The sequence below is a fragment of the Catenulispora sp. GAS73 genome, assembly GCF_041262085.1.
Taxonomy (GTDB): Bacteria; Actinomycetota; Actinomycetes; order Streptomycetales; family Catenulisporaceae; genus Catenulispora.
On record NZ_JBGCCM010000003.1, the window covers coordinates 399,586 to 454,662 of the forward strand.

At 70.5% G+C, this 55,077-nt stretch carries 47 protein-coding genes and 1 riboswitch (1 of these 48 only partly in view); of the genes, 27 read left to right on the plus strand and 20 right to left on the minus strand.

Translation table 11 applies throughout. From position 1 onward, the window contains the following. On the plus strand, positions 1–1,154 hold the 3' portion of the coding sequence (locus ABH935_RS06780) for an MFS transporter (RefSeq protein WP_370376951.1). Its footprint begins 466 nt before the window's first position; 1,154 of the gene's 1,620 nt are visible here — the last part of the coding sequence; the start codon falls outside the window, past its left edge; it ends in the stop codon at positions 1,152–1,154. Positions 1,155–1,156: 2 nt separating this feature from the next. Continuing rightward, entirely contained in the window at positions 1,157–1,711 is a 555-nt protein-coding gene (locus ABH935_RS06785) for a cysteine hydrolase family protein (RefSeq protein WP_370376894.1), read from the plus strand. Here ABH935_RS06785 and ABH935_RS06790 read toward each other — a convergent pair. The 3 genes from ABH935_RS06790 to ABH935_RS06800 all read right to left on the minus strand — a co-directional run bounded on the left by ABH935_RS06790 (position 1,695) and on the right by ABH935_RS06800 (position 4,797). Further along, positions 1,695–3,155: a DHA2 family efflux MFS transporter permease subunit gene (locus ABH935_RS06790; RefSeq protein ID WP_370376895.1), complete on the minus strand. Its 1,461-nt coding sequence runs from the start codon at positions 3,153–3,155 to the stop codon at positions 1,695–1,697. The two genes, ABH935_RS06785 and ABH935_RS06790, sit on opposite strands and share 17 nt — an antisense overlap. 64 nt (positions 3,156–3,219) lie before the next feature. Continuing rightward, positions 3,220–3,966: an MBL fold metallo-hydrolase gene (locus tag ABH935_RS06795; RefSeq protein WP_370376896.1), complete on the minus strand. Its 747-nt coding sequence runs from the start codon at positions 3,964–3,966 to the stop codon at positions 3,220–3,222. A 12-nt stretch (positions 3,967–3,978) separates the two neighbouring features. Further along, positions 3,979–4,797 carry an alpha/beta fold hydrolase gene (locus tag ABH935_RS06800; RefSeq protein ID WP_370376897.1) on the minus strand — a complete coding sequence of 273 codons (819 nt, stop codon included), beginning with the start codon at positions 4,795–4,797 and terminating at the stop codon, positions 3,979–3,981. A gap of 300 nt (positions 4,798–5,097) precedes the next feature. Between ABH935_RS06800 and ABH935_RS06805 the strand changes: the two genes are divergently transcribed. Beyond that, on the plus strand, positions 5,098–6,036 hold the full coding sequence (locus ABH935_RS06805) for a helix-turn-helix transcriptional regulator (protein ID WP_370376898.1): 939 nt from the start codon (positions 5,098–5,100) through the stop codon (positions 6,034–6,036). A gap of 210 nt (positions 6,037–6,246) precedes the next feature. Then, the gene (locus tag ABH935_RS06810) at positions 6,247–7,047 is read left to right on the plus strand and encodes an aminoglycoside phosphotransferase family protein (protein ID WP_370376952.1); all 801 of its coding nucleotides are present in this window, start codon (positions 6,247–6,249) and stop codon (positions 7,045–7,047) included. Positions 7,048–7,177: 130 nt separating this feature from the next. Here the strand turns inward: ABH935_RS06810 and ABH935_RS06815 are convergent, their stop codons facing one another. From ABH935_RS06815 to ABH935_RS06855, 9 genes are all read right to left on the minus strand, one after another. After that, the gene (locus ABH935_RS06815; protein ID WP_370376899.1) at positions 7,178–7,768 is read right to left on the minus strand and encodes an RICIN domain-containing protein; all 591 of its coding nucleotides are present in this window, start codon (positions 7,766–7,768) and stop codon (positions 7,178–7,180) included. Positions 7,769–7,964: 196 nt separating this feature from the next. Continuing rightward, on the minus strand, positions 7,965–8,498 hold the full coding sequence (locus ABH935_RS06820; RefSeq protein ID WP_370376900.1) for a ricin-type beta-trefoil lectin domain protein: 534 nt from the start codon (positions 8,496–8,498) through the stop codon (positions 7,965–7,967). A 259-nt stretch (positions 8,499–8,757) separates the two neighbouring features. Next, complete coding sequence (locus tag ABH935_RS06825) at positions 8,758–10,212, minus strand: FAD-binding oxidoreductase (RefSeq protein ID WP_370376901.1); 1,455 nt, start codon at positions 10,210–10,212, stop codon at positions 8,758–8,760. Continuing rightward, a complete protein-coding gene (locus ABH935_RS06830) occupies positions 10,209–11,345 on the minus strand; it encodes an acyl-CoA dehydrogenase family protein (protein WP_370376902.1) in 1,137 nt (378 codons plus the stop codon). The genes ABH935_RS06825 and ABH935_RS06830 overlap by 4 nt, the downstream gene beginning before the upstream one ends. Continuing rightward, a complete protein-coding gene (locus ABH935_RS06835; RefSeq protein WP_370376903.1) occupies positions 11,342–12,406 on the minus strand; it encodes an ABC transporter substrate-binding protein in 1,065 nt (354 codons plus the stop codon). The genes ABH935_RS06830 and ABH935_RS06835 overlap by 4 nt, the downstream gene beginning before the upstream one ends. A 79-nt stretch (positions 12,407–12,485) precedes the next feature. Beyond that, positions 12,486–13,583, minus strand: a complete 1,098-nt coding sequence (locus ABH935_RS06840) for an LLM class flavin-dependent oxidoreductase (protein ID WP_370376904.1) — start codon at positions 13,581–13,583, stop codon at positions 12,486–12,488. Between the two features lie 12 nt (positions 13,584–13,595). Further along, positions 13,596–14,615, minus strand: coding sequence for an ABC transporter substrate-binding protein (locus ABH935_RS06845; protein WP_370376905.1), 1,020 nt, complete (start codon positions 14,613–14,615; stop codon positions 13,596–13,598). Between the two features lie 23 nt (positions 14,616–14,638). Beyond that, positions 14,639–15,397 carry an ABC transporter ATP-binding protein gene (locus tag ABH935_RS06850; RefSeq protein ID WP_370376953.1) on the minus strand — a complete coding sequence of 253 codons (759 nt, stop codon included), beginning with the start codon at positions 15,395–15,397 and terminating at the stop codon, positions 14,639–14,641. Positions 15,398–15,435: 38 nt separating this feature from the next. Beyond that, complete coding sequence (locus ABH935_RS06855) at positions 15,436–16,305, minus strand: ABC transporter permease (RefSeq protein ID WP_370376954.1); 870 nt, start codon at positions 16,303–16,305, stop codon at positions 15,436–15,438. A 398-nt stretch (positions 16,306–16,703) separates the two neighbouring features. On the opposite strand from ABH935_RS06855, the gene ABH935_RS06860 reads away from it, so the two are divergent. Then, the gene (locus ABH935_RS06860; protein ID WP_370376906.1) at positions 16,704–17,336 is read left to right on the plus strand and encodes an ABATE domain-containing protein; all 633 of its coding nucleotides are present in this window, start codon (positions 16,704–16,706) and stop codon (positions 17,334–17,336) included. A 24-nt stretch (positions 17,337–17,360) separates the two neighbouring features. Here ABH935_RS06860 and ABH935_RS06865 read toward each other — a convergent pair whose 3' ends face one another. Continuing rightward, a complete protein-coding gene (locus ABH935_RS06865) occupies positions 17,361–17,594 on the minus strand; it encodes a DUF5999 family protein (RefSeq protein WP_370376907.1) in 234 nt (77 codons plus the stop codon). A gap of 209 nt (positions 17,595–17,803) precedes the next feature. On the opposite strand from ABH935_RS06865, the gene ABH935_RS06870 reads away from it, so the two are divergent. Both ABH935_RS06870 and ABH935_RS06875 read left to right on the plus strand, forming a co-directional pair. Then, positions 17,804–18,235, plus strand: a complete 432-nt coding sequence (locus ABH935_RS06870; protein WP_370376908.1) for a cold shock domain-containing protein — start codon at positions 17,804–17,806, stop codon at positions 18,233–18,235. Between the two features lie 110 nt (positions 18,236–18,345). Beyond that, a riboswitch (guanidine-III (ykkC-III) riboswitch) is annotated at positions 18,346–18,416 on the plus strand. 18 nt (positions 18,417–18,434) lie between these two features. Beyond that, positions 18,435–18,743, plus strand: coding sequence for a hypothetical protein (locus ABH935_RS06875; protein WP_370376909.1), 309 nt, complete (start codon positions 18,435–18,437; stop codon positions 18,741–18,743). Here ABH935_RS06875 and ABH935_RS06880 read toward each other — a convergent pair. Further along, entirely contained in the window at positions 18,684–19,583 is a 900-nt protein-coding gene (locus tag ABH935_RS06880) for a LysR family transcriptional regulator (RefSeq protein ID WP_370376955.1), read from the minus strand. The two genes, ABH935_RS06875 and ABH935_RS06880, sit on opposite strands and share 60 nt — an antisense overlap. Before the next feature lie 199 nt (positions 19,584–19,782). Between ABH935_RS06880 and ABH935_RS06885 the strand changes: the two genes are divergently transcribed. The 5 genes from ABH935_RS06885 to ABH935_RS06905 all read left to right on the plus strand — a co-directional run bounded on the left by ABH935_RS06885 (position 19,783) and on the right by ABH935_RS06905 (position 24,031). Continuing rightward, the gene (locus ABH935_RS06885; RefSeq protein ID WP_370376910.1) at positions 19,783–20,643 is read left to right on the plus strand and encodes an aldo/keto reductase; all 861 of its coding nucleotides are present in this window, start codon (positions 19,783–19,785) and stop codon (positions 20,641–20,643) included. Between the two features lie 110 nt (positions 20,644–20,753). Then, complete coding sequence (locus tag ABH935_RS06890) at positions 20,754–21,815, plus strand: Gfo/Idh/MocA family protein (protein ID WP_370376956.1); 1,062 nt, start codon at positions 20,754–20,756, stop codon at positions 21,813–21,815. Between the two features lie 80 nt (positions 21,816–21,895). Continuing rightward, a complete protein-coding gene (locus ABH935_RS06895) occupies positions 21,896–23,356 on the plus strand; it encodes a catalase (RefSeq protein ID WP_370376911.1) in 1,461 nt (486 codons plus the stop codon). Between the two features lie 110 nt (positions 23,357–23,466). Further along, entirely contained in the window at positions 23,467–23,628 is a 162-nt protein-coding gene (locus tag ABH935_RS06900) for a hypothetical protein (protein WP_370376912.1), read from the plus strand. A 4-nt stretch (positions 23,629–23,632) separates the two neighbouring features. After that, on the plus strand, positions 23,633–24,031 hold the full coding sequence (locus ABH935_RS06905) for a hypothetical protein (protein WP_370376913.1): 399 nt from the start codon (positions 23,633–23,635) through the stop codon (positions 24,029–24,031). A gap of 37 nt (positions 24,032–24,068) precedes the next feature. Here the strand turns inward: ABH935_RS06905 and ABH935_RS06910 are convergent, their stop codons facing one another. Then, a complete protein-coding gene (locus tag ABH935_RS06910; RefSeq protein ID WP_370376914.1) occupies positions 24,069–25,592 on the minus strand; it encodes a hypothetical protein in 1,524 nt (507 codons plus the stop codon). 48 nt (positions 25,593–25,640) lie between these two features. Between ABH935_RS06910 and ABH935_RS06915 the strand changes: the two genes are divergently transcribed. After that, positions 25,641–25,958, plus strand: coding sequence for a hypothetical protein (locus ABH935_RS06915; protein WP_370376915.1), 318 nt, complete (start codon positions 25,641–25,643; stop codon positions 25,956–25,958). Between the two features lie 228 nt (positions 25,959–26,186). Here the strand turns inward: ABH935_RS06915 and ABH935_RS06920 are convergent, their stop codons facing one another. Continuing rightward, complete coding sequence (locus ABH935_RS06920) at positions 26,187–26,732, minus strand: ester cyclase (RefSeq protein ID WP_370376916.1); 546 nt, start codon at positions 26,730–26,732, stop codon at positions 26,187–26,189. Between the two features lie 73 nt (positions 26,733–26,805). Next, a complete protein-coding gene (locus tag ABH935_RS06925) occupies positions 26,806–27,270 on the minus strand; it encodes a nuclear transport factor 2 family protein (protein ID WP_370376917.1) in 465 nt (154 codons plus the stop codon). A gap of 147 nt (positions 27,271–27,417) precedes the next feature. On the opposite strand from ABH935_RS06925, the gene ABH935_RS06930 reads away from it, so the two are divergent. Further along, positions 27,418–28,290: a hypothetical protein gene (locus tag ABH935_RS06930; protein WP_370376918.1), complete on the plus strand. Its 873-nt coding sequence runs from the start codon at positions 27,418–27,420 to the stop codon at positions 28,288–28,290. A gap of 208 nt (positions 28,291–28,498) precedes the next feature. Here the strand turns inward: ABH935_RS06930 and ABH935_RS06935 are convergent, their stop codons facing one another. Further along, positions 28,499–29,071, minus strand: coding sequence for a DUF664 domain-containing protein (locus ABH935_RS06935; protein ID WP_370376919.1), 573 nt, complete (start codon positions 29,069–29,071; stop codon positions 28,499–28,501). Between the two features lie 89 nt (positions 29,072–29,160). On the opposite strand from ABH935_RS06935, the gene ABH935_RS06940 reads away from it, so the two are divergent. After that, complete coding sequence (locus ABH935_RS06940; protein ID WP_370376920.1) at positions 29,161–30,117, plus strand: helix-turn-helix transcriptional regulator; 957 nt, start codon at positions 29,161–29,163, stop codon at positions 30,115–30,117. Between the two features lie 12 nt (positions 30,118–30,129). Here the strand turns inward: ABH935_RS06940 and ABH935_RS06945 are convergent, their stop codons facing one another. Continuing rightward, on the minus strand, positions 30,130–30,750 hold the full coding sequence (locus ABH935_RS06945) for a TetR/AcrR family transcriptional regulator (protein ID WP_370376921.1): 621 nt from the start codon (positions 30,748–30,750) through the stop codon (positions 30,130–30,132). 109 nt (positions 30,751–30,859) lie between these two features. On the opposite strand from ABH935_RS06945, the gene ABH935_RS06950 reads away from it, so the two are divergent. Next, positions 30,860–31,594: an SDR family NAD(P)-dependent oxidoreductase gene (locus ABH935_RS06950; RefSeq protein ID WP_370376922.1), complete on the plus strand. Its 735-nt coding sequence runs from the start codon at positions 30,860–30,862 to the stop codon at positions 31,592–31,594. A gap of 74 nt (positions 31,595–31,668) precedes the next feature. Here the strand turns inward: ABH935_RS06950 and ABH935_RS06955 are convergent, their stop codons facing one another. Beyond that, complete coding sequence (locus ABH935_RS06955; RefSeq protein WP_370376923.1) at positions 31,669–35,766, minus strand: discoidin domain-containing protein; 4,098 nt, start codon at positions 35,764–35,766, stop codon at positions 31,669–31,671. Positions 35,767–36,069: 303 nt separating this feature from the next. Between ABH935_RS06955 and ABH935_RS06960 the strand changes: the two genes are divergently transcribed. The 11 genes from ABH935_RS06960 to ABH935_RS07010 form a co-directional block, all read left to right on the plus strand. Beyond that, positions 36,070–37,053: a LacI family DNA-binding transcriptional regulator gene (locus tag ABH935_RS06960; RefSeq protein WP_370376957.1), complete on the plus strand. Its 984-nt coding sequence runs from the start codon at positions 36,070–36,072 to the stop codon at positions 37,051–37,053. Between the two features lie 140 nt (positions 37,054–37,193). Continuing rightward, entirely contained in the window at positions 37,194–40,148 is a 2,955-nt protein-coding gene (locus ABH935_RS06965) for a BTAD domain-containing putative transcriptional regulator (protein WP_370376924.1), read from the plus strand. 89 nt (positions 40,149–40,237) lie between these two features. After that, the gene (locus ABH935_RS06970; RefSeq protein ID WP_370376925.1) at positions 40,238–42,757 is read left to right on the plus strand and encodes an NlpC/P60 family protein; all 2,520 of its coding nucleotides are present in this window, start codon (positions 40,238–40,240) and stop codon (positions 42,755–42,757) included. 204 nt (positions 42,758–42,961) lie between these two features. Then, positions 42,962–43,666, plus strand: coding sequence for an ankyrin repeat domain-containing protein (locus ABH935_RS06975; protein ID WP_370376926.1), 705 nt, complete (start codon positions 42,962–42,964; stop codon positions 43,664–43,666). Between the two features lie 291 nt (positions 43,667–43,957). Further along, positions 43,958–45,115 (plus strand): 4-hydroxybenzoate 3-monooxygenase, encoded by a 1,158-nt coding sequence (locus ABH935_RS06980; RefSeq protein ID WP_370376958.1) that lies wholly within the window; start codon positions 43,958–43,960, stop codon positions 45,113–45,115. Positions 45,116–45,200: 85 nt separating this feature from the next. Continuing rightward, positions 45,201–47,006 (plus strand): methyltransferase, encoded by a 1,806-nt coding sequence (locus ABH935_RS06985; RefSeq protein ID WP_370376927.1) that lies wholly within the window; start codon positions 45,201–45,203, stop codon positions 47,004–47,006. Between the two features lie 900 nt (positions 47,007–47,906). Continuing rightward, positions 47,907–48,809: a hypothetical protein gene (locus tag ABH935_RS06990; protein WP_370376928.1), complete on the plus strand. Its 903-nt coding sequence runs from the start codon at positions 47,907–47,909 to the stop codon at positions 48,807–48,809. 655 nt (positions 48,810–49,464) lie between these two features. After that, a complete protein-coding gene (locus ABH935_RS06995; protein WP_370376929.1) occupies positions 49,465–50,643 on the plus strand; it encodes a peptidase S8 in 1,179 nt (392 codons plus the stop codon). Between the two features lie 347 nt (positions 50,644–50,990). Continuing rightward, positions 50,991–52,070, plus strand: a complete 1,080-nt coding sequence (locus ABH935_RS07000; protein ID WP_370376959.1) for a Zn-dependent alcohol dehydrogenase — start codon at positions 50,991–50,993, stop codon at positions 52,068–52,070. A 441-nt stretch (positions 52,071–52,511) separates the two neighbouring features. Continuing rightward, positions 52,512–54,182 (plus strand): beta-1,3-glucanase family protein, encoded by a 1,671-nt coding sequence (locus ABH935_RS07005; RefSeq protein ID WP_370376930.1) that lies wholly within the window; start codon positions 52,512–52,514, stop codon positions 54,180–54,182. Positions 54,183–54,217: 35 nt separating this feature from the next. Next, positions 54,218–55,077 (plus strand): carbohydrate binding domain-containing protein (locus ABH935_RS07010; protein ID WP_370376931.1); only part of this gene is annotated, 860 nt, incomplete at its 3' end.

Here is a 55,077-nt window from a genome sequence, read left to right on the forward strand (position 1 = left end):
GCGCGGTGTTCTGGGTCAGCGTGCCGATCGGTGTGATCGGCACCATCTGGTCCTACCGCAGCCTTCGGGAGGTCGGCACCCGCAAGCCCGGCCGCATCGACTGGGTCGGCAACATCACCTTCACCGCCGGGGCCGGTTCGCTGCTGGCCGCCATCACCTACGGCATCCAGCCCTACGGCGGCCACTCGACGGGCTGGACGAACCCCTGGGTCCTGGGCGGTCTGGGCGGCGGGTTCCTGCTCCTGGTCGTGTTCTGCGTCGCCGAGACCCGGATCGCCGATCCGATGTTCAACCTCGGGCTGTTCCGCATCCGCGCCTTCGCCGCCGGGAACCTGGCGGCGCTGCTGATCGCGATCGCCCGCGGCGGCCTGCAGTTCATGTTGATCATCTGGCTCCAGGGCATCTGGCTGCCGCTGCACGGCTACGACTTCGAACGCACCCCGCTGTGGGCCGGCATCTTCATGCTGCCGCTGACCGTCGGGTTCCTCATCGCCGGACCGCTGTCCGGGTACCTGTCGGACCGGTTCGGCGCGCGCCTGTTCTCCACCAGCGGGCTGATATTGGTCGCCGCCGCCTTCATCGGCCTGCTGTTGTTGCCGGTGGACTTCCCGTACCCGGCCTTCGCGGCCCTGCTGCTGCTCAGCGGGATCGGCCAGGGGATGTTCTCGGCTCCGAACACCTCGGCGATCATGGGCAGCGTGCCGCCGGACCAACGCGGCGTGGCCTCCGGGATGCGCGCGACGTTCCAGAACTCCGGCACCGCGCTGTCGATCGGGCTGTTCTTCTCCCTGATGATCACGGGCCTCGCGAGTACGCTGCCGCACACTCTGAGCACCGGCCTCCAGGCGCAAGGCGTACCGCCGGACACCGCGCACCAGGTCGCCGGGCTACCACCGGTGAGCACACTGTTCGCCACGTTCCTCGGCAACAACCCGATCTCCCACCTCCTCGCGCCCAGCGGCGTCCTGCACACGCTGCCGGCGCACAACGTCCAGACCCTGACCGGCAACCGGTTCTTCCCCGAACTCGTCTCCGGGCCCTTCCACCACGGACTGGTCATCGTCTTCAGCGCCGCTGCGGCGATGTCGCTGATCGGGGCGCTCGCCTCGGTGCTGCGCGGTCGGCATCAGACCGCTTCGACGAAAGGACAGTGAACGTGTCGGACACGGCCCTGCTCGTGATGGACGTCCAGCGGGACATCGTGGACCGTTTCCCGGACGCCGACTACCTGCCGCGCCTCCGGAGTGCGATCGATGCCGCCCGGACGGCCGGCATCCCGATCATCTACGTCGTCGTCGGGTTCCGCCCCGGACACCCGGACATCAGCCCGCGCAATAGGACCTTCGCCGCCGTGGCGCAGACTGGCCGGTTCGTCGAGGGCGACGTCAGTACCCAGATCCACCAGGACGTCGCACCGCTGCCCGGGGACGTGATCGTCACGAAGAAGCGGGTGAGCGCGTTCGCCGGCAGCGACCTCGACGTCGTGCTCCGGTCCGGCGAGATCCGGCACCTGGTGCTCACCGGCATCGCCACCAGCGGCGTCGTGCTGTCCACCTGCCGCCAGGCCGCCGACCTGGACTACGAGCTCACCGTGCTGGCCGACGGCTGCCTGGACGGCGACCCGGAGGTGCACCGGATGCTCACCGAGAAGCTGTTCCCCCGGCAGGCCGGCGTCGTCACCGTCGAGGAGTGGATCAAGACTCTCGGCTGATGAGCATGGCGCTCGCGGCGTCGGCATCCCGAACGGCCAGTGCGGGCACGAGGGCCGCGACGGCGAGAGCCGCGGCGACGAGGAACGCGGCGTGGTAGGCGCTGAGGTTCGGCACTACGCCGTGGGCGGTGTGCCGGGTGGTGCCGACGGCGGTGAAGACGGTGGCGAGTACGGCGATGCCGGCGGCGCTGCCGAGCTGGCGGGTCATGGTGAACAGCGACGAGGCGTGGCCGGTGTCCGCCGGGGAGATGGTGGCGAAGGTGGCCGCCTGGGTGGAGACGACGACCTGTCCCATGGCCAGTCCCATGCCGAGCATCAGCAGTCGCATCCATCCCAGGTCGGCGCGCGAGCCGACGGTCGCCATCAGGGCGACGCTCGTCGCCATGCTTGTCAGGCCGAGGAGTATGAGTCGGCGGGGGCCGAGGCGGCGGTAGAGGACGCGGGAACCCAGTTGGGCGCCGGCCATGACTCCGAACGCTTCGGGCAGTGTGTTGAGTCCGGATTGCAGCGCGGTGAGTCCGAGACCGAGCTGGAAGAACAGCGGGACGACGAACAGCGCGCCCAGGAATGCCGCCGTCGCGACGGCCATCGCCGTGCTCGTGGACCGGAACAGGCGGTTGCGCAGTAGACGCAGCCGAAGCAGCGGAGCGTGGGAGCGCAACTCGACGCGCACCAGCAGCACCAGGAGCAGGGCGCCCGTGGCGACGCTGCCGAGAATCCGAGGTTGTGTCCAGCCGACGCCCGGTCCTTGGCTGATCCCGTACATCACGGCGGCGAACCCCGCACCGGACAGCACGAAGCCGGCCACGTCGAAGCGGCCGGGGCGGGCCTGGCGCTGTTCGTCGAGGAAGACGGCGCCGAAGGCGATCGCGGCCAGGCCGATGAACAGGTTGATGAAGAACACCCAGCGCCAGGACAGGTCCACCACCAGTGCGCCGCCCAGCACCGGTCCGAGCGCGGGCGCCACCGCCGTGGGGATGGTCAGGATCGAGGATGCCCGCAGCCGCTCGTGCGGCGGGAACGCGCGGTAGAGCATCGCCATACCGACGGGCGTCATCATGCCGCTGCCCGCGCCCTGCAGCACCCGGAAGGCCACGAGCTCACCGAGGGTCTCGGCCAGACCGCAGAGCACTGAGGCGGCGGTGAAGACGCCGATCGCGACCAGCAGGATCCGCTTGGTCCCGAACCGGTCGCCGAGCCAGCCGGCGGCGGGGATGAACACCGCCAGGCTGACCAGGTATCCGGTGGCGACCGCGTCCAGCGCGGCCTCGGTGACCCGGAACTGGCGGCCGATGGCGGGCAGGGCCACGTTGACGATGGTGATGTCCATGATGTTCATGAACATCGCCGCCACGAACACGACGCTGACCACGGCCGTCTGGCTCAGCCGCCGGGGGCGGGGCGCCGCCGCCAAGGGCGTGATCAGGGAGAGTTCTTCAATCATCGGTGCGCTCCTGGGTGCGGGGACGGGATCAGCCGGCGGTCGGTGCCGGTGCCGGTCGTGGGAGTCAGAGCTCGACGCGGATGCCGGGTTCGACGATGCGAACGGTGGTGTCGGGGGCCAGGTCGCGGACCGCGTCCCGGTAGCGCTGCGGGTTCTTGTCGCTTCGGGTGATCAGCCGGTCGCCGAGGAAGCCCTTGGTGAAGGCGTAGTGGTGCGGCACGGCCAGCTCGGGCTTGAGGATCGCGGTCAGCTCGGCGGCCTCGGTGGCGTTCATGACGACCTGGAGGTTGTCGAGCGGCCGGACGTGCAGCCCGTTGGTGGGCAGCAGGGCCAGGTCGATGTGGCCGAGCCGCTTCGGGATCTCGGCGAGTTCGGGGATGAGCATGGTGTCGCCGGCGAAGTACACCGCCTGGGAGCCGGCGCGCAGGACGAAGGTGACCTCGTAGACGCCGTGCTTGCCGGGCGTCGCGGTGATGGTGACGCCTCCGACCTCGGCCTGCTCCCACGGGGCCAGGGCGGTGACGTCGGTGAAGCCGTGCGCGCGGGCCAGGGGCACGACGGTCTCGGCGACGAACAGCGGGACCGAGCGGTCGCGGTAGGCGGCGAATGCGTCCAGGTCGCAGTGGTCGTAGTGCTCATGGCTGATCAGCACGCCGTCGAGCCGGGGCAGGTCGCCGATGCCAACGGCGATCGGCTCGCCCTGGTAGTAGCCCGGCCTGGTGGTGAACCAGGGGTCGGTCAGGAACGTCCGGCCGCCGATCTCTATCAGGTGGCAGCTGTGGGTGATGCGGGTGACCGCGGTCTTGGGCATGGTCGTGGCTCCTTAGCGGGTGAAGGCGGAGAAAGCGGAGAAGTCGGTGTCGGCGCTGTCCCAGATCGCGCGGACGACCTGGTCGGGGGTCTCCATCTGCGGCTGGTGGCCGGTGGTCGTCAGCACCTGGAAACGGGCCAGCGGAATCGCGGCGGCGTAGGCGCGTCCGTAGTCGAGGTCGACGATGCCGTCGCTGTCGCCCCACAGCACGAGCGTCGGGATCTCCAGCGTCCCGAGACGCCCGACGAGCGTGGGGTCGGTCATGGCCGAGCCCGCGTAGGCGGCGATGGCGGCCCGGTTGCCGGCGGCGATCGCCTGCGCGGCCGGCGGCAGGGTCGCGGGGTCGATGCGGAACGGCGCGGGGTCGTGGAAGCTGCGGGTGAAGACCTCGTCCATGGTCAGGGCGAAGAAGTCGGCGACGGGGTGGCCGGGCACCTCGATGCCCACCGCGTCGATCAGCACGACGCCGCTGACCCGCGGTGACTTCAGCAGCGCGATCTCCGCGGCGATCCAGCCGCCGATCGAGTTGCCGATCACGGTGACGTCGGCCAGGTCCCACCGGTCGAGCAGGCCCTGGTAGAGCGCGGCCAGCCCGGCGACCGAGTGCAGGGCCTCGGGGCGTGCGGCGCCACCGAAGCCCGGATGGGTCGGGACGAGCACCCGCACCCGGTGCTCGGCGGCGAACTTCTCGGCGAAGCCGGTCACGGACTGCGGCCCGGCCCCGCCGTGCAGCAGCAGGAACGGCTGGCCGGTCCTGGGGCCGTATTCGGCGACGGTCGTCTCGACCGGGCCGATTCCGGCCAGGTCCAGGGTGTGAAGAGCGGTGATCATGATGGGCTTCTCCTTGGTGGCTGAGATGTGGCGGCTGAGATGGTCTTCGGAGTTGAGTCTCGTAATGAGAGCTGACTCTTATGAGAGTAGGCGCACTTCCAGCTTCGTGCAAGTGGACTCTCACGAGCGCGGACGCTGCGGCTGCGGCGTGCCTGCCGAAGAACTATCTGAGGACTGGGGGTCTGAACTGCAGCGTAGGAGGACCGGAGCAGCACACGATTGGACGCCGACGCCGTCTCGGTAGAACATCAGCGCCACGGGAGTTGCGTCTGAGCGTCAGATCCGGAGGAGGGCGCGGCTATGACCACGACCGATGCTGAACACGACGGCGCGTCACGTGCCTTCGCCGCGTTCCGACGCAGCTGGGAGAAGGAATTCGGCGACGGCGTCCCGCTGCCGACGTTCAGCCGGGCGACGATCAGGGACTTCCGGGTGCGGAGCCGCGCCACGAGGGTTCACGACGTCGCGATCACCGACCTGCACGGCGCGTCGGTGATCCGGACCGACGGTCCGGTCAGCGGGATCGAAGACGTGGTACGGCTCTACGTCGTCAAGCGCGGCGAGTGGACGCTCGGCGGGCCGTATGACAGCAGCGAGCGCACTGTGTCGGCCGGGCAGTTCCTGCTCAAGCTGGTCGGGCGGCCCTCGCACTTCGAGACGACACCGGGCACGACGGCGAAGGTTCTGGTGCTGCCCGCCGCCACCCTCAAACCGCTGCTCGGCGGCCGGGCCCTGACCGGGCCGGCGGACTCGCCCGAGATGCGCCTGCTCATCGCGCACACGAACATGGTCCACAGCACGATGCCCGACCTCGCCCCGCCCGGCGTGCAGGCGGCCCACAGCACACTGATCGAACTGGCCAAAGCGGTGGCCAGGCGCCGGTTCGACGACGCGGAACCGCTGCTGGCCCCGGCCCTGGCACAGGCGGCGAAGGACCTCGCCGAGCGCCGCCTGGCCGACCCCGACCTGTCCGCCGCGATGCTGGCGCGCGAGCTGAATGTCTCGGTACGTACGCTCCAGCGCGCGTTCACCGCGGCGGGGGAGACGGTGATCTCCTACATCCGCCAGCGCCGGCTGGAGGAAGCCCGGCTCGCGCTGACCACGCCCGGCGTGCCGCTGAGCGTCACGGAACTCGCGGCGCACTGGCAGTTCGCTGATAGCAGCCACTTCATCCGCACCTTCAAGAAGCAGTACGGCCGCACGCTCATGGAGTACGCCCGCTCGGTCGGCGCGCAGTGAGAAGCGCACGCCGGCCGGCGTTCATGCGGGCGACCAGCCCTCGGCCAGGCCGGCCAGCTGCGTCGTGACCGGGACGGCGACCCGCGGCCGCGCTGGCAACGCGGGCAGAACCGGGGCCGCGTCACCCATCGCTTCGGCAACGGCGCGCGCAAGTGTGAGCTCGAAGCGGGGTGAGCGTCCTGCCCTGGCACTTCCTGCGGGCCGACTAGGCTGGTCGCCGTGGACGAGGTACTCAGCGGCGGAGTCACGAACGCGGGCGCGGTCGTCCGGCGCGGCGAGATCGTGGACCGTCCGGCGCAGGGGCACGCGGCGGCCATTCATCGCTTTCTGGAGGCGTTGCCGGAGCACGGTTTCATTGGCGTTCCGAAGCCAGTCGGCCTGGGCGGTGGCCGGGAGCAGCTGACTTTCGTGGCTGGAGAGGTTGCGCTGTCGCCGTATCCCGCCTGGTCGATGACCGATGTGGCACTGACGTCCGTCGGCGCGCTCCTTCGGCGGTTTCATCGGGCGTCGTCGGCGATTCCGCTGGAGCCGGGCGTCCCGTGGACTATGGATTTGGCCGATCCGCGCGGCGGCACGGTCCTGTGCCACAGCGATGCCTGCGTGGAGAACGTCGTCTTTCGCGACGGCGAGGCATACGGCCTGATCGACTTCGACATGGCCGCACCGGGGCGTCCGCTCTGGGACGTCGCGATGGCCGCACGCTATTGGGTGCCGATGCTCGATCCCGAGACGGCCGCGCGGTTTCCGTCCTACGGCGGCCTCGATCCCGTGCGGCGCCTGCGGATCCTCGCCGACGGCTACGGGATGTCAGCTGAGGATCGAAGCGAGTTGCTCGGCGTTGTCGAAGAGGTGGTCGTCGTGGAGCGTGCGGACATCGCCGCTCAGTTGGACGCCGGGGACGCGGCGTTCGTCGAAGCCTTCCACCGCCACGGCGGGTGGACCACCTGGGATCGGGTGCAGGCGTGGCTTGCGGATCAGCGTTCGATGTTCCTCGCCGCGCTGATTGAGTAGACGGGCTCTTGGACGGGATCCGCGCCCGTTCCCGCAGGCTGCCGACGCCTATGTTGGATCTGCGGGAACGGGCGTTGATCTGTACTTTGCGATAAATCAGTACTCTGCGATAAATCAGTGTGCCCTGTGACTACTGCGCGGGCGGCGGGAAGCCGATGACCCAGCGCTGCGCGAGCGTCCCGTTGCAGTTGAACAGCTGCAGCTGGAGGCCGGTGGCGGTGGAGGCGCCGGGCACGTCCATGCAGAACCCGGTGTCGCTGAAGCCGATCTTCGACTCCAGCTCGGTCACGTTGGGCAGCGTGGCGTGCGCGTCGAACTCCTCGTTGCTGACCGTGCGGCAGGTGTCCAGGCCCATCGGCGCACCGTTGTGGGCGCTGGTGAACGCGAACAGGCACGCGCCGCTCCGCTGGTTGACGAACTTGTACGTGCTGCCGCTGATCTGCACGGTCTGCCAGCCCTGCAGGACGGCCTCGTCGCTACCGGCCGCCGCGCACTTCACCTGCAGGACCGGCGAGTTGGGCCCGGCCGGCGTGGTCGGCTCCAGGCACAGGTTGTTGCCGACGTTCCGGATCGGCTGGAACTCGCCGTCGAAGGGCTTGACGACGTGCGAGGTGGCGCGGGTGGTGGTCGGCGCGGCCTGGGCGGCGGCCGCCCCGGTGCCCGCGACCGCGGCGGCGGACAGCGCCACCGCGGGGGCGAGCAGCCCGAGAATCCTGTTCATGGGTCTTGTGTCCATTCGATCGGGTGACAGGGACGACCGGCCGGTCGATAAAGAACCTACGGCCGGCAGGAGGTCACCCGGATCGGGAGCGGTTCCCCATGTTCACGCGCGGAGCTCCCCATATTGGCTCCGCATGCTGCGAGTGGCCTGCACGCCTAGGCTCTGCTGCGCAGGCCACCCGCGGGTTGCGGGGCGTTCAGCCCGTCGGCAGGCCGGCGGCGTGCCAATACTGGTTGTTGCCGTTGTTGCAGTCCCAGATCTGGAGCGCGGTTCCCGATCCGCCGTAGGCGGGGTCGTCCAGACACTTCCCGGACTTCACGTTGACCCAGGTTCCGCTGTACTCCAGCGTCCATTCCTGGTCGGCGGCGCCGGTGCACGTCGACAGGACGACGGGAGTGCCGGCCGCGGTGCCGCCGCCTCGGGCGTCGAGGCACTTGCCGTAGACGGTGAGCGTGGTGTTCTGGCCGAACATCGGGTTGGTGAGGGTCCACTGCTGGTTACTGCCGTTGTTGCACTGGTAGATCTGGACCGGGGTGCCGTCCGCCGTCCCGAAGGCCGTGTCGTCCACGCAGAGTCCGTGGAGGCCGTAAACGGGCCCGGTGATCGGAGCCACCGCTGCGGAACTGGTCCCCGCGCCGGCCACGACGGCCCCGAGCGACAGAGCCGCGACGATCGCGAACCGCGAGCGGTGCGGGGTTTGCGACGCGGATCGAATTCGCCTACTGATCATCGATGCGACTCCTTCGAAATCGATGGTGGCACGGGCAAAATGCGCCGTACCCAGGCATACGGACCCTGGTTCCGGCCTGTCAACGACGGCTGGGAGTCGGCGCCGTCGTGAATCTTGCGCAGGGACCGCCGTTTTCGTCGGCTTGACACGACAGGCGTTGCGTTTAGAGGCCCGCGGTCGCGGCTGCGGTCGGGAACCAAGGCTCTGCGATTTTGAGGATCGCAGGCCCCTGAGCGCGCCCTGGCGCCGAGCGCCACGGCTACCGTCGATGCGCGGCCATCCCCAGGGCCTTGCCGGGGTTCAGAATGCCATGGGGGTCCAGCGCCTGCTTGATCTGATACTGGACCGCGAGGCTGACGTCGCCGACTTCCTCGGCGACCCATTGGCGCTTGAGGAGGCCAACTCCGTGTTCGCCGGTCAGGGTGCCGCCGAGGCGGAGCGCTGTGCGGAAGACTTCGGCGGCGGCGGTCCAGACTGGTGCGGGGACCGGGGCGTTCGGGGGTACGTCGTCGAGGACGAAGATGGGGTGCAGGTTGCCGTCGGCGGCGTGGGCGAGGGTGGCTACGCGGACGCCGTGGCGGTCGGCGGTGGCGGATACGGCGCGGATCGCTTCGGCCAGTCGTGAGCGGGGGACGGCGATGTCCTCGATGAGGACGCGGCCGAGTTTCTCCAGCGCGGGCAGGGCCAGGCGGCGGGCGCGCAGTAGTTCGGCGGCCTCGGCGGGGTCGGCGGTGGTGGCGATGTCGGTGGTGCCAGGCCTGATCGCGCTGAGGGCGGCGTCGGCTTCGGCGGCTGCGCCCGCGCCGTCGGTCTGCACGATCAGCAGTGCGCCGCCTCGGCCAGCAAAGCCGGTGGCTTCGGCGGTGTCGATGGCGGCGAGGGTGGCGGCGTCGAGCAGTTCGGCGACGGCGGGGCGGATGCGGTGTGTACGGATGCGGGCGACGGCTTGCGCGGCGCCCTCGACGTCGTCGAAGAACGCTGCGATGGTCGAGGTGGAGGCGGGCCGGGGCAGCAGGCGCAGGGTCGCGCCGACCACCACGCCGAGTGTCCCCTCCGAGCCGATGAACAGGCTGGTCAGGTCGTATCCGGTGACGCCCTTGACGGTGCGCCGGCCGGTCTGGATCCGGCGGCCGTCCGCCAGCACCACGTCCAGGCCGAGCACGCTCTCCCGGGTCACGCCGTACTTGGCGCACCGCAGCCCGCCGGCGTTGGTGGCGATGGTGCCGCCGACGGTGCAGATCTCGACGCTGCCGGGGTCCGGCGCGTAGCCGAGCCCGTGCGCGGCGGCGGCGCGGTCGAGGTCGGCGGGGATGACGCCGGGCTCGACGACGGCGATCTCGTCGTCGGGGGAGAGCTCCAGGACGCGGTCGAGCCGCGCGGTGCTCAGCACGATCTCGCCGTCGGTGGCGGTCGCGGCGCCGGACAGGCCGGTGCCGGCCCCGCGGGTGACGACGGGAACCCGCGCCGCGTCGGCCGCGCGCAGGATCGCGGCGACCTCCTCGGCGCTTTCCGGGAAGACCACCGCCGAGGGCAGGCCGTCGGGGGCCCAGCCGGAGCGGTCGTGGCGGTGCGCGGTCAGGGCCGGCCGGTCGAGGCGAATCCGCTCGGCCGGGAGCACATCAGTGAGCAGATCCACGACGCCGTTCACCTCGCCGGCCCCGACCTCAGGCCCGGCCTCAGTCCCGAGACCGAGGCCGCTCGCGACGCCGGTCACGCCCCGGCCGCCAACGCGGCCGTCCCCAGCTGCCGCAGCACGACATCGTCCTGCGGCGCATGGATCGCGGCGAACTGAATATCCCGCAGGTGCCGCTCCAGCGGCAGCCCGCGGCTGAGCCCGGGATTGCCGAGCAGCCGCACCGCCAGCGCCACGGCCGCGTTCGCCTGCCGCACGGCCAGGATCCGCGCGGCCTGCGCGGCCTTCGGCTCCGGCTCCTCCCCGCGGTCGTGCTGGTCGGCGACCGAGTAGAGCAGCTGACGCGCCCCGGCCAGGTTCACCTCGATCTCGCCGGCCGCGTCGCGGAAGCGGTCGGTCTGCGCGATCGGATGTCCCAGGTTCGCCGGGACGCGCTCGTGGGCGAACCGGTGGAAGGCCTTCTGCGCGGCGTGCGCGACGCCCAGGTAGATCGCCGCGACGGTCAGGCCGAGCGCGGCCAGGCCCTTGTTGTCCTGCTCGGCCCTGGCGCCGCGCTCGACCGGGTCCAGGATGTGCCCGGCCGGAATCGCGACGTCGGTGAAGCTGACGTCGTGGCTGCCGCTGGCGCGCAGGCCGAGCTGGTCCCAGTCGTGATGGATCGTGATGCCGGGACGGTCCGCGGGTACCACGAACGTCGCGATGCGCGGCGTCGGCTCGTCGGTCCCGGCCCAAACGAGATAGTAGGACAGCCCGTCGGCCCCGGTGACGAACCGCTTGCGGCCGCTGACCGACCAGCCGTCGGCGGTGCGCCTGGCGACGGTCGCCGGCAGTCCGCCGCGCGCGGGCGAGCCGAGCTCCGGCTCGACGCGCGCCGCGTTGAGCAGCGTGGGACGCTCCGCCGAGCTGTTCAGGATCTGCCGGTAAAGGTCCTCGGGCCAATGCGGGCGCTGTGCCTGCCGCAGGTGTATGAGCAGCGTCATCGCGGAGATCAGAGCGACGGACGGGTCGCCTTCGCCGAGCGCAGCGAGCACTCGCGCGCTGCCCCCGATGCCCAGACCGGCTCCGCCCTGCTCGACCGGGACGGTCGCGGTCAGCAACCCGGCTTTGTGGACGGCCTCGATGCCCGTGGCAGGGAACTCGCCGGAGCGGTCGTAGTGGTCCGCGTCCGCGGCCAAGGCGGCGATGACCGGGGCCAGGTCGTCCAGGATGCTCATGACGTCGCCTCCCCGGCAGCGTTGAGGGCCTTGGCGAACTCGGAGTCCAGATCGGTGGACCAGAAGGACGACACCGTGACCGGCTTCGGCAGAGCATTGATACCGGTGAAGACGTCCGAGACGGCCTGCTCCGAGGCGATCGCCGCGGCGCTGGTCGGTACGATGCGGGTCTGCTGCTGGGCCTCGTCCGCGGTGAGCTGGCTCAGTGCCTCGCTCACCGACTCGTGGGTGGCGGTCGCGGTGGCCTGTGCGAATGGCTGCTGACGCCCGTCCCGGATGTAGGCGTAGGCCTTGTTGATCCGGATGAGCAGGTCCACCAGCGCCGCCTTCTTCGCGGCGTCGCCGAGCAGCGAGTTCGACACCTCCCACGGGAAGTTGCCGGACAGGATCTGCTCGCCGGAGCCGATGGTGGTGGCGCCGCCGGCGTGGGCGGTGATGATGGAGTTGCCGTAGCTCGCGAAAGCGGTGATGGAGCCGGAGTTGAGCGCGGCGACGCCTTCGTTCGGCGTCAGCGGCACCGGAGTGATGTCCTTCCAGGACAGCCCCGCCTGCACGAGCAGCTTGTCGAGGAAGTACTGCGCCGTGGTGTTCTGCACGTAGCCGACCTTCCGGCCCTTGAGCCCGGCCACGCTCGTGACGGCCGATCCCTTGCCCACGACCAGTTCCTGCAGCAGCGTGTTCGCCTTCTGCACGGCCACGACCTTGAAGTTCACCGTGCCGCCCGCGGCCGCGAAGACCGGCGGTATCTCGCTGCTGTCGGCGACGTCGAGCGCGCCGGACTGGATGGCCTGGAGCTGGAGGTTGCCGCCGCTGAACACGGACCAGTCGACGTGGTAGGGGGTGTCGTCCAGGCCGGCCACCTTCAGCGCGGCCTCGAAGTTGTTCCAGCCGGTCACCCCGACGCGCAGCGTGACCGAGGACGGGGCGGCGCCCTGCGCGTCGGCGGCTTTGGCGGTACCGGCCGGGGAGGTGGAACTCGCGCAGGCCGACGCCGCCAGGGCGGATGCGGCGGTGGCGGCGGTCAGGGCGGCCAGGCGTGACGGCCTGCGCAGCGTGGACATATACGGCTCCTGATTCTCGTTGGGGTACGCGGTGGGTCTCGGCGGGACGGGGTGCGCCTGGGCGACGTGGTGTGTCGGTTCAGACAGTGGCGGGCCGGCGGTGCGCGAGTTCCTGGCGCACCAGCGGCAGGACGTGCTTGGCGTAGCCGATCGCGTCGTCGAAGGGGTCGAAGCCGCGGATCGAGAGCAGCTCGCAGCCGATGTCGACGTAGTCCAGCAGCGCGGCGGCGACGGTCTCGGGGCTGCCGACCAGCGCGGTGGAGCTGCCGGCGGCGTTGGTCGCCTTGGCCGGCGCGGTCCACAGCGCGCGATCGTGCAGCTCGCCGCGCTCGGCGAGGGCGAGCAGCCGCTGCGAGCCGACGTTCTGCGGCACGGTCGTCCCGGCCTTCGGGTAGTGGCGCTTGGCGGCGCGGTCGGCGTATCCGGTCTCGATCCTGCCGAGCAGTTCGTGGGCCCGCTCCCAGGCGAGGTCGTCGGTGGCGGCGACGATCGGGCGGAAGGAGACCCAGATGCGCGGATGCGGGCGGCCCGCCGCGTCGGCCTGGGCGTTGACCGAGTCGATCTGCTGCTTGGTCTCCGCCAGCGGCTCGCCCCACAGGCCGAAGATGTCGCCCTGTCGGCCGCCGACCCGGTAGGCCTCCTCGGAGGAGCCGCCGACCGAGACCGGGATCGCGTCCTGGTACGGCCGGATCTCGGAGCGGAAGCCCTCGAACTGGTAGTAGGGGCCCTCGTGGTCGAACGGCTCGGTCTCGGTCCAGGCGCGCCGCAGGATCTGGATGTACTCCTCGGCGCGTGCGTACCGCTCGGCCTTGGACAGATAGTCGCCCTCGCGCCTCTGCTCGACGTCCTGGCCGCCGGCGATGATGTGGATCGCCAGCCGGCCCCGGCCGATCTGGTCGAGGGTGGCGAAGGCGCGCGCGGCGTGCGTCGGGAAGATCACGCCGGGCCGGTGCGCGAGCATCGGCTTGAGGCGCTCGGTGTGGTTGACCACGAACTGCGCGAACTGGTTGGCGTCGATCCAGCTGGAGCTGTACGGGACCAGGGTGTAGTCGAACCCTCCCTCGTCGAGCACTTTCGCGTATTCGAGGGCGAACTCGTGGTCGAATCCGTTGCCGGCGCCGGGATCGACGTCGGAGGCGCGGTTGGCGTTGATGGCACTGATGAACTCGACGGGCACGGCCCGCTCCCTTCAGCTCTTCGCGGACGAGGTCTCGTCCGCGGCGGTGTAGGCGGTGGGATCCGAATGGGCGGCGACGGACACGTCGGTGGGCAGGCCGCCGATGGCGGACATGACGTCCGAGACGTTCTGGATGTCGGCGATCTCCATGGCCGAGAGTGGAACCAGTGCATTCGAGCCCTGCGATACCACTTGTGTGGCGATGGAAGGTGAGAGGTTGAAGGCCGAGGCGTAGTCGGCCGCGTACTGCGCGGGATGCGCCGCGGTCCAGATCAAGGCCTTGTTGACGCGCTTGAGGAGATCCTGCAACGCGGCCTTCTTCGCCGGGTCGTCCAGCGTCTGCGCGGTCGCGCTGATCAGGCCGATGCCGCTGGTCAGGCCGTTCTCGCCGTCGACGAGCGTGCGCGCGCCGGCGAGTTGGGCGGTGTCCTGGTACACGCCGAAGGTGGCCCACACGTCGATCTTGTGCGCGTTGAAAGCGGCTAGCGCCGCGGTCGGCAGCAGGTACTCGACGTGCACGTCCGAGTAGGACAACCCGGCCTTCTTGAGTACGTTGGCGAGCAGTTCTTGGGCGACGCTGCCGGCGGCCGAGGAGACCACGACGGTCCGGCCCTTGAGGTCGGCGACCGAGGTGACCGTCGAGTCCTTCTGGGTGAGGACCGCGGTGCCGGCGCCGTTGGACTGGAGCGCGGCGACCGCCTTGACCGGGACTCCGCCGGCGATGGCGGTGAGGGTGGGGAGGTCGGCGGCGTAGCCGGTGTCGACGGCGCCGGCCTTGACCGCCTGGAACAGCGGCGCGGCGCCCTGGAACTCGGCGAACTTCACCGTGTAGCCGGTGCCGGCCAGCTCGCCGGACGCGGTCAGCAACGTCTTCAGGGAGCTGACTTGGTCGCCGACCGTGAGGGTGACAGAGCTCTGTTTCGCCGAAGCGGCTCGGTTGTCGGAGGTGGTGGACTTGCTCGACGCGCACGCGGCGGCCGCGGCGACGAGCCCGAGCACGCCGACCGCCGCCAGTGCTGTCCGGACAGCCATTCTCGTTCCTTTCCGAACCATGCTCAGTGGCCGGTCTCGACGCCGAGTTCGGCGAGCAGCCGGGCGCGCAGCCGGACGAACCGGGGGTCGGTGATGTCGCGGGGGCGCGGCAGGTCGACGGGGCTGGCGTGCGCGATCTTGCCGTCGCGCATCACCAGGACACGGTCGGCCAGCCGCACCGCCTCCTCGACGTCGTGCGTGACCAGCAGCACCGCGCACCCGTGCCGCTGCCACAGGTCCGCGACCAGCTGCTGGGCCTTGACTCGGGTCAGCGCGTCGAGCGCGCCGAAGGGCTCGTCGAGCAGCAGCAGCGCCGGCTCGCGGACGAGCGCTCGGGCCAGCGCCACCCGCTGCGCCTCGCCGCCGGACAGCGTCTTGGGCCAGTCCCCGGCGCGCGCGGCGATGCCGACCTCGTCGAGGTAGCGGGTGGCGAGTGCGCGGTCGGGACGGCCGGGCAGGCCGAGCACGACGTTGCGCCACACCCGCTTCCACGGCAGCAGCCGCGGCGCCTGGAACGCGACGGCCCGCTTGCGCGGCACGGTGACCTCGCCGGAGATCTCCGTGTCAAGCCCGCTGAGCACCCGCAGCAACGTGGATTTGCCGCAGCCGCTGTGGCCGAGCAGGGCCACGAACTCGCCGGGGGCGATGGTGAGATCGAGTCCGTCGATGACGACGCGGCCGTCGAACGCGCGGGTCAGGCCCCTGACGGTCACGGCGTTCGGCCCGGTCACGGTGTTCGGTCCGGTGGTGGTGGCGGCGGTGGCGTGGCCGGAGTCGGTGATGGGGTCGGGGGCGAGGATTTCAGCACCGGTCACGGCGATCACGCCCCCTCGAACGACGGACGCCAAGCCAGCACCCTGCTGCTCAGGACGCGCACGACCAGATCGCACAGCAGCCCCAGCACCGCGTAGGTGACGAGGCAGACCACGATGACGTCGGTCTGGAAGAACTCCTCGGCGTTGTTCATCAGGTAGCCGATCCCGTTGGTGGCGTTGATCTGCTCGCCGAACACCAGCGCGAGCCACGCGCTGCCGAGCGCGTAGCGCAGGCCGACCATCGCGCCCGGCAGCGCGCCGGGCAGGATGACGTGCCGGACCAGGCCCCACCGGTTCAGCCCCAGCGTCGAGCCCGCCTCGACGAGCTGCGGATCGACCGAGCGGATCCCGCCGTAGAGGTTGAAGTACAGCGGGATCGCCACGCCGAGCGCGACGAGGGCGATCTTCGGGGCCTCGTCGATGCCGAACCAGATGATGAACAGCGGGATCAGCCCGACCCACGGGATGGTGCGGACCATGCCGACCGTCGCGTCCACGAGGTCTTCGCCGAGGCGGAACAGCCCCGCGACGAGCGCGAGGGTGACGGCGATGACCGCGCCGATCGCGAAACCGATCACGACGCGCTGCCCGGAGGCGGAGATCGCGGAGGGCAGTTGGCCCTTCCGGACCAGTTCCCAGCCCTGCTTGAGCACGTCGGCCGGCGAGGCGAGGGTGTTGGCGGACAGCACGCCGGTCGCGCCGGCCAGGTACCAGCCGAGCAGGACCAGCAGCGGTCCCAGTGCGCGGCGCGCGGGTCGGGGGACGCTCAGGCCGGAGCGTCGGCGGGCCGGGCGGATGGTGACCAGGTCGCCCACGGCGGGCACCGGCGTCGGCACCGGTGTCGGCGCCGCGGTGGCTGCTTCGAGCTCTGCCATTCCTGGTGGGGCAGCGGTCACGGTGTACCTCCTGGAGGATCGGATGCGCGTCGTCGCCGACGGCAGGGTGCACGGTCCCGCGCGGCGTGCTGCCGGGCGGTCGGGTCAGACCGGTGCGGACGTCGCGGACGCCATGGGAGGTCGCGAGAGAAGTCGCAGAAAAGAGGAAGGAAGCGCGGAAAGAGAAGATCAGCGCATACAGGTGCTGCCGGTGTACGTCATGTTGTCCACGACGTGCCGGCGGACCAGTCGCTGAGTCCGATGCCTCATGGTGCGTTAGTCTCACGGCGCTCGCGTGAGTTGTCAAACCACTCACGCATGCTGAGATACCGCGCTAACCTGGATGTTCACCACGAGAACGGTTCGCCGTTCGACGGATCAGGAGGCGAAGGGCCCCGATGAGCGAAGCATTCGTCACGCAGACGCGCAGCGGCGTCCGGGTGGGCGGCGAGGTGACCACCAAGGACTTGCGCCGGGCCGGATTCCCGTTCCGCTCCGGCCGGCTCTGCCTGGACTTCGTCGCCACCGTGGCCAAGCGGCGCCTCGGCGACCGGGAACTCCTGCCGGGGCCGGACGAGCTGCGCACCTGGTGCCGCGTCGCCGGCCTGCCGGAGCCGGAGGACGAGATCACTCCGGAACTCCTCGGCGGCGCCCACGCGCTTCGCGAGGCGCTCTACCGCCTGGCCCGGGCCCGGGTCGACGGCACGACGCACCCGGCCGCGGACATCGCCACCGTCAACGCGGCGGCGCTCGCCGCGCCTCCGACGCCGCTGCTCGGCATGGACGGGTTCACGGCAGTGCCCTGCGACAGCTCCTCGCTGGCCGGCGTCCTCGCCCTGATCGCACGCGACGCGATCGACCTCTTCACCGGTCCCTACGCGTTGCGGATCCGGGAGTGTACGGCGCACGACTGTTCGTTGTTCTTCGTCGACCGGTCGCGGCCGGGCTCGCGGCGCTGGTGCACGATGGCGTCGTGCGGGGAGAAGGCCAGTTCGGCGAAGTACCGCCAGCGACACCCCGGATACCACTGAGGCGCGGGGCTGCGGGCCGCTGAATCAGTAGTGGTGGACGTCCGTCGGCCGGCGCGGAGTGACCGAGCGGCCGTCGGGGAGCAGTTCGCCGGTGTCGTCGAAGGTGACGATGCCGTTGCACAGGAGCGACCAGCCCTGCTTCGGATGCGTTGTGAGGATGCTGGCCGCGTCGTGGTCCGGTGCCTGCGCCGAGGGGCAGCGGGGCTGGTGGGTGCAGGCGTGGTGTGGGGGAGCGGGTCTCCTGCTGGTTGTCTTCATGTCGGTTCTCATCATCCTCGGGGCGGTTTGCCGCCGGTTCCATCAGAGGTTACGGCCGGGGGGATGGTGTGGTTCATCTTCGTGGTTGCCGACCTGGGCATGTTCGGGAAACGGTTGGGGCCGTTTCCCCACCGCCCGCTCCCGCCGGTGCCGCAGCGCACCCGGGATCGGTAACGTGTGGATCCGGACTTACCGGTGGCTGTCGAGGAATGTGGGTGGTCGGAGTGGCGAGGGGAACGATCGTTTCGTTCGATCGGATCAAGGGGTACGGGTTCGTGGCGCCCGAATCCGGGGGCGAGGATGTCTTCCTCCACGTGAACGATCTTCTGGACGACAAGAGCATGATCGTCGCGGGCCGGATCGTCGAGTACACCCCGGACCAGGGCGATCGCGGGCCGAAGGCGTCGAACGTGACGGTGGTGTCGACGGAGCCGGCCCGGTTCCGGCCCGACGCCAGGCGCGCCGGGTCGCCGGTCGACGACGCCGACGACATGTGCGACGTGCTGTCGGTGGCGGATCTGGAACGGGACCTCACCGAGATCCTGCTCCGGACCGATCCGGCGCTGCTCGGCCCGCAGATCCTCGACATCAGGAAGCGGGTCGTCGCGCTGGCGCAGTCGCACGGCTGGGCGGATCGCTGACCCGGCGGGGAACATCGCGATGACGAAGGGCGCCGCGGGTTTGTGAAACCCGCGGCGCCCTTCGGACGGCTTGTGCGGCAGGTCAGCCGCATGTGAGATGATATGAACCGGTCGCCCCGGATCCTGCCGGGCGGCCCCGGACGAGATGTGCGCCGTACCCGGTCCGCCAAGACGACGCTCCCTGAGGAGCTGATTCGTCGTGGAACAGGTAGTGCAGATCATCGGGTCGATGTTGGTCCTGGCCGCGTTCGTGGCCACACAGAGGGGCTGGCTCAAGCAGCGATCGACCCTCTATCTCCTTTTCAACTTCGTGGGCTCCGCTGTGCTGACCGTTGCGGCCATCGCGGGCAGCCAGTGGGGATTCCTGCTGCTGGAAGGCGTCTGGGCGCTCGTGTCGGGTGCGGGTCTGCTCGCGATGGTTCGTGGCTCAGGCGCTGACGTCCGTCGCTCAGGCGCTGACGCAGCTGCTGACCTGGCTGTCGCCGGCCGGTCCGACCTTCGCCAGTAGCGCCGCCGCGGCCTTGCCGGTCGGATCGGCCGTCACCGCCACGGTCTCCCAGAGCGGAACGTCCCCGGCCAGCGGGATGAACCGCACGCGGTCGGTCTTCACCGTGAACGACTGCGGGACCAGCGCGACGCCCAGGCCGAAGGAGACCAGGTCCAGCAGCGAGTGCACGTCCGAGGCCTCCAGTGCGACGCGGCGCTCGACTCCGGCCTCGGCCAGGACCCGGTCGGCCAGGTCGCGGGTGCCCCAGTCCGCGGTGAAGTCGACGAACCGCTCGTCGCCGAGGTCCTGGAGCTTGACCTCGTCGCAGTCGGCGAACCGGTGGTCCAGCGCGCAGCCCAGGACCAGCGGCTCGCGGTCCAGGGCGCTGACCACGACCTCGTCCGGGATCTGCCGGGGCCGCGAGACGAACGCGATGTCCAGGCTTCCGGTGCGGACCCGGTCGATCAGATCGCCGGAGCCGCCGTGGCGCAGGCTCACCTCCAGCCCGGGGTGTTCCCGCACGAACCCGGCCAGCAGCGCGGGGACGTGCACCGCGTGCAGGCACTGCAACGAGCCGACGGACAGCGTGCCGCGCAGCAGGCCGCGCACCGCCGCGACCGCGCCCTTGGCGGCGTCGCCGGCCGCGAGCGTCTTGCGCGCCTCCACCAGCAACGCCTGGCCCTCGGCGGTCAGCCGCACCTGGCGCGTGCTGCGCAGGAACAGCGGCGCGCCGAGTTCGCGCTCCAGCGACCGGATCGACGCCGACAGGCCGGACTGGGCGATGTGCAGGCGCTTGGCCGCGCGGGTGAAATGGCAGTCCTCGGCGACGGCCACGAAGTGTTCGAGTTGGCGCAGTTCCACGCCGGTCCCCATCTCATCAGCCACGGAAATCATCAGCCACGCAATCATCAGCAACCGAGCTCAGGCGCATTCAGCAGAGCCGGTGCTCAATGACATCGGGAACTCGTGTTGGACAGTACTAATTCCCGATGGCGAGGCTTGAGGGGAAGCAGAGCGACGCAGAACGAACGCACAACGCAGGACCGGGAGAGGAACAGCCATGAAGACCCGCCGCATCGGCGACACCGTTGTCAGCGCCATCGGGCTCGGCGGCATGCCGATGTCCATCGAGGGCCGCCCCGACGAGCAGCGCTCCGTCGCCACCATCCACGCCGCCCTCGAAGCCGGCGTCACGCTCATCGACACCGCCGACGCCTATCACCTCTTCGCCGACGAGGTCGGCCACAACGAGAGCCTGATCGCCCGGGCGCTGGCCTCCTACGGCGGCGACACCTCCGACGTGCTGGTCGCCACCAAGGGCGGGCACCTGCGGCCCGGCGACGGCACCTGGACGCAGGACGGTTCGCCCGCGTACCTGAAGCAGGCGTGCGAGGCCTCGCTCAAGCGCCTCGGCGTCGAGGCCATCGGGCTGTACCAGTTCCACCGGCCCGACCCGAAGGTCCCCTACGAGGACTCGATCGGCGCCATCCGCGACCTGCTGGACGAGGGCAAGATCCAGCAGGCCGGCATCTCCAACGCGAGCACGCAGCAGATCCAGCTCGCGAACGAGATCCTGGGCGGCCGGCTGGTGAGCGTGCAGAACCAGTTCTCGCCGCGCTTCCGGAGCAGCGAGGCGGAGCTTCAGCTGTGCGCCGTGCTGGGGCTGGCGTTCCTGCCGTGGAGCCCGCTCGGCGGGATCTCGCAGGCCGCCGGGCTCGGCACCCGGTTCGACGCCTTCGCCGAGGTGGGGGCCGCGCACGGGGTGAGCCCGCAGCAGGCCTGCCTGGCGTGGATGCTGGCCAAGGCGCCGGTCGTGATCCCGATCCCCGGGTCCTCGCGTCCGGAGACGATCCGCGACTCGGTCGCGGCGGCGGATCTGGTGCTCTCGGCGGAGGAGTTCGCTCGGCTGGACGCCGCGTGAGCGACCCGGCTGTTCCGGCGGCTGGGGTTGCTGCGGCCGCGTCGGCCGTTCCGGCGGCCCCCGCGGCCCCCGCAGTCCCGGCTGTCCCGGCGGCTCCGGTCACGTTCGGCATCGTCGGCCGCGGCTGGCGCGCGGACTTCTTCGCGCGCCTGGCAGCCTTGCTGCCCGAGCGGTTGACGCTGGTGGGCGCAGCGGTCCGGCGAGCCGACGCCGCCGAGGAGGTCGCGCGCCGGTGGAGCGTGCCGGCGTACCTCTCGCCCGCCGAGCTCGTCGCGAAACAGCACCCTGACTTCGTGGTGGTCTGCGTGCCGTGGCCGGCGACGCCGGAGATCACCGCGGCGCTCGTCGACGACGGGGTCCGGGTGCTGGCCGAGACGCCGCCGGCGCCGGACGCCGACGGGCTGCGGGCGCTGTGGGCGCGGGTCGGCGGCCGGGAGATGGTCCAGGTGGCGGAGCAGTACCTGCTGCTGCCGGGGCACGCCGCGCGGCGCGAGCTCGTACGCCGGGGCGTGATCGGGCAGCCGACGTCCGTGCAGGTCAGCTCGACGCACGGCTACCACGCGGTCTCGATGATCAGAGGCCTGCTGGGCGTTGGCTTCGGGCCGGTCCGCGTCACCGCCTCCCAGTTCACCGCGCCGCTGCTGGACCCGCTGAACCGCGACGGCTGGACCGGTGACGAGACCCCGAAGGACGCCGTCACCACGCTCGCGACGCTCGACTTCGGCGACGGCCGGTCGGGCCTGTACGACTTCACGGACAACCAGTGGCACAACCGCCTGCGGCTGCGCCGGATCCTGGTGCGCGGCAGCCTCGGCGAGTTCGCCGACGACACGGTCGTGCGCTGGGGCGGGCCGGAGACGATCCTCAGGTCCGCGATCGTGCGCTCGCAGCTCGGCCACGACCTGAACCTGGACGGTCACGACACCGAGCACCTGTCGTTCGACGGCTCCGTCGTCTGGCGCAACCCGTTCGCCGGGCTGCGCCTGATGGACGAGGAGATCGCGATCGCGACCCTGCTGACCGCGACCGCCGCCTGGGCCCGGGACGGGGGACCGGCGCCGTATCCGCTGGCCGAGGCGTGCCAGGACCATCTGGTCTCGCTGGCCATCGACCAGGCGGCGGCGACCGGGGAAGGTGTCGGCACCGAGGTCGAGCCGTGGGGGAGCCTCTGAGGCCGTTTCGCTCCGTTTGCCGCATCCATCGCGGTCCATGAGGGTGGGAAGCAGTCCCTACGCGAAGGAGACGAACTCCGATGTCAGACGCGCAGCCCAACCCGACGACCACCGACGCGGGGATCCCGGTCGCCAGCGACGAGCACTCGCTCACCGCCGGCGCGGACGGCCCGATCCTCCTGCACGACCACTACCTGATCGAGCAGATGGCCGGCTTCAACCGCGAACGCGTCCCCGAACGGCAGCCACACGCCAAGGGCGGCGGCGCCTTCGGCCGGTTCGAGGTCACCGGGGACGTCAGCGCGTACACCAAGGCCGTCGTGTTCCAGCCGGGCACCACGACCGACATGGTCGCGCGGTTCTCCACGGTCGCCGGGGAGCACGGCAGCCCGGACACCTGGCGGGACCCGCGCGGCTTCGCGCTGAAGTTCTACACCGCCGACGGCAACTACGACATGGTCGGGAACAACACCCCGGTGTTCTTCATACGGGACCCCCTGAAGTTCCAGCACTTCATCCGCTCGCAGAAGCGCCGCGCCGACAACAACCTGCGCGACCACGACATGCAGTGGGACTTCTGGACCCTGTCGCCGGAGTCGGCGCACCAGGTCACCTGGCTGATGGGGGACCGCGGCATCCCGCGCAGCTGGCGGCACATGAACGGGTATTCGAGCCACACCTACATGTGGGTCAACGCCGCCGGCGAGCGGTTCTGGGTGAAGTACCACTTCCGCACCGACCAGGGCGTCGAGTTCCTGACGCAGGACGAGGCCGACAGGCTCGCCGGGTCGGACAGTGACTACCACGTCCGCGACCTGTGGACGGCGATCAGCCGCGGCGAGCACCCGTCGTGGACGCTGAAGGTGCAGATCATGCCGTACGCGGACGCCGCCGGGTACCGCTTCAACCCCTTCGACCTGACGAAGGTCTGGCCGCACAAGGACTACCCGCTGATCGAGGTCGGCCGGATGACGCTGGACCGCAACCCGGTCGACTACCACTCGCAGATCGAGCAGCTGGCGGTCGAGCCGAGCAACCTGATCCCCGGCATCGGCCCGAGCCCGGACAAGATGCTGCTCGGCCGCATGTTCGCCTACCCCGACGCGCACCGCGCCCGCATCGGCGTGAACTACACCCAACTTCCGGTCAACGCCCCGATCACCCCGCCGCACAACTACAGCACCGCCGGCCGCATGCGCTACCACTACGCCTCCGACCCGGTCTACGCCCCGAACTCCATGGGCGGCCCCCACGCCGACCCCGCGCGCTCCGCCGAACCCGCAGGCTGGCCCGTCGACGGCGAGATGGTGCGCGTAGCCGCCACCCTGCACGCCGAGGACGACGACTGGGGGCAGGCCGGCACCCTGGTGCGCGAGGTCATGGACGACGCGGCGCGGGACCGGCTGGTCGGCAATGTCGTGGGGCATCTGTTGGACGGCGTGAGCGATCCGGTGCTTGAGCGCGCGTTCGAGTACTGGCGGAATGTGGACGCGGAGGTCGGGCGGCGGATCGAGGAGGGGGTGCGGGCCGGGCGGAAGTGAGCTGAGGCGCCGGCTGTCCGTCAGCAAACGGCGGCGGGTTGTCGGCTCGTGGCGCCCTCGAACGGGTGGGGGCCGGGACAGGTGCGGCCTTGTTCGCTACGGTAGTGGACATGGCCGAAGCTGCTGTTGTGCGCCGACTGCCCGACCCGGACCCGCTCCTGGGCGCCGACCCGATGCCCGACGCCGTGTTCGAGGACCTGCTGGCCGACTCCGACGACCGCAACGGCGAGGCCTACCAGGCCATCGCCGACGCCGAGGCCACCTGGTCGTGACGTCGTGACCTTCCGGCTCACGCCCGAGCAGATCTGCCGCGTGAACCAGGTCTGCGGGGGTGACGGGATCCCGCGCGACCCGGCGATACTGCCCGTCGTGCTCTCCGTCGCCTACGGCGTCGTGTGGTCGCCGCGCACCCGCGGCTGGGAGCTGGAGTACCCCGACCCGCTGGACCGGGCCGTGCACCTGGTCATAGACCTGATCCGGTACCGCACCTTCGAGACGTCGAACACCACCACCGCGATCCGCGTCGCCGACGTCCTGCTGGCCGCCGACGGCATCGTGCTCACCCTGGACCCCGAGCACGCCGCGCTGTGGGCCGAGCAGTGCGCGCATGATCACATGCGCGCACCGGCGTGGATGAAGCAGTGGCTCTCGCCGTGGATCAAGCGGCCCGAGTAGCGGCCCGGGCGCGTCCACAGTCAGAGAGCCATACCCCTCAGAGCCCCAGGTTCCCGAAGATGCTCGTCTCGAAGGCGCAGACGTCGTAGACGCTGCCGGCGTCGTACTGCTCGCTGTGGGAGTAGGACCTCACGTTCGTGCCTGTGCTCTTCTGCAGGAAATATGTGGTCCCCGGCGGCAGCGTGAACGATGTCTTCGGGTAGTTGACGCTGCTGTCGTTGCACGCGTTCTGCTGCCCTTCCAGGTCGGTGCCGTAGGTCTTGCAGCTGGCGCAGGCGTCGATGCTGATCGTGCCGGTGGCCGGGCCGGTGTAAAGGATCTGCATCGGGTCGGGGCTGTCGTTCGAAATGGTGATGCTGACGCTTCCGCCGCTGGTGAGAGTGGGCACGACCTTGCCTGCGTCGGCGTCCTGCTGCGCGATCTGCGCGGCGATGCTGAACTTCTGGGCCAGCGCCTTGTTCGGGTCGTTGGGATAGGTGCTGACGAAGGCGTCCATCGCGGTCTGCGCGTCGGGGAACTTGCCGTTCTTGTAGTCGGACACCGCGCAGTCGTAGCTGCCGGACTCGATGTCGCTGCCGTCGGTGGCGACGTCCTTCGTCAGGGCGGCGGAGACTGTGGCCGTACTGCTGGTGAGCGCTTTGGCCTGGGTCCCGAGCCCGGTGAGCGTGGCGGTGGCGGAGCAGGGGTCTGATCCGGTGAGGTTGCCGGCGGCCGCGCTGATCGCGGCGGCGACCGCGGGTTCGACCTTGCCGGCCTGCGCCGAGGTGGGGAACGTGGACAGCAGCAGGTTGAGGTCCCGCGCCGCCGTCGGATCCGCGTTGGCGCCCAGGGCGTTCACGCCGCACTGGTAGAGGGAGGTGGCCAGCGGGTCGTTCGGGAACGTGGCCAGCGACCCGAGGTCGCTGGTGCTGATCGTCGCGTCCGGCAGGGAGCGCAGGAACGTCAGCGGCTCGATCGCGTTGCAGTAGTCGTGGTTGCTGTAGGGGGCACTGACGTGCTGGTAGAACGCGGTGAGCCGGGCCGGCACCTGCTTGGCGGCGCGCGACGTGCGGTGGTGGTCGAGCAGGTCCTGGTAGGTGCCCAGGGCTGTCAGGTACGCCGGCTCGGCGGTGTCGGCCGACTGGGTTTCGGCGGTGGCGATGGCCGCGTCAGCCTGCGCCAGCTGGCTCAGCAGCATCCGCTGGACGGCCTCCTGGCGCGCGTTGTCGAACAGGATGGTGCCGCAGATCGGCACCGCGAGCAGGACGATGGCCAGGCCGAAAGCCAGCTGCGGACTCGCGGGCCAGGTCAGCGGCCTACGCAGGCTGAGTACGGCGGCCCGGGCCGCGGCGAAGAGCAGGAACAGCAGGTAGATGACGATCACGGCGACCGGGACGCCACTCGGCGTGGCGGGCAGCGCGATCAGGAGCAGGAGCCCGGTCGCGAGCCAGCACGCCAGCGCTCCCCACCAGCGGCGCAGCAGCACGTGGCCGAGGCCCAGGCCGCTGAAGGTGAGCAGCGCTACTGCCGCGCCGCGCCACCGATCTTCCGGCCCGACAGGCGCGACGGGTGCGGCCGACATGGGCGCGACCGGCGGTTCCGGCGGCGCCATCGGGAGGGATTGCGCGGGTTGCGGAGGCAGCGCGCCCAAGAAATGCGGGGGGATGTACGCGGTCGGCGCGCCGGCCGGCGGCTGATCGACGTGCTGCGGTTGCTCGGCTTGTGGCGGCTGAGCGAGGTGCAGGGTCTGATCGGCTTGCGGTGGTTGATCGACATGCAGCGTCTGATCGGTTTGCGACGGTTGATCGACGTGCAGCGTCTGATCGGCTTGTGGCGGTTGATCGACATGCAGCGTCTGATCGACGTGCGGTGGCTGATCGACGTGCGGCGGATCCGGACGCTCCCCGACACCGTCCCGCGGCTCCTCGGTCATATCCACGCCCCTTGAGTCTGTGTCCTGATAGTGCAGTTGCCCGCGCGCCTGGCGCACAGCAAGTACACCGGTCCTCACCTGGCTCGGGCAATGCCGAAACGGTCTCGATGTCGCCGGATCCGGTGGTTTCGTGTTGCCAACCGCCCGGGCTCCGGAACCCGTGATCGCGCGGTTGTGGACCGTGATCGTCCGAGTATTCGGCGGCCGGCGATCCGGCCGCCGGATACTCGGCTGTGGCCACGCCTAACTGATCCAGGGCGCCTTGTAGGTTCCCGTGTCGTTCAGGATCGCGGTCCAGTCGTCGCCGGCCCAGATCTGGCTGATCTTGCCGTCACGCAGGACGAAGATCTCTATGGCGTCCCAGGTGACGGTGCGTCCGCTCGCCGGGATGCCAATGATGGCGCCCTTCTGGGTACCGGTCATGACCTGGCGCACGACGACCTGGTCACCCTGGCCGATCAGGTCGTGGACGGTGGAGTGCAGGTCGGGGAGCGCGGTCACGATGCCGGTGAACAGGCCCGTGACGTTCGAGCGGCCCGCGACCACGCCCAGCGTGCCGCCGTGCCACGCCACGTCCGGGGTCACCAGGCCGGCGGTGGCGGCGCCGTCGTGACCGTCGATCACTTCGTGCAGGAAGGTCTGCACGACGCGCTCGTTGGCTCGCGGGTCCGCGGCGCGCGCGGCGTTCGGCGTGGACTGCGCGCTCGCCGCGCCGGTGATTCCCAATCCGCCGGCGACGGCGGCAGCGGTGACGGCGGCGGTCAGCGCGGTGCGGTGCAGCTTGTTCATGGTGATCTCCTCAGGGTGTAACTTGAAGCATCAAGTCAATGGTCATGATTCGGGACGCAGGAACCACGAGTCGTCAGGCGGCGCCGGACGCCCGCTTCACGGCCGAGGCGAAGTCGAACGAGACCCCCATCTGCGCCATCCTGATGTTCATCATGGGGTAGCAGTCGAACGTCAGGATCTTGCCGTCCCGCAGGTGGAAGATGTCGGCCGCGGGGACGCTGGTCTTCGCCCCGTTCGGCGCGAGCACGCCGGCGGGCGTCGGGAACGGGCCCTGGAAGGTGCCCTGGATCAGCAGCTGTACCGCGACCACGTCGTCGTCGAGGGGGTGGATCTTCAGCAGTTCGCGATGGACGTCCGGGAACACGCCGAACATGCCCGTCAGCAGGTCGCCGAGCGTCTCGCCCTGGTAGCGGTCCCCGGTCGACATCATGGTGAAGACGCCGTCCTCCGTGAAGGAGTCGCGCCAGCCCTTCAGGTCCCGGACGTCACCTTCGGCTGCTCGGTACGCTGCGCGGACGATCTCTTCGCTGCTTGTCATGATGGTTACTTCCTTGCCGATCGAGTGGGCTGATGACAATCCGAAGGTATCCCCGATGACTTGAAGCGTCAAGTGTTTCGAGACTCTGTCGGCGCCGGCCGATACATTCCACGCGCCCGAGTACGTCGGCCCACAGGAGCGGATCTCATGACATCGACAACGACTTCGGCGACAGAACCCGGCGCATGGGACGCCGTACTCGACGACGCCTTCCAACTGCTGCTCGGTGGGAAGCCGGAGGTGGACCCCGTTGCCGTATACGCGGTCTACTACGCCGACGACTCCATCGACGAGTTCTTGTTCCCCAGCACCTGGGCCACACCCGAGGGCTTGGCCGACCACGAGCCCGCAGAGCTGCCGTTCCTGGGCGCGGACGAGTACCCGTTCTCGCCGGCGAAGTGGCGGATCGACTTCAGCGAGTCGCTGTTCCACTTCGACGGCCAACTCCTCGACGCGACAGGCCCCTGGGGCGAGGACGGGCACAAGGCCCCGCGCCCCTTCAGCGACGAATTCGTCGCCGACCTGCAGGCCGCCGCGATCGAAGGCGCCAGCGACCTGACGCTGCGCGGCGCGGACCTGGGTCCGCTGCTCGCCCGCCACGGCGTCGACCTGACCCACGAGAGCGCCGAGCAGCTCAACTCCTGGCTGACCGTGCTGTTCCGAGTGGCCACCGACGGCACCCTCGCCCAAGCGATGCAGGCCGCGACCTACACCAGCCAGGGCCCCGATGAACTGGTGCCGTTCGACGACGAAGGCTACGTCGACGCCGCCGACCCGCGATGGGAGGAGACGCTCAGCGCGGTCCCGCACTCCGCACTCCGCGACCACCTCCGCATGCTCTGCCTCGACGCGCACGGCGCCCGCTGCTGCGGCGCCTACTATTGCGGCAGCGAGAGGTGGCCCGTCGGCACTTACGTCTTGGACGAGACGGGCTGCTCTCTGATCGCCGGCTGGGAGTTCGGCGAATCGCAGGCCGGCACCGCGGTGGTGCGACTGCCGGGCGGACCGGACCCGCGCTGAGCCCAGCCGTTGGAAGGTCGGGAGGCAGGTCGGAAGAGCGGCGCCGCTGACTCGTGCGATATCAGCACCCACACAGAGTTCAACGGCGCCGGAAAAGCCGGACAACGTGGAGAATCTCCGACCACCACAGCCCCTCACCGCCATAACCAGCCATCAGCGGCCGACCATCGGCAGCGACCATTACCAGGCCACCATCAGCAGCCCACCATCACCAAGTCTTCTCCGGCATCGTCGGCGGATCCTGCCCCACCAGCCCGTCAATCGCCTCCCGCAGCAGATCGGCGTGGCCGACGTGCCGCGCGTACTCATCGTGCAGGTCCGCCGCGATGCGCCGCAGGTTCGGCCGGGCGCCGTCCTCGCCGGTGGTGAACTCGGCAAGCTGCTCCAGCCCGCCGTCCCGGGCCAGCGCCGCGGCCATCGCCGTGCGCGAATGCTCGGCGGCGTTGCTCCACAGCGCGTACAGCGTCTCCGGCGCATCGTCGGCAGCGGTGTGCCATGCCCAGTCCGGGTCGCTGTGGTCGGCCACGTCCAGCGGCGGTCCGGGTGCCTGCCCCGTGAAGTCGATCGTGTAGCGCTCTTCGACGAGCGCCAGGTGCTTGAGCAGGCCGCCGAGGGTCATCCGCGAGGGCGGCAGGGGCCGGTTCAGCGCGGCCGCGTCGAGCCCGGCGCACTTCCAGGCGAACTGGGCGCGGGAGCGGTCGAGCAGGTACAGGACTGTCTCGATCTCGCTGGCGTTCATCGGCGGTTCGGTGACGACCGCCGCCGTGGGGAGTTCGGTCATGCGCGCTACCGTAGGACCGATCCCTGACGTTTCCCGTCCGGGATATTGGTGACTGTGCGAGATACAGGCCGAGATCCAAGGAGAGACCAGTGCTCCCAGAGGCAGGCCCGCTGGCCCGTGCGCTCCTGGCGCTCGAACTCATCCAGGCCCGCCCCGGCATCACCGCCGACCAACTGGCCGCCAACCTGGGTGTGTCGGACCGCGCCGTCCGCCGCTGCGTCGGCACGCTGCGCGAAGCCGGCGTCCCGATCGAGTCCCGAAGCGGACCCTACGGCGGCTACCGCGCCGGCCGCGGCCTGCGCCTACCGCCCCTGACCTTCACCGCGGCCGAGGCCCTGAGCCTGGTCATGGCCGCCCTCGACGGCCACCACGACGCCGCCGACCCCGCCGGGCTGGTCGGTCGCGCCCTCGGCAAGATCACCCGCGCGCTGCCCGAGCAGGTCGCCGTCCGCGCCGAAGCCGTCCGCCAGGCCACCGCGGCCGCTCCCGACCGCATGGCCGCGCGGCCCGACCCGGACGCCGTCACCGCCCTCGTCCAGGCCTGCTCCCAAACCCGGCGCACCCGCCTGGCGTACCGTTCCGAGGCCGGCCGGCAGCGGGACATCGACGTCGACCCCTGGGCCGTCGTCGTCCGCCACGCCCGCTGGTACCTCCTGTGCTGGTCACACACCTCTGACGCCCGCCGCGCCTACCGCATCGACCGCATCCAGTCAGTCGAGCTGCTCGACACCGCCTTCGACCCGCCGCCCGCCGATCTCGACCCCGTCGCGGCGTTGGAGGAACACCTGGCGGCCGGCTGGAAATACACCACCGAGCTGATCGTCCAAGCGCCGATTGAGGCGGTGGCGGCACACTGCCCGCGCGTCCTGGGCACGCTGGAACCCCTCGACCCCGACTCCTGTCGGCTCACCGGCACGACGGGCAACCCCTATTGGTACGTCCAGCAGCTCACTGCGATCCCGGTGCCATACCGGATCGTCGGCGGGCCTGAGCTTCGCCACGTCGCGCACGAACTGGGCCAGCGCCTGATCGCCGCCACGGCCTAAGCGTCACCACAGCTACCCGACCGTTGTATTGACCCCCTCCTGGGCCGCGCCGGCGAGGGCGTTGTCGATGAGCACGGCGGCGATGGCGGCGGCGGTGGGGAAGGACTCCGCGTTGAGAACCAGCGTGCGAGCCGCCGCGCCGTCGAGCAGGAGCGCAAGCTGTTCGCCGAGCCGTTCGGGGTCGGCGGCCCCGGCCTCACGGGCGGTTTCGGCCAGCCGCCCGGCGATGGCCGCCTTGTACTCGCGCGCGTATTGGGCCGCAGGGTGCTCGGGGTCGTGGAGTTCGACAGCTGTCGCGATGTAAGGGCACATCGGCGTCAGCTCCTCAGTCCCGGACATGGGCACCTCGAAAGCGGCGAGCAGCCGTTCGCGGGGCGTGAGGTCGGTCCGGTCGAACACCGAGGGCATGACGTCGGGATCGAACTGCCGCAGGTACTCGGAGACGAGCTCGTCCTTCCCGGCGAAGTGCTGATAGGCCGTCCGCTTCGAGACCTGGGCCACCGCGCACAGCTCGTCCATCCCGGTGCGGTTGATGCCCTGGTCCCGGAACAACTGCCGGGACGCGGCAACGATCCGCTCGCGCGCCCCCCGGCCCCGGCGTCGGCCTTGCGGACCCTTCTCTAACTCCTCCATGTCCTCAGTCTAACGCCGTCCGGTACGGATCGGTGTACATAACTTGCGCCCCTCACCAACCCCCGATACGTTAAGTACACAGCACGGTTTACATAACGAAGGAGTGACCATGGGAAAGCTCGACGGCAAGGTAGCGGTGATCACCGGCGGCTCGACCGGTATGGCGCTGGCCGGGGCCCGGCTGTTCGTCGAAGAAGGAGCGCACGTCTTCATCCAGGCCCGACGCCAGGAGGCGCTCGACGAAGCCGTCGCGCTGATCGGCCGCAACGTGACCGCCGTCCAGGGCGACGCGGCCGACCTCGACGACCTCGACCGCCTCTACGAAACGGTCAGGGAGGAGAAGGGCTCGATCGACGTGCTGTGGGCGAGCGCCGGAACCGGCGAGCAGGCCAGGCTCGGCGAGATCACCGAAGCCCAGTTCCACGAAGCCTTCTCGCTCAACGCACGCGGCACGCTGTTCACCGTCCAGAAGGCGCTGCCGCTGCTCAACGACGGCGCCTCGATCTTCATGACCGGCTCGAACGCCTCACTCCGGGGCTTCCCCGGCTGGAGCGTGTACGCCGGCAGCAAGGCCGTCCAGCAGGCCTGGGCCCGCGTCTGGCTCAACGAGCTCAAGGACCGCCGCATCCGCGTGAACGTGCTCACCCCCGGCCAGGTCGCCACCGCCAAGCAGGAAGAGCTCTTCGACGAGGCGACCAAGAAGGCGTTCGAATCCCTGATCCCGCGCGGAGAGATGGGCCGCCCGGAGGAGATCGCGACCGTCGCGCTGTTCCTCGCCTCCGACGACTCCAGCTACGTCAACGGCATGGAACTGGTCACCGACGGCGGCACCACCGTCATCTGAACTGAACCGAAGACAGCGGCACGCCCTGCGGTCGGAAGCCTTTCCGACCGCAGGGCGTGCCCCTTAGCGCGAGATCAGGCCTTGGCCGTGACCTGATGCGTGTTGTAACCCTCGACCTGCAGTTCCGGCTTCCCCGAAGGCAACGCGCTCTCCGGGAAGGAAACGGAAAGCGTCCGTGACTCGCCGGGCAGCAGCCAGAGGTAGTTGTCCTCGTAAAGCGTCGGCAGCACTCGGTCGCCGGAGTGCGGGTCCAGCAGTGACAGACGGACCATGGCCGCGACCGCCGAGCCGTCGTTGCGGACGGTGACGGTCGCCTGCCGGCGCCCGTCACCGCCGCTCCGCGTGCCGCTGATCGAGGCAGAGATCTGAGTCTGCTGCACCGTGTTCAGCGCCTGCATCGCGGACGGGGAGTTGTAACGCCAGTACGTGTTCTCCGACAGCGTGTGGCCAGATGAGTCCTGCAGCGTCAGGCGCAGCAGGTGCAAATCCGGCAGCGCGCTGCCGAACGGCACGACGAACGCCTTCGCACTGTCCGCCGCGTTGACGTCGATCGCAGAGCTCTGCGTCGCCCCGAGCTGCCGGCCGGAAAGGTCGTAGAGCCGGGCCGAGACCGTCACGCCATGCAACGCGGTGGGTGTGTGGTTCAGCGCGACGACCTGCCAGTTGACCGGATCGGCCTGGACGTGGACCGGTTCGCACGCGCTGCGGGCCCCGTAGTACATACCGTTGACGTCGAAGTCGTAGTCATACGTCTGCCACACCGTGCTGTGCCACGCCGGGTGTGACATCCACAGCATCAGGCCACTGGCATCCGCCCACAGGTTCGCGTTCCAGGCCTCGAACATCGCGCGTGCGTTCTCGAAGTTGACGAACTGAGCTTTGCGCGTGAAGTCGCCGAGGTTGTCCGAGGGCTGCAAGCGGGCCTCGATGGCCGCCACGTACTGCCCCGGTGCCTGGTTCCCGTACTGACTCCAGTCGTGGTAGTACCACGGCCCGCCGATCGGCCACGCGGGCTCGTCCCCGGCCATGTTCTGCATGCTCTGCGCCGTGGAGACGACCGGCATGCCGATCTCGGTGTGGAAGCCGAAGCTGCGGCTGCCGTACGTCGTCGGGTCGAAGTACCGCGCCGGCTCCACCCAGTTGTACGGACCGCCGCCGGTGATGTTCCCGCCCGCCGAGTTGCTCCGGTAGAGGGTGCCCGGCGCGCCGTTCGTGACGGCCGTGCGCATACCCACGTCGATGGCCTGCGGCGGGTTCCCCTCGTTCGCGCCGCACCAGATGACGATGCTCGGGTGGATGCGGTAGCGCAGCACCGTGTCGGCGGCGAGGGTGTTGAACGCGTCGTGGTCCGGCGGGTCCATGCCCCACGCGTTCGGGAAGTCGTTCCAGACCAGGAGCCCGAACTCGTCGCAGGCCGCGAAGAACTCCTCGCGGTCGCTGGAGGCGACCCAGTTGCGGATCATCGTGAAGTTCATGTCGCGATGCATCCGGACCGCCGCGTCCATCCGCTCGGCGGGCATCCGGCGCAGCAGTTCGTCGAAGCCCCAGTTCCCGCCGCGGCACAGGACCCTGACACCGTTCACACTGATCTTCAGCGACTCCGGCGCGAGGCTGACCGTCTTCACGTCCGTCCACGCCGAGCCGTCGTCGGAGACCTGGATCACGTACGTCTTCGGATATGCCGCCTCCCACAGGATCGCCACCTTGTCGAAGGTGTGCGCCGATCCGAGGTCGACCTGGATCCACTGGTCGTCGGCGTAGGCGGAGGACCAGCGGGTGCCGCTGTTGCCGTCGGTGGCGTTGACCGCCGGGTTGGAGGGGTCCTCGCTCGACGCGGTCGTCGGCTGGTGCAGGGCCAGGTCTGTACCGGGCACGGCGCTGTTCAACACCGACAGCGTCCAGAGCGAGTTGCCCCAGCTGGTCTCGCGCAGGCCGCAGTCGATCCGCACGTAGCGGCCGGATACGGCGGGGAACGACTCGACGTCCAGGCTCGCGTCGCCGCCGTTGAACGGCAGCGGGACCGCGGTGTTGTCCACGCTCGCCGCGTCCGTCCACGTCGCACCGTCCGCCGAGACCTGCACGGCGTAGGTGCGCGCGTACGCCTGCTCCCAGGTGACGGCGACCTGGTCGAAGGACTGCGAGGAGCCCAGGTCGACCTGGATCCACTGGTTGTCCGCGTAGTCGGACGACCAGCGCGTGCCGGCGTCGCCGTCGGTGACGTTGGCGGCAGGGTTCGAGGGGTCCTGGCTCGACGCCGTCGCCGGCCGGTGGACGGCCAGATCGATGCCGGACGCGGCGCTGTTCAGGACGGCCAGCGTCCAGATGGAGAAGCCCCATCCGGTCGCGCGGGCCTCGCAGTTGATCCGCACGTAGCGCGCCTGCTGCGCACCGAGCTGCACGGTCTGGGTGTAGGCGTCGGGCGTCGCGACGAACGGCAGCGGGGTCTTGTATTCGTAGTCGAACTGCCGGATGCCGAAGCGGGTCTCGCGCTGGTCGCTGGTCTGGCCGTTGACCGCGACGGTCAGGGACAGATCGTGCAGCTTCGCCTCGCCGTAGCCGTTGGGCCACCACAGCTGCGGATTGCTCAGCTTCAGCTGGGGGAACGCCGCCGGCGTGAACGTGACGTCCAGGCTCTGACCTCCAGGCACCGTGACGGTCTGCGCGACTCGGACGCCGTCGAAGGACGCTGTCACGGTCGCGCTGCGAGCGGCGGAGGCGGCGTTGCGCACGGGCACCACGATGGTCAGTTCCGCGCGGGAGGTGTCGGGCAGCGCGGGCAGCGCCGTGTCCACGCGCGGGTCGCCGACCAGCACGTCGCCGGTGGCGCGCAGGCGCACGTGGTTCCAGATGCCGCTGGCCCGGTCGCGGACGGCCGGCATCCAGTCCCAGCCCGAGACGGACAGGTAGGTGGGGGAGTTCTCGTTCATGATCTGCGCGCCCGCGTCCACCCACGACTGCCCGGCCGGGCCCTTGTCGCCGGGGCTGCCGGGCACCGGCATCGGGGTGATCTTCACCGCGAGCGACTGCTGGCCGGAGACCAGGGATGAGGTCACGTCGATCGCGGCGCGGGCGTACGGGTAGGTGAGGCTGCCGACCTGGGTGCCGTTGAGGAAGACGTCGGCGTGGTGGTTGACGCCGTCGAACTCCAGCCAGATCCGTCGGCCGGTGCTGGTGTCGAAGGCGTGCGGAAGTGCGAAGTCGCGCTTGTACCACCAGGAATGGCGCGACAGGGCTTCGGGGATCCGCAGGTTGTCGAACCCTGCGACCGGATCCGGCAGGTGCCCCTGCTCGACGAGCGAGGCCAGGACGGTGCCCGGGACGGTGGCCGGTAGCCATCCGCTGGTGTCGACGGTCGGGTGGGACAGTGCGGTGCCGTCTCCCGTGGCCCAGTCGTCCATCGTCAGGACCCAGCCGGACTCCAGCGGGACCGTGCCGTCGTCGGCTACTTTCAGGTCGGGGGCGTGGTGGTCGTGCCGGCCCCAGTCGGTCCAGCCGGTGACGTGCGGGCGGGGGTCGGGGGCGGTGCCGTAGACCTCGAAACCGTTGAGTCCGAGCGGGTTCGCGTCGGAGCGCTTGGTCGCCGTCAGCCGGACCCAGCGTGCCGAGACCGGCGCGGCCAGATCGATCTGAACCGTGCCGCCGGTGCCCGACGAGGTCTGATACACGCTCGTCCAGGACTTCTTGTCCGACGAGACCTCGACCACGAATGCCACCGCGTAGCTGGAGAGCAGCTCCTGGCCGGTGGTCCCGTCGGACCAGTTGCCCGACGTCGGCTTGACGAACACCGGATCGCCCGCGGCGGCCTCGAAGGTCAGGTGGACCGACGTCACCTGGCAGACCGACTGCAGATCGACCGATATCCACTGCGGATCGCCGGTCGCGGCGCGCCAACCGGTGCCCCTGACTCCGGCGGAGGACACCCGGTCGACGGCGAACGAGCCGGGCGTCGGCGCGTAGTCCGTCGAGGAGACCTCGACCGGGCGGTAGAGGGCCAGCTCGCCCGGGGCCGGCGCCGGGCGCGACGCGTTCACCGGCTGGACCCCGGCGCCGGTGGCCGCGAAGCCGGTGGCGGGGAAGGCGGCGTCCAGCGAGAAGCCCGCCAGCAGCGACGCCCCTGCGGTGATGACGCTGCGCCGCGAAGCGTGGAAGGGCTGATCAGCCTGTGGTGCCATGTACGGACGTCCATTCTCAAGAGGTGAATGACAACGTTGTCACCGCGTGCGGGAGATTTAACTAGGACGCCGAGTCCAGTGTCAAGGTTGTCGCGGCTCGTCGGTTGTCGGTGTTGTGGCCCTGACATGCGGGTTCTTCGATGCGGAGGGGATAGTTCCGGAACTTCGCGCACCACGCGGGGCCGTCCGCGCCAACCTGACAACGTTATCGTCGCCGTCCGGTTACCCTGGTGCCACAACCGAAGCCGAGAAGGGGTGGTCCAGGTGCGGCAGGAGACGTCGGAGCCGACGGCGCGGCCCACGATGAAGGACGTCGCGACGGCGGCCGGGGTCGGGCTCAAGACGGTCTCGCGGGTGGTCAACGACGAGGCCGGGGTCACCGCGGCGACGGCGGCGCGGGTCCGCGCGGCGATCGAGCAGCTCGGGTTCCGCCGCAACGACGGGGCCCGGATGCTGCGCCAGGGCAGTCGCACCAGCAGCGTGGGGCTGCTCCTGGAGGATCTGGCCGACCCGTTCTACGCATTGCTGAGCCGGGCCGTGGAGGAAGTGGCCAGGGCTCAGGGCTCGCTGATGCTGGCCGGATCCTCGGACGAGGACCCCGAGCGCGAACGCGAGCTGACGCTGGACTTCTGCGCCCGCCGGGTGGACGGGCTGATCATCGTCCCGACGGCGGCGGACCACGCCTGGCTGGCCCCGGAACTGGCCGCCGGCACGGCCATGGTCAGCGTCGACCGGCCCGCGACCGGCCTGGACGTGGACACCGTGCTGTCCGACAACCTCGGCGGCACCGTCACCGGCGTCGACCACCTGATCCGCCAGGGCCACCGGCGCATCGGCTTCCTCGGCGACTCCCCGGACATCTACACCGCCTCCGAGCGTCTGTCGGGCTACCGGCAGGCGATGGCCAAGGCCGGCTACCAGGTGCGCGAAGGCTGGGTCGAGATGGGCAAACCGGACCCGGTCGGCATCAGCCTGACCCTGGACCGCATGCTCTCCGGCCCGGACGCGGTCAGCGCCCTGATGTGCGGCAACAGCCGCATCACGGTCGCCGTCCTGCGCGCCCTGGCCGCCGGCGACCGCCGCACGGCCGTCGTCGGCTTCGACGACTTCGAGCTCGCCGACATGCTCCCGACCCCGGTGACCGTGGTCGCCCAGGACCCGGTCCTGCTCGGACGCATGGCTGCCGAGCTGCTGTTCCGGCGCATGCGGGGGGAGCGGGGCAAGGTCCAGCGGTTGCAGGTACCTACCCGGCTGATCCCGCGCGGCTCGGGAGAGATCCCGGTCTGATCAAGGGCGCATGTCAATGGGGCCCGAATCGGTAAGCGATCTGTAAGCGCCCTCCCGTAGCGTCCGAACCGTGGTCTGTGCACGGGGCAGACCACATCTTTGCGCACACCCTGACAGCAGGCATGTGACAAACTGCGGTCGTGAGGGTGTACTTCGGCGTGCTCGGGCCGCTGCGGGTCGAGGTTGAGGCCGAGGTTGAGGCCGGGGTCGATGTCGGAGGTGGGCCGGGTCGGCCGACTGCCGGCGCGCCCGAGCGCCTTCCGCGTTCGCCGGTGCTCAAGGGCCTGCTAGGGGTGCTGCTGCTGGCTGAGGGGCAGCGGCTCAGTGCCGGGCGGCTGCTGGATCTGGTGTGGGCCGACCAGGCCACGCAGGTCGGGCTCGGTGCGTTGCAGACCGGGGTCTCCCGGCTGCGGAGTTGGCTCGGGACGTTCGAGGACCCGGACCTCGTCCTGGACTTCGACGGCAGCGGCTACAGTCTGCGCCTGCGTCCCGAGGCGGTCGATCTCGGGCGGTTCCGGCGGGCGGTGGCGGGCGGGGACCTCGGCGGCGCGGTCGCGCTGCGGCGGGGGCCGGTGTTCGCCGACGCGGTGCGGGTGAGTCACAGCGATCCGCTGGTGCGTACCGTCGAGGAGGACGTTCGCGCCGCGGTGCTCGCCTGGGCCCAGGCGGCGCTCGTGGACGGGAGCCCGGAGGCCGCGCTGCCGCACCTGGACGCGCTGGCCCGGGACACCCCGCTGGACGAGCCGGTGCAGGCCGCGCGGATGCGGCTGCTGGCCGCCGACGGCCGGCCGGCCGAGGCGCTGCGGCTCTTCCAAGCGCTGCGGCAGCAGGTCGTCGACGAGCTCGGCGTCGAGCCCGGCGCCCAGGTGCGTGAGGCGTACTCCGAGGTCCTGGCCTTGGACGGCGACGTGCAGAACGCGGCGCCCCGGCCGCTCCCGGTGCCGGCCCAGCTGCCGCCGGACTCCGCGGCGTTCGTCGGGCGCGAGCGCGGGACCGTGCGGATCCGCGAGGCCCTGGCCGCCGGGCGCCTGCCGGTGATCGCCGGCATGGGCGGGATCGGCAAGACCGCGCTGGCGGTGCGCCTGGCCAACCAGGCTCGCGGCGACTTCCCCGACGGCCAGCTCTACGTCGACCTGCGCGGCGCCGGCACCGACCCCGCCGACCCCGGCCTGGTGCTCAGCGGCTTCCTGCGCGCGCTCGGGGTTGAGCCCGGGCAGATCCCGGAGACGCCGGTCGACCGCTCCGCGCTCTACCGCAGCGTCTTGTCCGGCCGCCGGATCCTGGTCGTCCTGGACAACGCCGCCGACGAGCAGCAGGTCCGGCCGCTGCTGCCGGGCGCCGCTGGCGCGGTCGGCGCCGCCGCGCTGGTCACCAGCCGCACCGCGCTCACCGCCCTGGACAACTCCGAGCTGGTCGACCTGTCCGTGCTGTCCCCGGCCTCGGCGCTGGCGCTGCTGGAACGCCTGGTCGGCGCCGAGCGGGTGGCGGCCGAACCTGAGGCCGCCGCGGAGATCCTGCGCGCCTGCGACCACATCCCGCTCGCGGTCCGGGTGGTCGGGGCCCGGCTGGCCGGCCGGCCGCGCTGGAGCCTGGACCGGATGGCCGCCCTGGTGCGCGACGAACGGGACCGGCTGGACCAGCTGCAGGCCGGCGATCTGGCGATCCGGGCGAGCTTCGGGCTCAGTTATGACCGGCTGCCGGCCCCGGCACGCCGGCTGTTCCGGCTCCTGGGCCTGCTCGACGTCCCCGACTTCGCCTCCTGGGCCGCCGCCGCGGTCGCCGACCTCGGGCTCGACGAGGCCGAGCGCCATCTGGAGACCCTGGTCGACGCCCACCTGCTGGAGGTCGCCGGTGTCGAGCCCCGGCTCCGGTACCGGTTCCACGACCTGGTCCGGCTCTACGCCCGCGAGCAGTCCGACGCCGAGGACGGCGCCGCGTACCAGCTGGCCGCCGTGGTGCGCGCGGTCGGCGGCTGGCTGTGGTTCGCCGAGCGCGCCGCCGACCGGATCCCAGGACCCTGTTACGCCCCGATCCACGGCTCCGCGCCGCGCCGGCCGTTCCCCGGCGCGTCCGGCGCACTCCTGGCCGATTCGCTGGCCTGGTTCGACACCGAGCGGCCGGCGCTGCTGGCGATCACCCGGCAGGCCTGCGCGCTGAACCTGGTCTCGGCGGCGTGGGATCTGGCCGCCTGCCAGGAGAAGTACAACGACGTCCGCGGGTTCTACGACGAGTGGCAGACCGTCAACCTCGCGGTCCGGGAAGTGTGCCGGACGGCCGGCGACCGGCTCGGCGAGGCGGTGCTGACCCGCGGCCTGATCGAGGTGACGACCTGGACCGGGTCCGACGACGGCGGCCAGACCATGGTCGTCCTGCACGAGCGGGCCATGCGGCTGTTCGAGGAGTTCGAAGCGCTCGGCGCCGAGCGCGGCTCCGCCGACGCCCTGGTGATGGCCGCCTGGAGCCTGGTCGCGCAGGGCCGGCTCCCGGAGGCGCTGGCCGCGGCGGGGGAGGCCCTGACCCGCGCGGAGAACAGCGGCCACCCCGGCGGCCGGGCGCGCGCCCACCAGATCATCGCGATCGCGCGCAGCGAGGACGACGACCTCGGCCTGACCATCGACCATCTGTCGCAGGCCCTTGAGATCGCCCGGGCGCTGGGCAACACCCGCTTCGAGGCCGCCGCGACCCAGTTCCTCGGCGCCGCCTACTGCCGCGCCGGCGACGGCGAACGCGGCGAGGAGCTGCTGACCCGCGCGCTCGCCATGGCGCGGGCCTTCGACGACCGCTACACCGAGACCTTCTCCCTGCTCTACCTGGCGAAGTACTACGCGGTGATCGGCGATGCGCGGGCCAGGCCGGCCGCGGAGACCGCCGAGGCGATCAGCCGCCGGAACACGATGACCCATCACCTCGCCGACGCGCTGCTCATCCTCGGCCGCCTCGATCTGGCGACCGGTGATCCGGCCTCGGCCGTCGCGCACCTGGAGGAGTCCGTCGAACTGTGGCGGCGGCGCGGCTGGGAGTCGTTCCTGGCCGAGGCACAGGAAGCGTTGGAGAACGCTCGCGCGGCGGCCGTCACCGCCGAGGACGTTCAGTAAGTAATCCGTAAGCGCTTGTTCGTACTTTGTCTTCAGGACCCTGCGGGGACAGGGTCCTGCCTGCTTACGATGCCACCCGTAAGGAAGACATGAACAAGAACGAAAACCGGCGCGGATGGGCGCGGGCTCTGGGACTGTGGCTCGCCGCCGCGCTCCTGGGCCTCGCCGCGCCGCTTCTCGCGCCCGCCACCGCCTCGGCCGACGGACCGCCGACCGGCAACAACAAGCCCGTGCTCCTGCTCCACGGCTGGCAGCTCTCCGGCGAGGCGGACTGCCCGGCGGACGACATGTGGGGCCCGGCGATCGACCTGTTCCACCAGTGGGGGTGGAAGGGCCAGGTCCACACCATGGGCTACTACGGCGCCGACACAAACTGCTCCGACCCGTTCGCCGGCGGCGACGCCACCCAGCCGATCACCGACCTCGGCAGACAGCTGGCCTGGTACATCTACAACCACGACGCGGCGTGGGGCGGCGGCCAGATCGCCGTGGTCGCGCACTCCATGGGCGGCCTGATCATCCGGGACGCCATCGCCGGCACCCGCACCCACCGCGCGGGTTACCCGCCGTCGATCCCGGTCGACAGCGTGGTCACCCTCGGCACACCGCACCAGGGCACCACCTTCGCGGCCACCCAGGGGTGCCGGCTCACCAAGGCAGCCAGCCCGTCGAACGAGTGCTACCAGATGATTCCAGGCTCGGACTTTCTCAACGGCCTGCCGGTCGACTCCGGCCAGGACACCCTGTGGGCCACGATCGGCGCGGTCGAGGACGGGGTCGTCGGCGGCGACTCGTCGGTCAACCTGTCCGTCGCGAGCCCGCAGATCCGCTATGACGACAGCCAGGGCCTGAGCCACAGCGGGCTGCACGACGGCGGCAACTCACGCACCAGCGGCTGGACCGCGCAGTTCTCCTACGACAGCGGCCGGACCTGGAACGACCAGCACACCGGTTCGCCGCTGCTGGAGGCGTACCTCATGGCCGAGCGCGACCCGGGCAAGTTCACGCCCCCGCCGCCGAACGACTGCAGCGCGCACGGCACCCCGACGTCCGCGGCCGCCGGCGCCGCGATCACCGCGGCGTGCTCGCAGGAGAAGGCGGGGACCTGGTACACGTGGGGCGGCGGCCACGGCTCCGCGCCCGGCCCCACTTACGGGATGGTCGACGCCACCGACCCGGTCCGCAGCAAGAACGACCCCTACCGGATCGGCTTCGACTGCTCGGGCCTGGTGCGCTGGGCCTGGTCGCAGGCCGTCGGGTACGACGTCATGGGCGACAGCACCGCGGCCGGCATCTTCAGCATGCCCGGCCAGCGGCTGGGCACCGACACCTCGGCGCTCCAGCCCGGCGACCTCGTGTTCTGGGGCGTGTCGAACGTGCACCACGTGGCCGTCTACCTCGGCGCAGGCAAGATCGTGGAGGCGCGGGAGTCCGACACCCACGTGATGGTGTCCGACCTGACGAGCCACAACATGGCCGACTACGCCGGCGGTCTGCGCTTCGCGGCCGGCGGCACCGGCGGCGGGAACCACATGACGTGGGGCTCGAACGTCAACGTGCGCTCGACGCCGTCGGTCAGCGGCTCGGTCGTCGTCAGCTTCCCGGGCCCGACGCCGATCACCGTGGACTGTCAGAAGCACGCCGAGTCGGTGACCGCCGAGGGCATCACCAACGACGTGTGGGCGCACCTGTCCGACTACAACGGCTGGGTCTCCAACATCTACATCAAGGGCGGCTACTGGCTGGACGGGGTGCCCGACTGCGGCGGGAGCGGCGGGTCGGGCGAGCACTCGACCTGGGGGACGAGCGTGAACGTCCGCTCCCAGCCGTCGGCCTCCGCCTCGGTGGTCACCACCTTCGCCGGCCCGACCGCGATCCACATCGACTGCCAGAAGCACGCCGAGTCGGTGACGGCCGCCGGCGTCACCAACGACGCCTGGGCGCACCTGCCCGACGTCAACGGCTGGGTGTCCAACATCTTCGTCAAGGGCGCGGCCTGGCTCGACGGCGTGCCGGACTGCGGCGGCGGAACCGCGGCCGGCTCCTACAGCTCGTGGGGCACGTTCGTGAACCTGCACGCGCACCCGTCCACGGGGTCCGACGTCAAGGCGACGCTGGACGGGCCGACGACGGTCAAGATCGGCTGCCAGAAGCACGCCGAGTCGGTGACCGCCGAGGGCATCACCAACGACGCCTGGTCCTACCTGCCGGACTACAGGGCCTGGGTCAGCAACATCTATATCAAGGGCGCGGCCTGGCTCGACGGGATCATGGACTGCACCAAGCCGCCGGCGGTGGACCCGGACACCGGCGGCGGTACCGGCACCGACGGGCAGTGGAGCACGTGGGGGACGAACGTCAACCTGCACTCCCACCCCCGGACCGACAGCAGCACGGTCACCACGCTGGCCGGCCCGACGGCGGTGCAGATCGGCTGCCAGAAGCACGCCGGGCCGGTGACGGCCGAGGGCGTCAGCAACGACGCCTGGTCGTACCTGCCCGCGTACAAGGCGTGGGTCAGCAACATCTACATCAAGGGCGCGGCCTGGCTGGACGGGGTCATCGACTGCACCGTGCCGCCCGCGCTGGATCCCGAGACACAGACCTGAGACGCGGTGTTCGCCATGGTATCGACCGACTGACTCGACGACCGGGTTCCTTTCCCGGTGACCCGTGGGGCCCGATCGCCGAGGGGGCGGTCGGGCCCCACGGCCGTGGGGCCCGGTGGGGTCGGATCGAGGGAACCGGTCGTGCGTGTGGCCCGCCACGCCACTAGCATCGCCAGTGGTTTCATGATCTCCCCGGGAGGGCCCGTGCCCGACGACTTTCTCGACACCTTCGTCGCCATCCGCGAGGGCGACGTGACGCGCCTGGAGGCGTTGCTCCGAGCGTGCCCGGGCCTGGCCTCGTCGCGGTTGGGCGGGCTCGCCGGTGGCCGTACGCCGCTGCATGTCGTCGCGGACTGGCCGGGCTACTTCCCGAACGGCCCGAGGGTCGCGCAGCTGCTCATCGACACCGGCGCGGAAGTGGACGCCCGGGGCGAGGACGGCACCGGCGAGACGCCGCTGCACTGGGCGGCCAGCAGCGACGACGCGGCGGTCGCGCGCGTCCTGATCGACGGCGGGGCGGACGTCGAAGCCCCCGACGGCTCGATCGGCACTCCGCTGGACAACGCCGTCGGCTACGGCTGCTGGAACGTCGCGCGCCTGCTCGTCGCGCGCGACGCCCGCGTCGACAAGCTCTGGCACGCCGCCGCCCTCGGGCTGCTGGACCGCCTCGACGAACTTGTGACCGCCGATCCGGCACCGGCCCAGCACGACCTGGACCAGGCGCTGTGGCACGCCTGCGCGGGCGGGCAGAGGCGGGCCGCCGAACTCCTGGTAGGGCTGGGCGCCGACCTCGGATTCACGCCCGAGTACGGACGAGGTTCGGTGCTGGATGTGGCGTCGAATCACGGAACACAGCGCGCCAACCTCATCGGCTGGCTGGAAGAACGTGGTGCACGCGCGGCACAGTGAGCACGAGACGTCGAAGTCCATGCGTCGGGCCTCGTTCCGGCCGAGTGGGAGTGGCCCTCGACGTGGGTCGACCGGGCCGGCCGGAATCGGACCGACGCCATCGCCGCCCTCAACCCGGCCGAGCGACGCAAGGGCAAGACGGTCATCCGCGTCAAGAATTCGTTGGCTTATTTAGGCATCTCAAGGCATAGCTACGTTATAGTCGGCTCTCTTAATGCTTTTGAGTGACTTGATAGCGTTCGTTTCCTTTCGCCCTGGTTATCATCGTCGCTCGTGACGAATGGTCAGGGCGTGATCGTCCTCGGTGCGGGCCCGGCGGGACTGGTGTCGGCCAACATCCTGAACGACGCCGGGGTCGAGTGTGTGGTCCTCGAACGTGCCGGCCGCGAGCACGTGCGGACCCGGGCCCGGGCCGGCTACCTGGCCCCGAACACCGTGCGGATCCTGGAGCGGCACGGCCTGGCCGAGGGGCTGCGGCGGCGCGGCCGGACGCACGGCGTCTGCGAGTTCCGCACCGAGACGACGCGCTTCCGCCTGGAGTACGAAGGGCTCGGCGCGCAGGAACCGCACACCGTCTACCCGCAGCAGGACCTGGTCGCCGATCTGCTGACCCGGTACGTCGAACGCGGCGGCCGGATCGTGTTCGGCGTCGAGGCGCAGGCCGTCCTGGACGCCGACGGATCCCGGCCCGAAGTGCTGGCGCACGACCCGGACGGGGCGCCGGTCCGGTGGTCGGCGCGCTACGTCGCGGGCTGCGACGGCCGACACGGGGCGGCGCGGCGCTCGATCCCGCCGGGCGCCGTCCGGCGGCACCGCGTGGACCACGGGGTGTCGTGGCTGGGTCTGCTCGCCGAGGCGCCGCCGAGCCTGGACGCCGTGGGTTACGCCGTGCACGCCCGCGGCTTCGCCGGCCACATGGCCCGCAGCGCCGACGTCACCCGCTACTACCTCCAGTGCGAGCGCGGCACCGGGCCGGACGCGTGGTCCGAGGAACAGCTCTGGCGGGAGCTGTCCGTACGCCTCGGCGCCGACCGGTTCGGACCGCTGCACCGGGGGCCGATCGTGCAGCGCGCCGTCGTCGACCTCGAATCCGACGTCCTGGAGCCGCTACGGTACGGATCGCTGCTGCTGGCCGGGGACGCGGCGAGCCTGATCAGCCCTTCGGCGGCCAAGGGCGCGAACCTCGCGGTGCTGGAGGCGGAGCTCCTCGCCGAGGCCCTTATCGCAGACCTCGTACATGGCGATCCGGAGCCGCTGGACCGGTATTCGCACCGCTGCCTGGAGCGCATCTGGCGGGCCCAGGAGTTCTCCGGATGGATGGTCCGGCTGCTGCACGGAACCGGCGGCGCCGACGGCTTCGGCAACGCCCTGCGGCGCTCGCGACTGGAATCGCTGCGCACCTCACGAAGCCACCAGGACTGGTTCGCCGAAAACTATGTAGGCGTCTGACCGCTCCCGCAAAACCCTGAAGAACACGCGCGTCCAAGGCGGACGCGCGATCCGCGCAACCCCAGAAACGAGGAAGCGTCCTTCCATGCTGACCGCCTTTCCCGATACGGCCCACCTGCGCACGACGGCCGAGTTCGTCCGCGACCAGGACACCGCGTCGCTGTTGGCACTGCTCCTGCCCGGGCTCGACGGATCGGAACTGCGGTCGCTCACCGAGCGCTGCTGCTTCACCCACGCCGCGGTGCTGGTCTTCCCGCCGGACTGGGACACGCTGCACGCCGAGCTGGCGGCGTGCGATCTGGCCGCCGATGCGGATCCCGCGCCCAGCGTCGTGGTCAAGGAGCGGCTGGCGGCCCGGCACCGCCGCGACCCCGCGACCCTCGACGTCCGGATTCTGCGCCCGCCGGTCCGGGGCCGCGGCGGCGAGTCCCGGATGGTCGAGGTGTTCGCGCTGCCGGTGCCGCCCGGCTCGGGCCTGGCGGAGGTCGCGGACGTCGAGCGGGCCCGGCAGCACGAGGCGCACGTGGCGTTCGACGTGGATCGCGCCGATCCGCTGCTGCTGAGCGGCTTGCGCACGATCCTGATCCGGCACGGCGCCACCCCGGACGGCGGCGGCTACAACGTGCACGAGAACGGCACGGTGTTCTACTTCGCCACGCCGCCCGACTCCACGTCCGGTTACCGGCGCATGGAGCTCTACGCGAGCGGCGACTTCCGGGACGTGCTGGCCGTGCACCTGGCCGAGCAACGTGCGGATCAGGACGCTGCGACGCTCCTGCGGCTGATGACCGGGGCGTGGACCACCCAGGCGTTGGCCGCGTTCGCCGAACTGGGCGTCCCGGACGCCCTGGACACGGAATTCGGGACCGAGCTCGAAGTCCTGGCGAAGCAGACCGGGCTGCACGCCGACAGCCTGAACCGCCTGCTGCGCTACCTGGCGATGATGGGGGTGGTGCGCCGGGATGCCGGGAGCGGCGGTGACAGTGCCGGCGGCTGGGACGGCGACGGCGGCGACAGCGACGGCGGCAGCAGCGACGACTGTGCTGACGGCGGCGACGGCGGTGGCATCGGCGGCAGCTGGCGGCTCACCGGACTGGGCTCCCTGTTGCGCGCCGACGACTCGCATTCCATGCGATCCCTGGCCCTGATGTACGCGGGCACCTTCTACCAGTCCTTCACCGGCCTGGCCCACACCGTCCGCACCGGCCGGGACGGCTTCGAGCACGTCTTCGGCACCCACCACTTCGAGCACTTCGGCCGGCACCCCGGCCTCACGGACCTGTTCCAGCAGTCGATGGCCGCCAGCGCCCTGATGTTCGACCCGGTTCCGGACCACCCAGCGTTCGCCGCCGCAGTCGAGCACGCCGCCGCGCGGAAGCGGCCGGCCACCGTCGTGGACGTGGCCGGCGGCACCGGTGCACTGCTCGGCCGGATCCTGACCGCGCATCCCACGCTGCATGGCGCGCTCCTGGAACGGCCGCACGTGGTGCCCGCCGCCCGGGAGGCGCTGCGGGCCGCCGGGTGCGCGGACCGGTGCGAGTACCACGTCGGCGACTTCGCGGACGTGCCATCCGGCGCCGACGTCTACCTGCTGTCCCGGGTCCTGCACGACTGGGACGACGAGCGCTGCCGGGAGATCCTGCGGCACTGCGCGAAGGCCATGCCGCAGCACGCCGATCTGCTCGTCCTGGAGCGCGTGCTTCCGGTCGGGACGGTGCCGTCGCTGGCCGGGTCCTGGGACCTGCACATGCTCTGCAACGTGGGCGGCCGGGAGCGCCACACCGGCCACTACGCGCGGCTGCTGGCCGACGCAGGGCTCGAACTCGTCGCGCACTCGCCGCTGCCGCTGGAGGGGCGCCTGCTGCACGCGCGCAAGATGTCCGGCGCATAAAAGTGGCGCTGCTGGCCTGTGTGTGGGTGTTGGTGGCGGGTGCGGTTTGTTTGTGGGTTGACGGTCAAGGGCGTTTTTTGACGGCTGGCGGCCGCGTGTGGTGGGCACCGAAGATCAAACGCAGGGCCTTCAGCCGGTGCCTCTGCTCGGAGGGATGGGGGTCGCGTAGTCGGCTGCCGGTCGCTGCTGTCCCGGCCTGTGCTGTGGACGGGTTCCACCCGGTGGCCACAGGCGGCGGTGAGTTGTCGCGTCGGAGGTGCGGGAACCCTTCCCACAGGCGGGGTTGTCCCGGGTTCCCCGTCGCGTCGGCGGGCGTAGCCAAGCTGACCGGACAGCCGGTGTCAAGCCGAACGAGACAGCACCACAGCAACAGCGATCCGGCTTGATACCGGCTGGCCGGTCTGCTTCCGTGAGGCGACGACGCGACGGGGAATCCGGGACGAGGCGACCACAAGCAGCGTCCGGCAGCCGACTACGCGACCCCCCTCCCCGGAGCGAGTGCCGCTCGCCGCGCAGGCGCCGCCGGAGGCCCTGTCTTTGACTTGAGGCACCCACCACGCCCGACGATTGCCGCCTACGCAACGCGTGCGCAGTGACTCGGACCTGTGCGCGGTCGTGCACACGAACACCGCCGGCCGCCAGCGCGTCCCCAGGCACACCACCGAACTGCGCCACCCAGCGGATCCTTCTTAAACCCGTGCGAAGCCGTAAAAAGCTCCTAAAACCCACCAACAAACCGCACCCACCACACCCCAGCCACCCACACCCACACATCAAGCAGCGGCGCCATAAAAGTGTGAGGTCGTCGGGGCCGGCGCAGTGCTGCCGTTGGGGTGAAGGCGCGCTCCACGACGGCGTGTTGGCGCCGGCCCGGCACGCCGCCGAGCCCACAGTCCTTGCATGACAAGTATGCGACCGGCCAGGCGGCGGTTCAGGACCACCGCGCTGGCACTTGCCGGAACGATTCTGCTCACCGTGGCGGCGGCCCCGGCCACCCAGGCGGCCGGGGCCGTCCGCGCTGCTTCGCCGACCGGGTTCTCGATCCCGTTCACGGGACCGGCCCGGTATCTGCCGCTGGCGCCGACCGAGACGACCGAGACGACCGAGACGACCGCCGCCTCCCAGCTCCACCAGGCGATCGGGCAGCAGGCGGCTGACGCGCTCGCCGCGAGGATCGGGCTGCGGAGGTCGACGTCCTTGACCGAGCAGCAGTACCTGGAGTTCATCTCCGGCCAGGGCGTCGGCGGTGATCCCGCGTCCGCGGCGTTGGTGGACGCGAGCGTGAAGATCCTCACCAACACCACGGGGCACCCGCTGTACTCCGTCGTCGACGGCGTGCTCACGCCGACGGTCCTGGCCAGCTACGGCCTGTTCGTGACCAAGGACGGCTGGCTGGAGAGCCCGGCTTACCAGACCGCCCCGACGCGGCTGGTGAACACGGTGATCGCGCCCGGCGGCTACATGGGCCAGTGGATGACGGCCAACGGCGCGACCTCCTCCCTGATCGCGCTTTACCGGTCGGCGTACCTGGTGGAGGCGGCCTTCGGCTTCGTGTGCCAGCAGATCTCCGGCCAGGCTCAGCTGGCGCCCAACACGAAGAACGGGACGTCCTCGGAAGTCGGGATGTCGATGGCTCCGGCCCTGTGGCTGACCAACTTCGCCCTCATCTACACGCTCAACCCGGCGCTCGCCGCGGAGATGCCCGCGTGGTGGGCGCCGATTCCCGCCACGGTGGCCACCGCGATCCTGACCAGCCCCACCGGTCGGGTGCGGTATAGCGATTACGCGTCCGCGCTGCACTAGCCGCGGCGCCGCGCGGGGATACCGCTTCGAAAACACGAAGCCCTGGTCAGCCTGGCTGCCAGGGCTTCTTTGCTGTCTAAAAACAGATCCCTGATATACCTCTCTTTTCCTTCGCCCGACTGTCAAGCGGGGGAACACCGCAGCACGGTCCGCGCTCGCCGCCATCGGTTCGGTGGCCGGGGGAAACCGTGAGAAGCCCGCGGGTTTTCGGGCAATGGCGGCGCGGGCGGCCGTGATCGACGTCATTGACCCTCCGGGTCCGCGCTGCTACGTTCCGTCTAAATACGAACCCTGCGATGTGTGAGGGTCGGGCAGCGCTCCGGCGGAGATCGGACGGGCCTGGCCCTTCCCCGTAGGCGCCGTATCCCCACCTCACCGTCGGTCCGCCGACGGTTCCTCCGGGACGCCCGGAAAACATCGCGAGTCCGCCGGTACGCCGGCGTGCCGGAAAACGGCCGAGCGATGCCGGCGGTGCGTCCCCCGACCTCGCCGCCGGACTCCGCCCACACCGGTGTCGGCATCCCGCCGGAGCACGCCCATGCTCCACGCTCCACGCTCTGCGGTCCGTCCGCGGCCGCTTCGAACTCGTCACACCGCACCGCGGCCCGGCCACCAGCCCGGTCGTCCCCCCAGATTCACCTCTCGGAGGATCTCAGTGACAGCTCGTATCAGGCTTCTGTTCTCACTGCTCGCCGCACTTCTGCTCGGCACGGCCGCCGTGCCGGCGTTCGCCGACGTGAACGCCTCGGCGGTGAACACCCCGGCCGGGGCCACCTCGGCCGCGGCCACCACCTTCGCGCACCCGCTGTTCGTGCCCGGACACGCCGCGCCCGGCGTGCACTCGGCGCTCGTGCCGTCCGGCTACGGTCCGGCCGACCTGCAGTCCGCGTACAAGCTGCCGTCGAGCACCCGGGGCACGGGTCAGACCGTGGCCATCGTCGACGCCTACAACGACCCGACCGCCGAGGCCGACCTCGGCGTCTACCGCTCCACGTACGGCCTGCCGGCGTGTACCACGGCCAGCGGCTGCTTCAAGAAGGTGAACCAGTCCGGCGGCACCAGCTACCCGCCGACCGACGCCGGCTGGGCCACCGAGATATCGCTGGACCTGGACATGGTCTCGGCGGTCTGCCCCAAGTGCCACATCCTGCTGGTCGAGGCCACCTCGGCGACCTACGCCAACCTGGGCGCGGCGGTGAACGAGGCGGCGGCGCTGCACGCCTCCACGATCTCCAACAGCTACGGCGGCGGCGACCTGCCCGACACCTCGGCGCCCTACTACAACCACCCCGGCATCATGATCACCGCCAGCTCCGGTGACGGCGGCTACGGCGTGGAGTTCCCGGCGTCCTCGCGCTACGTCACCGCGGTCGGCGGCACCTCGCTGACCCGGGCCTCGAACGCGCGCGGCTGGACCGAGAGCGCGTGGTCCGGCGCCGGCTCCGGCTGCTCGGGCTACAACCCGGCCCTGAGCGGCCAGGGCCCCTACGGCACCGGCTGCCCCCGGCGCGCCGTGGCCGACGTCTCGGCCGTGGCCGACCCGGCGACCGGCGTCGCGGTCTACGACACCACCCCGTACGGCGGCCGCAGCGGCTGGCAGGTCTACGGCGGCACCTCGGTGGCCTCGCCGGTCATCGCCTCGGTGTACGCGCTGGCCGGCAACGCCGCCACGATCAACAACAACTACCCCTACACCCACCACTCCGCGAGCACGTTCTTCGACGTCACGACCGGTTCCAACGGCTCGTGCACGCCGGCCCAGCTGTGCCACGCGCGCGTGGGCTGGGACGGCCCGACCGGCCTGGGCACGCCGAACGGCATCGGCGGGTTCTGATCCGCACGGCAGCCGCTGACGAACAATGACCGGCGTGGTGGCGGCAGTTCTGCCGTCACCACGCCGCTTGGCTCCTTGTGAAACGTGTCCCCCGGGTTTCGGATGTACTCCCATCGCCCGCAAGGTCGTCGACACGGTCCCGCCCGGCGAAGAGACGCGACTATCGGAGTTTTCCCGACGTTCGCGGGGATCCATTGGCAGGGCGATACGACGCCTGTGAAGATGTGGGGCGCCAGCGCGGGGCGGTGGGCTGCCATCCCCATCTCGGGCGGGCGCGATGACGCCGTCGCGCTCGTCAACGCCGTGCTCATCCACAGGAGCTAGACCTACTCGGGCAAGGGGTCATGATGCGCGCAGCAGTCCTGTTCAAGATCGGTGGCGAGGCGCTTGAGGTGCGCGACGACGTCTCCGTCGTCGGCCCCGGTCCCGGCGAGGTGCGGATCCGGGTCCGGGCCACCGGGGTGTGCCACTCGGACCTGTCGGCGATGACCGGGGTGCTGCGCCAGCCCGCGCCCTTCGTGCCCGGCCACGAGGGCGCCGGGGACGTGGTCGCGGTCGGCGAGGGCGTCACGCGGGTGGCGGTCGGCGACCGGGTCATCGTGTGCTGGAACCCGTCGTGCGGCGAGTGCTCCTTCTGCCGGGGCGGGCAGGGCAACCTGTGTGTGAACATCTTCGTCGGCATGATGTTCGAGCCGCACTTCAGGATCGACGGCGCCGAGGTCTACGGCTTCGCCGGCAACGGCACCTTCGCCGAGGAGATGGTGGTGCCGTGGCAGTGTGCGGTGAAGGTCCCGGACGACGTGCCGTATGAGATCGCGGCGCTGATCGGCTGTGGTGTCACCACCGGCGTGGGCGCGGTGTTCAACACGGCGCAGGTGCAGCCGGGTTCCTCGGTCGCGGTGATCGGCGCCGGCGGCGTCGGGATCAGCGTGATCCAGGGCGCGCGGATCGCCGGGGCGGCTGAGATCGTCGCCATCGATCCGGTGGAGAGCAAGCACAAGGCCGCGCTGAGCTTCGGCGCCACGAGGGCCGTCAAGCCCGAGGAGGTCGACGCGGCCAAAGCCGAGGTGACCGGCGGGACCGGCTTCGACTACGTCTTCGAGGTGGTCGGCCAGTCGGCGCTCGTGAAGCAGGCCTACGGCTTGGCCCGGCGCGGCGGCACCGTCACGGTCGTCGGCGCCGGCAAGAACAAGGACCGCGTCGAGTTCGACATGTTCCAGCTCTTCTCCGAGAACAAGAAGATCCTCGGTTCCTACTACGGCGGCGCCGACCCGCGCCGGGAGTACGGCCGGATGATCGCGCTCTGGCGCGCCGGCCGGCTGGACCTGGAAGGCATGATCACCGCCCGGCTCACGCTCGACGACGTCAACCAGGCGCTGGACCTGATGCGCAGCGGCGAGGCGATCCGGACGATCATCGAGGTCTGATCCGCCGCAAATATTTCCCGACGCCCCCGGGCCGCGATCGTCGCGGCCCGGGGGCGGCTGTTTTGCCCGCTGAGCGGTCCGAGCCGATGTCGGAGACAAGACCCGTGGGGATAGTCGATCGATCTCGTTGATCCGCGATCTCTTTTGCATGTCAGCGATGGGAAAGAATCCCCGCGAGAGCGGTTGACGGACGGCCCGAGCGTTTCCATACTCTGACCCAACCGGCGTTTCGGAAACGTTTCCGGAATCGCTCGCCCGTCACCCGCTCACGCCACTCGTGCGGCGCCGCACGGCAGGGGAGTGGGCATCAGCCGATCCGCGCGGTGTTCCTGCGCGCTGATCGCCGCGTCACCGAGTACCGGGCTCCTGCCCTGGTCCCGCCACGACGATGTCAGGCTCCGGATTCACGGTTCGTGTTCGCCATCTCCGAGGAGAGTGCCCATGACGGTCAGTCGCAGAAAGTTCCTTACCTCCTCAGCCTTCGTGGGAGGTGCCGCGCTCCTCGGCGGCGTCGGTGCCGACGTGGTCGGCTCGCGGGCGTCGGCCGCCACCGCGTCCACGCTGTCGGTCGCGCTGAAGAACAACACAACCTCGAACACGGTCTACGCGTTCGTGACCGGGCTCGCGATCAGTAACAATGCCCTGGTTCTGCTCGAATCGGACGGGCGGACCCTGTACTACCCGACGTCGCCGAGTTCGACCGGCGCCCCTCTCGGAGCGAACTGCGCGATTCCGCTGGGCGGTCCCGGCTCGACGACCACCATCACCATCCCGCAGCTCGCCGGCGGCCGGGTGTGGTTCTCGATCGGCAGCCCGCTCACCTTCCTGCTCAACCCGGGCCCGGCCCTGGTCGAGCCGTCGGTGAGCAACCCGTCGGACCCGAACATCAATCTGCGGTGGGACTTCTGCGAGTTCACCTTCAACACCTCGCAGTTGTACGCGGACATCTCCTACGTGGACTTCGTCTCCATCCCGATCGGCATCAGCCTGACGGACACGTCGGGCGCCGTGCAGAACGTCACCGGGATGCCCGCGAGCGGCCTGGACACCGTGTGCTCCGGCCTGATCGCGCAGCACAACGCCGACGGCGCCGGCTGGAACCAGCTCATCGTCACCTCGGGCGGGTCGAATCTGCGGGCCCTGAGTCCGAACAACGGGATCGTGATGAACTCCTCGTTGTTCTCCGGCTACTTCCAGCCCTACATCGACCAGGTCTGGTCGATGTACCAGAGCACGTCGCTGACGGTCGACACCCAGGCTTCCTGGGGCAGTGTCACCGGGCAGGTCTCCGGCGGCGTGCTGAACTTCCCCGGCCTGGTCAGCTACGCCCAGCCCGCGGCCAAGGACATCTTCAGCTGCAGCACCGGGCCGTTCGCCAACACCGCCGGTGAGATCGGCGCCGTGTCCGCGCGCCTGTGCGCGGCGTTCAATCGCAGCACCCTGCTGATCGACTCCAATCAGCCCGACGGGGAGAACGTCTCGACCTTCTATCAGAACTCGATCACCAACCACTACTCCCGGATCGTGCACGCGGCGAACACCGACGGCCTCGGCTACGCCTTCCCCTACGACGACGTCGTGGGCAACAACGCCAACCAGTCCGGCTACGTCGCCTCGGGCAGCCCGGCGCTGTGGACGATCACGGTCGGAGGCGGTAGCGGCACTCCGCCGCCGCCGCACACGGTCACCGTCACCTCGCCGGGCAACCAGACCAGCGCCGTCGGTGCCTCGGCGAACCTGCAGATCAGCGGCAGCGACTCCAGCGGCGCCCCGCTCACCTTCACCGCCGCCGGTCTGCCGCCGGGCGCGAGCATCAGCGCGGCGGGGCTGATCACCGGCACGCTCAGCACCGCGGGCAGTTTCACCACCACCGTTACCGCGACCGATTCCACCGGGGCCTCGGGCAGCGCCTCGTTCACCTGGACGGTCAGCTCCGGCGGCTCGGGCGGCGGCTGCGCCGGAGTTCCGGCCTGGAGCGCGACCACGTCGTACGTCCCCGGCAACCAGGTGACGTACGCGGGCACCCTGTGGACCTCCACCTGGTACTCCACCGGCGCGGTGCCCAACGCCCCGCAGTCCTGGGCCGTGTGGAAGAACTCCGGGGCCTGCTGACCCAACCGCAGCCAAACCGACACTGAGGACCCTCCATGCCATTTAAAGACGCATTGAGCCGTCAAGTACGGCAGCGGGCCGGCGTGATCGCCGCGGCCTGCGCCCTCGCCCTGGCCGGCCTGGCGGCCGCCGCGACCACCTCGACCGCGGCGTCGGCCGGCGCACCGGCGGCCACCGCGAACCTCGTCCAGAACCCCGGATTCGAGTCCGGGACGCTCGCGCCCTGGTCCTGCTCGGCCGGAAACGCTTCCGTGGTCACCAGCCCGGTGCACTCCGGTTCCCACGCCCTGCTCGCCACGCCGACGAACAGCGACGACGCGCAGTGCTCGCAGACGGTGAGCGTGCAGCCGAACTCGGCCTACACGCTGACCGCCTGGATCGAGGGCAGCTACGTCTACCTCGGCGACACCGGAACCGGCACCAGCGACACCAGCAACTGGACGAGCAGCAGCTCGTGGACCCAGCTGAGCACCACGTTCACCACCGGCGCGGCCACCACGAGCGTCACCGTCTGGCTGCACGGCTGGTACGGCCAGGGCAACTACTCGGCCGACGACGTCACGCTGTCCGGCCCGGGCGGACCGACCTCCGGGCCGAGCACCCCGACCCCGCCCACCTCGCCGACGACGTCTCCCTCCACGTCTCCCTCGACGCCCCCGACCTCTCCGTCGTCGAGCCCGTCCGGCACGCCGCCTCCGCCGACCGGCGGCGGTCTGGGTCCGAACGTGATCGTGATCAGTCCGAGCGAGTCGGTCAGCACGATCGCGAGCACCCTGAACGCCTTGGGTACGCAGCAGGCTCCGAACCAGTTCGGCAACCAGCGCTACGAGATCCTGTTCCAGCCCGGGACCTACGGTTCCACCGCGGCGCCGCTGGACTTCCAGCTCGGGTACTA

Bases quoted from the DNA above. Each gene is read 5' to 3' on its own strand.
- ABH935_RS06790 (WP_370376895.1), bottom strand. From the start codon at position 3,155: ATGATTGAAGAACTCTCCCTGATCACGCCCTTGGCGGCGGCGCCCCGC.
- ABH935_RS06795 (WP_370376896.1), bottom strand. From the start codon at position 3,966: ATGCCCAAGACCGCGGTCACCCGCATCACCCACAGCTGCCACCTGATA.
- ABH935_RS06800 (WP_370376897.1), bottom strand. From the start codon at position 4,797: ATGATCACCGCTCTTCACACCCTGGACCTGGCCGGAATCGGCCCGGTC.
- ABH935_RS06805 (WP_370376898.1), top strand. From the start codon at position 5,098: ATGACCACGACCGATGCTGAACACGACGGCGCGTCACGTGCCTTCGCC.
- ABH935_RS06815 (WP_370376899.1), bottom strand. From the start codon at position 7,768: ATGAACAGGATTCTCGGGCTGCTCGCCCCCGCGGTGGCGCTGTCCGCC.
- ABH935_RS06820 (WP_370376900.1), bottom strand. From the start codon at position 8,498: ATGATCAGTAGGCGAATTCGATCCGCGTCGCAAACCCCGCACCGCTCG.
- ABH935_RS06830 (WP_370376902.1), bottom strand. From the start codon at position 11,345: ATGAGCATCCTGGACGACCTGGCCCCGGTCATCGCCGCCTTGGCCGCG.
- ABH935_RS06835 (WP_370376903.1), bottom strand. From the start codon at position 12,406: ATGTCCACGCTGCGCAGGCCGTCACGCCTGGCCGCCCTGACCGCCGCC.
- ABH935_RS06845 (WP_370376905.1), bottom strand. From the start codon at position 14,615: ATGGCTGTCCGGACAGCACTGGCGGCGGTCGGCGTGCTCGGGCTCGTC.
- ABH935_RS06855 (WP_370376954.1), bottom strand. From the start codon at position 16,305: ATGGCAGAGCTCGAAGCAGCCACCGCGGCGCCGACACCGGTGCCGACG.
- ABH935_RS06860 (WP_370376906.1), top strand. From the start codon at position 16,704: ATGAGCGAAGCATTCGTCACGCAGACGCGCAGCGGCGTCCGGGTGGGC.
- ABH935_RS06865 (WP_370376907.1), bottom strand. From the start codon at position 17,594: ATGAAGACAACCAGCAGGAGACCCGCTCCCCCACACCACGCCTGCACC.
- ABH935_RS06870 (WP_370376908.1), top strand. From the start codon at position 17,804: ATGTGGGTGGTCGGAGTGGCGAGGGGAACGATCGTTTCGTTCGATCGG.
- ABH935_RS06885 (WP_370376910.1), top strand. From the start codon at position 19,783: ATGAAGACCCGCCGCATCGGCGACACCGTTGTCAGCGCCATCGGGCTC.
- ABH935_RS06895 (WP_370376911.1), top strand. From the start codon at position 21,896: ATGTCAGACGCGCAGCCCAACCCGACGACCACCGACGCGGGGATCCCG.
- ABH935_RS06900 (WP_370376912.1), top strand. From the start codon at position 23,467: ATGGCCGAAGCTGCTGTTGTGCGCCGACTGCCCGACCCGGACCCGCTC.
- ABH935_RS06910 (WP_370376914.1), bottom strand. From the start codon at position 25,592: ATGTCGGCCGCACCCGTCGCGCCTGTCGGGCCGGAAGATCGGTGGCGC.
- ABH935_RS06920 (WP_370376916.1), bottom strand. From the start codon at position 26,732: ATGAACAAGCTGCACCGCACCGCGCTGACCGCCGCCGTCACCGCTGCC.
- ABH935_RS06925 (WP_370376917.1), bottom strand. From the start codon at position 27,270: ATGACAAGCAGCGAAGAGATCGTCCGCGCAGCGTACCGAGCAGCCGAA.
- ABH935_RS06930 (WP_370376918.1), top strand. From the start codon at position 27,418: ATGACATCGACAACGACTTCGGCGACAGAACCCGGCGCATGGGACGCC.
- ABH935_RS06935 (WP_370376919.1), bottom strand. From the start codon at position 29,071: ATGACCGAACTCCCCACGGCGGCGGTCGTCACCGAACCGCCGATGAAC.
- ABH935_RS06945 (WP_370376921.1), bottom strand. From the start codon at position 30,750: ATGGAGGAGTTAGAGAAGGGTCCGCAAGGCCGACGCCGGGGCCGGGGG.
- ABH935_RS06950 (WP_370376922.1), top strand. From the start codon at position 30,860: ATGGGAAAGCTCGACGGCAAGGTAGCGGTGATCACCGGCGGCTCGACC.
- ABH935_RS06955 (WP_370376923.1), bottom strand. From the start codon at position 35,766: ATGGCACCACAGGCTGATCAGCCCTTCCACGCTTCGCGGCGCAGCGTC.
- ABH935_RS06960 (WP_370376957.1), top strand. From the start codon at position 36,070: ATGAAGGACGTCGCGACGGCGGCCGGGGTCGGGCTCAAGACGGTCTCG.
- ABH935_RS06970 (WP_370376925.1), top strand. From the start codon at position 40,238: ATGAACAAGAACGAAAACCGGCGCGGATGGGCGCGGGCTCTGGGACTG.
- ABH935_RS06985 (WP_370376927.1), top strand. From the start codon at position 45,201: ATGCTGACCGCCTTTCCCGATACGGCCCACCTGCGCACGACGGCCGAG.
- ABH935_RS06990 (WP_370376928.1), top strand. From the start codon at position 47,907: ATGACAAGTATGCGACCGGCCAGGCGGCGGTTCAGGACCACCGCGCTG.
- ABH935_RS07000 (WP_370376959.1), top strand. From the start codon at position 50,991: ATGCGCGCAGCAGTCCTGTTCAAGATCGGTGGCGAGGCGCTTGAGGTG.
- ABH935_RS07005 (WP_370376930.1), top strand. From the start codon at position 52,512: ATGACGGTCAGTCGCAGAAAGTTCCTTACCTCCTCAGCCTTCGTGGGA.